Source organism: Roseobacter weihaiensis (assembly GCF_020622345.1).
GTDB lineage: Bacteria > Pseudomonadota > Alphaproteobacteria > Rhodobacterales > Rhodobacteraceae > Roseobacter > Roseobacter weihaiensis.
Map to the genome: position 1 here is coordinate 1 of NZ_JACNMO010000015.1, position 56,824 is coordinate 56,824.

55 protein-coding genes (1 of these 55 cut by a window edge) are annotated in these 56,824 nt (G+C 61.9%); 18 read left to right on the forward strand and 37 right to left on the reverse strand.

Annotated features, from left to right (window positions below; all coding sequences use genetic code 11):
* Window positions 1-296: 296 nt before the first annotated feature.
* The 3 genes from H7847_RS15985 to H7847_RS15995 are packed head-to-tail and all read left to right on the forward strand — an operon-like array spanning window position 297 to window position 3,881.
* Window positions 297-2,750, forward strand: a complete 2,454-nt coding sequence (locus H7847_RS15985) for a ligase-associated DNA damage response DEXH box helicase (RefSeq protein ID WP_227270485.1) — start codon at window positions 297-299, stop codon at window positions 2,748-2,750.
* A 39-nt stretch (window positions 2,751-2,789) separates the two neighbouring features.
* Window positions 2,790-3,452, forward strand: a complete 663-nt coding sequence (gene pdeM, locus H7847_RS15990) for a ligase-associated DNA damage response endonuclease PdeM (RefSeq protein WP_227270486.1) — start codon at window positions 2,790-2,792, stop codon at window positions 3,450-3,452.
* Window positions 3,453-3,461: 9 nt separating this feature from the next.
* Window positions 3,462-3,881, forward strand: coding sequence for a PaaI family thioesterase (locus tag H7847_RS15995; protein ID WP_227270487.1), 420 nt, complete (start codon window positions 3,462-3,464; stop codon window positions 3,879-3,881).
* 2 nt (window positions 3,882-3,883) lie between these two features.
* Here H7847_RS15995 and folD read toward each other — a convergent pair whose 3' ends face one another.
* From folD to ruvC, 17 genes are all read right to left on the reverse strand, one after another.
* Window positions 3,884-4,786 (reverse strand): bifunctional methylenetetrahydrofolate dehydrogenase/methenyltetrahydrofolate cyclohydrolase FolD, encoded by a 903-nt coding sequence (folD, locus tag H7847_RS16000; protein WP_227270488.1) that lies wholly within the window; start codon window positions 4,784-4,786, stop codon window positions 3,884-3,886.
* A gap of 13 nt (window positions 4,787-4,799) precedes the next feature.
* Window positions 4,800-5,273: a hypothetical protein gene (locus tag H7847_RS16005; RefSeq protein ID WP_227270489.1), complete on the reverse strand. Its 474-nt coding sequence runs from the start codon at window positions 5,271-5,273 to the stop codon at window positions 4,800-4,802.
* 95 nt (window positions 5,274-5,368) lie between these two features.
* Window positions 5,369-7,045 carry a formate--tetrahydrofolate ligase gene (locus tag H7847_RS16010; protein ID WP_227270490.1) on the reverse strand — a complete coding sequence of 559 codons (1,677 nt, stop codon included), beginning with the start codon at window positions 7,043-7,045 and terminating at the stop codon, window positions 5,369-5,371.
* 146 nt (window positions 7,046-7,191) lie between these two features.
* On the reverse strand, window positions 7,192-7,788 hold the full coding sequence (locus tag H7847_RS16015) for an MOSC domain-containing protein (RefSeq protein ID WP_227270491.1): 597 nt from the start codon (window positions 7,786-7,788) through the stop codon (window positions 7,192-7,194).
* A 118-nt stretch (window positions 7,789-7,906) separates the two neighbouring features.
* Window positions 7,907-9,832 carry an ATP-dependent zinc metalloprotease FtsH gene (ftsH, locus tag H7847_RS16020; protein WP_319799777.1) on the reverse strand — a complete coding sequence of 642 codons (1,926 nt, stop codon included), beginning with the start codon at window positions 9,830-9,832 and terminating at the stop codon, window positions 7,907-7,909.
* Window positions 9,833-9,912: 80 nt separating this feature from the next.
* Window positions 9,913-11,160, reverse strand: coding sequence for a tRNA lysidine(34) synthetase TilS (gene tilS, locus H7847_RS16025; RefSeq protein WP_227270492.1), 1,248 nt, complete (start codon window positions 11,158-11,160; stop codon window positions 9,913-9,915).
* 5 nt (window positions 11,161-11,165) lie between these two features.
* Complete coding sequence (gene ybgF, locus H7847_RS16030; protein ID WP_227270493.1) at window positions 11,166-12,026, reverse strand: tol-pal system protein YbgF; 861 nt, start codon at window positions 12,024-12,026, stop codon at window positions 11,166-11,168.
* Window positions 12,027-12,030: 4 nt separating this feature from the next.
* Complete coding sequence (pal, locus tag H7847_RS16035) at window positions 12,031-12,546, reverse strand: peptidoglycan-associated lipoprotein Pal (RefSeq protein WP_227270494.1); 516 nt, start codon at window positions 12,544-12,546, stop codon at window positions 12,031-12,033.
* Window positions 12,547-12,640: 94 nt separating this feature from the next.
* Window positions 12,641-13,951, reverse strand: a complete 1,311-nt coding sequence (tolB, locus tag H7847_RS16040; protein WP_227270618.1) for a Tol-Pal system beta propeller repeat protein TolB — start codon at window positions 13,949-13,951, stop codon at window positions 12,641-12,643.
* A gap of 17 nt (window positions 13,952-13,968) precedes the next feature.
* Complete coding sequence (locus tag H7847_RS16045) at window positions 13,969-15,117, reverse strand: energy transducer TonB (protein WP_227270495.1); 1,149 nt, start codon at window positions 15,115-15,117, stop codon at window positions 13,969-13,971.
* On the reverse strand, window positions 15,080-15,583 hold the full coding sequence (tolR, locus tag H7847_RS16050; RefSeq protein WP_227270496.1) for a protein TolR: 504 nt from the start codon (window positions 15,581-15,583) through the stop codon (window positions 15,080-15,082). The genes H7847_RS16045 and tolR overlap by 38 nt, the downstream gene beginning before the upstream one ends.
* A 3-nt stretch (window positions 15,584-15,586) precedes the next feature.
* On the reverse strand, window positions 15,587-16,282 hold the full coding sequence (tolQ, locus tag H7847_RS16055; RefSeq protein WP_227270497.1) for a protein TolQ: 696 nt from the start codon (window positions 16,280-16,282) through the stop codon (window positions 15,587-15,589).
* Between the two features lie 98 nt (window positions 16,283-16,380).
* Window positions 16,381-16,779: a tol-pal system-associated acyl-CoA thioesterase gene (gene ybgC, locus H7847_RS16060; RefSeq protein WP_227270498.1), complete on the reverse strand. Its 399-nt coding sequence runs from the start codon at window positions 16,777-16,779 to the stop codon at window positions 16,381-16,383.
* Complete coding sequence (locus H7847_RS16065; protein ID WP_406676015.1) at window positions 16,776-17,402, reverse strand: hypothetical protein; 627 nt, start codon at window positions 17,400-17,402, stop codon at window positions 16,776-16,778. The genes ybgC and H7847_RS16065 overlap by 4 nt, the downstream gene beginning before the upstream one ends.
* Before the next feature lie 23 nt (window positions 17,403-17,425).
* The gene (gene ruvB / locus H7847_RS16070) at window positions 17,426-18,448 is read right to left on the reverse strand and encodes a Holliday junction branch migration DNA helicase RuvB (RefSeq protein ID WP_227270499.1); all 1,023 of its coding nucleotides are present in this window, start codon (window positions 18,446-18,448) and stop codon (window positions 17,426-17,428) included.
* 26 nt (window positions 18,449-18,474) lie between these two features.
* The gene (gene ruvA, locus H7847_RS16075; protein ID WP_227270500.1) at window positions 18,475-19,134 is read right to left on the reverse strand and encodes a Holliday junction branch migration protein RuvA; all 660 of its coding nucleotides are present in this window, start codon (window positions 19,132-19,134) and stop codon (window positions 18,475-18,477) included.
* On the reverse strand, window positions 19,131-19,637 hold the full coding sequence (gene ruvC / locus H7847_RS16080) for a crossover junction endodeoxyribonuclease RuvC (RefSeq protein WP_227270501.1): 507 nt from the start codon (window positions 19,635-19,637) through the stop codon (window positions 19,131-19,133). The genes ruvA and ruvC overlap by 4 nt, the downstream gene beginning before the upstream one ends.
* 331 nt (window positions 19,638-19,968) lie before the next feature.
* On the opposite strand from ruvC, the gene H7847_RS16085 reads away from it, so the two are divergent.
* The gene (locus tag H7847_RS16085; RefSeq protein ID WP_227270502.1) at window positions 19,969-20,187 is read left to right on the forward strand and encodes a DUF1127 domain-containing protein; all 219 of its coding nucleotides are present in this window, start codon (window positions 19,969-19,971) and stop codon (window positions 20,185-20,187) included.
* Window positions 20,184-20,333: a hypothetical protein gene (locus H7847_RS16090; RefSeq protein WP_227270503.1), complete on the forward strand. Its 150-nt coding sequence runs from the start codon at window positions 20,184-20,186 to the stop codon at window positions 20,331-20,333. Before H7847_RS16085 ends, H7847_RS16090 begins: the two co-directional genes overlap by 4 nt.
* On the opposite strand, the gene H7847_RS16095 is transcribed toward H7847_RS16090, so the two are convergent.
* The 6 genes from H7847_RS16095 to H7847_RS16120 form a co-directional block, all read right to left on the reverse strand.
* Window positions 20,330-20,674: a hypothetical protein gene (locus H7847_RS16095; RefSeq protein WP_227270504.1), complete on the reverse strand. Its 345-nt coding sequence runs from the start codon at window positions 20,672-20,674 to the stop codon at window positions 20,330-20,332. The genes H7847_RS16090 and H7847_RS16095 overlap by 4 nt on opposite strands.
* Window positions 20,675-20,781: 107 nt before the next feature.
* A complete protein-coding gene (locus tag H7847_RS16100; RefSeq protein ID WP_227270505.1) occupies window positions 20,782-21,654 on the reverse strand; it encodes a 50S ribosomal protein L11 methyltransferase in 873 nt (290 codons plus the stop codon).
* Entirely contained in the window at window positions 21,654-23,045 is a 1,392-nt protein-coding gene (locus H7847_RS16105) for an MATE family efflux transporter (RefSeq protein ID WP_227270506.1), read from the reverse strand. Before H7847_RS16105 ends, H7847_RS16100 begins: the two co-directional genes overlap by 1 nt.
* Window positions 23,042-24,274, reverse strand: a complete 1,233-nt coding sequence (locus H7847_RS16110) for an MFS transporter (RefSeq protein ID WP_227270507.1) — start codon at window positions 24,272-24,274, stop codon at window positions 23,042-23,044. Before H7847_RS16110 ends, H7847_RS16105 begins: the two co-directional genes overlap by 4 nt.
* An 82-nt stretch (window positions 24,275-24,356) precedes the next feature.
* Window positions 24,357-24,575, reverse strand: coding sequence for a hypothetical protein (locus H7847_RS16115; protein WP_227270508.1), 219 nt, complete (start codon window positions 24,573-24,575; stop codon window positions 24,357-24,359).
* A gap of 125 nt (window positions 24,576-24,700) precedes the next feature.
* Window positions 24,701-26,896 (reverse strand): primosomal protein N', encoded by a 2,196-nt coding sequence (locus H7847_RS16120; protein WP_406676013.1) that lies wholly within the window; start codon window positions 26,894-26,896, stop codon window positions 24,701-24,703.
* A gap of 119 nt (window positions 26,897-27,015) precedes the next feature.
* On the opposite strand from H7847_RS16120, the gene fsa reads away from it, so the two are divergent.
* The 4 genes from fsa (at window position 27,016) to H7847_RS16140 (ending at window position 30,195) form a co-directional block, all read left to right on the forward strand.
* A complete protein-coding gene (gene fsa, locus H7847_RS16125) occupies window positions 27,016-27,669 on the forward strand; it encodes a fructose-6-phosphate aldolase (RefSeq protein WP_227270510.1) in 654 nt (217 codons plus the stop codon).
* A 144-nt stretch (window positions 27,670-27,813) separates the two neighbouring features.
* Window positions 27,814-28,506 (forward strand): DUF484 family protein, encoded by a 693-nt coding sequence (locus H7847_RS16130; protein ID WP_227270511.1) that lies wholly within the window; start codon window positions 27,814-27,816, stop codon window positions 28,504-28,506.
* Window positions 28,503-29,423: a tyrosine recombinase XerC gene (locus H7847_RS16135; protein WP_227270512.1), complete on the forward strand. Its 921-nt coding sequence runs from the start codon at window positions 28,503-28,505 to the stop codon at window positions 29,421-29,423. The genes H7847_RS16130 and H7847_RS16135 overlap by 4 nt, the downstream gene beginning before the upstream one ends.
* Before the next feature lie 73 nt (window positions 29,424-29,496).
* Window positions 29,497-30,195 (forward strand): CDP-alcohol phosphatidyltransferase family protein, encoded by a 699-nt coding sequence (locus H7847_RS16140; RefSeq protein WP_227270513.1) that lies wholly within the window; start codon window positions 29,497-29,499, stop codon window positions 30,193-30,195.
* Between the two features lie 5 nt (window positions 30,196-30,200).
* Here the strand turns inward: H7847_RS16140 and H7847_RS16145 are convergent, their stop codons facing one another.
* The 6 genes from H7847_RS16145 to H7847_RS16170 all read right to left on the reverse strand — a co-directional run bounded on the left by H7847_RS16145 (window position 30,201) and on the right by H7847_RS16170 (window position 38,507).
* Window positions 30,201-30,656 (reverse strand): methylated-DNA--[protein]-cysteine S-methyltransferase, encoded by a 456-nt coding sequence (locus H7847_RS16145; protein ID WP_227270514.1) that lies wholly within the window; start codon window positions 30,654-30,656, stop codon window positions 30,201-30,203.
* 76 nt (window positions 30,657-30,732) lie between these two features.
* The gene (ileS, locus tag H7847_RS16150) at window positions 30,733-33,762 is read right to left on the reverse strand and encodes an isoleucine--tRNA ligase (protein WP_227270515.1); all 3,030 of its coding nucleotides are present in this window, start codon (window positions 33,760-33,762) and stop codon (window positions 30,733-30,735) included.
* Between the two features lie 220 nt (window positions 33,763-33,982).
* A complete protein-coding gene (locus H7847_RS16155; RefSeq protein WP_227270516.1) occupies window positions 33,983-35,599 on the reverse strand; it encodes an FAD-dependent oxidoreductase in 1,617 nt (538 codons plus the stop codon).
* Between the two features lie 33 nt (window positions 35,600-35,632).
* Entirely contained in the window at window positions 35,633-36,634 is a 1,002-nt protein-coding gene (locus H7847_RS16160) for a YcjF family protein (RefSeq protein WP_227270517.1), read from the reverse strand.
* Entirely contained in the window at window positions 36,634-37,095 is a 462-nt protein-coding gene (locus H7847_RS16165; RefSeq protein WP_227270518.1) for a GNAT family N-acetyltransferase, read from the reverse strand. Before H7847_RS16165 ends, H7847_RS16160 begins: the two co-directional genes overlap by 1 nt.
* Window positions 37,092-38,507 carry a YcjX family GTP-binding protein gene (locus H7847_RS16170; protein WP_227270519.1) on the reverse strand — a complete coding sequence of 472 codons (1,416 nt, stop codon included), beginning with the start codon at window positions 38,505-38,507 and terminating at the stop codon, window positions 37,092-37,094. The genes H7847_RS16165 and H7847_RS16170 overlap by 4 nt, the downstream gene beginning before the upstream one ends.
* Before the next feature lie 112 nt (window positions 38,508-38,619).
* Between H7847_RS16170 and truA the strand changes: the two genes are divergently transcribed.
* Window positions 38,620-39,390 carry a tRNA pseudouridine(38-40) synthase TruA gene (gene truA, locus H7847_RS16175; protein WP_227270520.1) on the forward strand — a complete coding sequence of 257 codons (771 nt, stop codon included), beginning with the start codon at window positions 38,620-38,622 and terminating at the stop codon, window positions 39,388-39,390.
* Here truA and H7847_RS16180 read toward each other — a convergent pair.
* The 4 genes from H7847_RS16180 to H7847_RS16195 all read right to left on the reverse strand — a co-directional run bounded on the left by H7847_RS16180 (window position 39,387) and on the right by H7847_RS16195 (window position 43,983).
* Entirely contained in the window at window positions 39,387-39,887 is a 501-nt protein-coding gene (locus H7847_RS16180; RefSeq protein WP_227270521.1) for a hypothetical protein, read from the reverse strand. The genes truA and H7847_RS16180 overlap by 4 nt on opposite strands.
* Window positions 39,884-41,536, reverse strand: a complete 1,653-nt coding sequence (locus tag H7847_RS16185) for a hypothetical protein (protein ID WP_227270522.1) — start codon at window positions 41,534-41,536, stop codon at window positions 39,884-39,886. The genes H7847_RS16180 and H7847_RS16185 overlap by 4 nt, the downstream gene beginning before the upstream one ends.
* Window positions 41,533-42,513: a membrane dipeptidase gene (locus H7847_RS16190; RefSeq protein ID WP_227270523.1), complete on the reverse strand. Its 981-nt coding sequence runs from the start codon at window positions 42,511-42,513 to the stop codon at window positions 41,533-41,535. Before H7847_RS16190 ends, H7847_RS16185 begins: the two co-directional genes overlap by 4 nt.
* A 234-nt stretch (window positions 42,514-42,747) precedes the next feature.
* Window positions 42,748-43,983 (reverse strand): acyl-CoA dehydrogenase family protein, encoded by a 1,236-nt coding sequence (locus H7847_RS16195; RefSeq protein ID WP_227270524.1) that lies wholly within the window; start codon window positions 43,981-43,983, stop codon window positions 42,748-42,750.
* A gap of 100 nt (window positions 43,984-44,083) precedes the next feature.
* On the opposite strand from H7847_RS16195, the gene H7847_RS16200 reads away from it, so the two are divergent.
* The 4 genes from H7847_RS16200 to H7847_RS16215 all read left to right on the forward strand — a co-directional run bounded on the left by H7847_RS16200 (window position 44,084) and on the right by H7847_RS16215 (window position 48,145).
* Complete coding sequence (locus H7847_RS16200; protein WP_227270525.1) at window positions 44,084-45,103, forward strand: phosphotransferase family protein; 1,020 nt, start codon at window positions 44,084-44,086, stop codon at window positions 45,101-45,103.
* A gap of 85 nt (window positions 45,104-45,188) precedes the next feature.
* A complete protein-coding gene (locus H7847_RS16205; protein WP_227270526.1) occupies window positions 45,189-46,382 on the forward strand; it encodes an NAD(P)/FAD-dependent oxidoreductase in 1,194 nt (397 codons plus the stop codon).
* 14 nt (window positions 46,383-46,396) lie between these two features.
* Window positions 46,397-47,233, forward strand: coding sequence for an NAD-dependent epimerase/dehydratase family protein (locus H7847_RS16210; protein WP_227270527.1), 837 nt, complete (start codon window positions 46,397-46,399; stop codon window positions 47,231-47,233).
* Window positions 47,234-47,341: 108 nt separating this feature from the next.
* Window positions 47,342-48,145 (forward strand): N-formylglutamate amidohydrolase, encoded by an 804-nt coding sequence (locus H7847_RS16215; RefSeq protein WP_227270528.1) that lies wholly within the window; start codon window positions 47,342-47,344, stop codon window positions 48,143-48,145.
* 63 nt (window positions 48,146-48,208) lie between these two features.
* Here the strand turns inward: H7847_RS16215 and H7847_RS16220 are convergent, their stop codons facing one another.
* On the reverse strand, window positions 48,209-49,573 hold the full coding sequence (locus H7847_RS16220) for an MATE family efflux transporter (RefSeq protein WP_406676014.1): 1,365 nt from the start codon (window positions 49,571-49,573) through the stop codon (window positions 48,209-48,211).
* A 234-nt stretch (window positions 49,574-49,807) separates the two neighbouring features.
* On the opposite strand from H7847_RS16220, the gene H7847_RS16225 reads away from it, so the two are divergent.
* From H7847_RS16225 to H7847_RS16235, 3 genes are all read left to right on the forward strand, one after another.
* Window positions 49,808-51,091: an alpha/beta hydrolase family protein gene (locus H7847_RS16225; RefSeq protein ID WP_227270530.1), complete on the forward strand. Its 1,284-nt coding sequence runs from the start codon at window positions 49,808-49,810 to the stop codon at window positions 51,089-51,091.
* A 533-nt stretch (window positions 51,092-51,624) separates the two neighbouring features.
* The gene (gene parE / locus H7847_RS16230; protein ID WP_227270531.1) at window positions 51,625-53,583 is read left to right on the forward strand and encodes a DNA topoisomerase IV subunit B; all 1,959 of its coding nucleotides are present in this window, start codon (window positions 51,625-51,627) and stop codon (window positions 53,581-53,583) included.
* Window positions 53,580-54,389, forward strand: a complete 810-nt coding sequence (locus H7847_RS16235; RefSeq protein ID WP_227270532.1) for a hypothetical protein — start codon at window positions 53,580-53,582, stop codon at window positions 54,387-54,389. Before parE ends, H7847_RS16235 begins: the two co-directional genes overlap by 4 nt.
* A 258-nt stretch (window positions 54,390-54,647) precedes the next feature.
* Here H7847_RS16235 and H7847_RS16240 read toward each other — a convergent pair whose 3' ends face one another.
* A complete protein-coding gene (locus H7847_RS16240; protein WP_227270533.1) occupies window positions 54,648-55,493 on the reverse strand; it encodes a glycosyltransferase family 2 protein in 846 nt (281 codons plus the stop codon).
* 72 nt (window positions 55,494-55,565) lie between these two features.
* A complete protein-coding gene (locus H7847_RS16245) occupies window positions 55,566-55,967 on the reverse strand; it encodes a c-type cytochrome (protein WP_227270534.1) in 402 nt (133 codons plus the stop codon).
* 162 nt (window positions 55,968-56,129) lie between these two features.
* Here H7847_RS16245 and H7847_RS16250 point away from each other — a divergent pair, with 162 nt between their 5' ends.
* Window positions 56,130-56,810 carry a hypothetical protein gene (locus H7847_RS16250; protein ID WP_227270535.1) on the forward strand — a complete coding sequence of 227 codons (681 nt, stop codon included), beginning with the start codon at window positions 56,130-56,132 and terminating at the stop codon, window positions 56,808-56,810.
* Here H7847_RS16250 and H7847_RS16255 read toward each other — a convergent pair whose 3' ends face one another.
* On the reverse strand, window positions 56,811-56,824 hold the end of the coding sequence (locus tag H7847_RS16255) for a c-type cytochrome (protein WP_227270536.1). Its footprint extends 502 nt past the window's final position; only the last 14 of its 516 coding nucleotides appear in the window; its start codon lies off the right edge, out of view; it ends in the stop codon at window positions 56,811-56,813.

Here is a 56,824-nt window from a genome sequence, read left to right on the forward strand (position 1 = left end):
AAGACGTGCTTGCCATCGGCATCAATCACGCAAACGGCCACAGATCGTAGCGACACGTCCAAACCCACATAGTAATCCATCTCGTTCTCCTCAGGTTGCAGTAATCACCGCAACTCTATCGAGAACCCAACCCAGCCATCAGGCCAGCCCGATTACTCATGCTATGTCCCGCCAAGCAATCAAATGCGGACATCCTAACAAAGAAGCAAAAAAGGTGCGAGGAGGCATCGGTCTCCTACCGCACGTGCATCGGTTTCGAGGCTGGCTTACCGCATCCGCCGCGCTAAACTTCGTGTATGCGCGCACTTCCTATCTCATTCCACGACTGGTTCGCCTCAAAGGGATGGTCGATCCACCCCCATCAGCAACAGATGCTGGACCGGGCCGATGCGGCGGCCTTGCTGCTGATCGCCCCCACCGGGGGCGGCAAGACACTGGCGGGCTTCCTGCCCACGCTCGTGGATCTGGCGGAGGCCCCGCGCGACGGGTTGCACACGCTTTATATCTCGCCGCTCAAGGCCCTGGCGGCGGATATCAGGCGCAACCTGACCACGCCGGTGACCGAAATCGGCCTGCCGATCCGCATCGAGGACCGCACCGGCGACACGCCCGCCAGCCGCAAGAAGCGGCAACGCGCCGACCCGCCGCATATCATGCTGACCACGCCCGAAAGCCTCGCCCTGCTGACGAGCTACGAGGATGCACCGCGTATCTTCCAAGGGCTCAAGCGGGTTGTGGTCGATGAAATCCATGCCTTGGCCGACTCCAAACGCGGGGACCAGCTGATGCTGGCCCTGGGTCGGTTGCAGCGGCTCTGCCCCGACCTGCGACGGGTGGGCCTGTCGGCCACGGTCGAGGACCCTGCCGCCATCGCACGCCAGCTTGCCCGCCACCCTGATCCTTGCGATATCCTGATGGCGGACCCCGGTCCTGCGCCCGATATCGCCATGCTCACCACCGCCGAGCCGCCACCCTGGTCGGGTGGCAACGCTGCCTATGCGATCCCGGCGGTGCTGACGGCTGTCAAGGCCCACAAGACCACGCTGATCTTTCACAACACCCGCGCGCAGGCCGAGATTTTCTTTCACAATCTGTGGCTTGCAAACGATGAAGGGTTGCCGATCGGAATCCACCACGGCTCCCTCGACCGGGTGCAGCGGGAGCGGGTTGAGGCGGCGATGGTGCGCGGTGACCTGCGGGCCATTGTCTGCACCGGCAGCCTTGATCTGGGGATCGACTGGGGGGACGTGGACCTTGTGATCCAGATCGGGGCCCCCAAAAACGTCAAGCGGCTCGTGCAACGGATCGGGCGGGCCAACCACCGCTACAACGCACCGTCCAAGGCGCTGCTTGTCCCGGCCAACCGGTTCGAGGTGGTTGAATGCCACGCCGCCCTCGATGCGGTGCGGGCGGGCACCCTGGATGGCGATCCGCGGGGGGCGGGCCCACGGGATGTGCTCTGCCAGCATATCCTGATCACCGCCTGCGCAGGCCCGTTCGACGCCAATGCGCTTTATGACGAAGTGCGCACCGTTGGGGCCTATGCGGGTCTGAGCCGGGCGGCTTTTGACGCCTGTCTCGATTTTTGTGCAACCGGCGGCTATGCCTTGCGCGCCTACGACCAATGGCAGCGGCTTGTGCAACGCCCCGAGGACACCTGGCAGTTGCGCGACCCCAGGGCCACCCGTCAGATCCGCATGAACATCGGCACCATCCAGGATACGGATACGCTGAAAGTGCGGTTGCGGCGCAGCCGGGGGGGCAAGCCGCTGGGCGAGATCGAAGAGGGTTTCGCCGCCACATTGACCCCCGGCGATACCTTTCTGATCGGCGGGCAGATCGTGCGCTACGAGGGGCTGCGCGACATGACGGTGGAGGTCAGTCGCAACGCGGCCAAAAAACCCAAGGTGGCCACCTTTCTGGGGACAAAATTCGCCACCTCCACACAGTTGAGTGCGCGCGTTATCGAAATCTTTCAACAAGACGACTGGTCCGATCTGCCGGGTCACACCGCAGAATGGCTCGGCCTGCAACGCAGCCGCAGCCAATTGCCAAAACCCGGACGGCTGCTGATTGAGAGCTTTCCACATGATGGCCGCGAACAGACGGTGTTTTACGGTTTTGCCGGGCGCAATGGGCATCAAACCCTTGGCCTGCTGCTGACCAAACGGATGGAGGAGATGGGGCTCGACCCGCTGGGGTTTGTGGCAACCGACTACGCCACCTTGATCTGGGGGTTGAAACGGCTGCAGGATCCGGCGCCGCTGTTTGATCTTGCGGCGCTGGAAGACGGGATGGACACCTGGCTGGCCGGGAACGCTGTGATGAAGCGGACCTTTCGCGCCAGCGCCACCATCGCAGGCCTCATTCAGCGCAACACACCCTCGGCGCGCAAGACCGGGCGACAGGCCACCTTCAGCTCGGATATTCTCTACGACACCTTGCAGAAATACGACCCCAACCACCTGCTGTTGCAGATCACCCGCGAAGAAGCGCTGCGCGGGCTCGTGGATTTTGGCCGCATCCGGGAAATGGCCGAACGGGTGGCCGGGCGGATCGACCATCTGACCCTGCCGCGGGTGAGCCCGCTTGCAGCCCCCATGCTGCTGGAAATGGGGCGCGTGCCCGTCAAAGGGGCCGCCGAGGAAAAGCTGTTGGCGGAAGAAGCCGCGCGCCTGATGGAGACAGCCGGTCTTGCCCAGATCACGCCGCCGCCCAGCGACAAACCGAAGTGGCGGGTGGGGTGGTGACCCCTTGCCAACCCGGAGGGAATGCGTAATGAACAAATCATGAACTGCCATAATTTTTCATTCTGCGACGCGGCCCTCAAGGCGATGCCATCCGGTGCGCTCTGGTGGCCAGCGGAGGAATTGCTCTGTGTCTCGGACCTGCATCTGGGCAAATCGGAACGGGTCGCCCGGCGGTCCGGCCAATCGCTGCCGCCCTACGAGACGCGCGATACGCTGACGCGGCTTGGCAGCGACCTTGACGCCACCAACGCGCGCAAGGTGATCTGCCTCGGGGACAGTTTCGACGATCTGACGGCTGCCCAAAGCCTGTCCGAGGACGAACGGCTCTGGATCGCCAGATTGCAGGCGGGCCGGCACTGGATCTGGATCGAAGGCAACCACGATCCGGGACCGGTCGAATTTGCCGGCGAGCACCTGCAACAGCTAACGCTGCAGTCCCTGACGTTCCGCCATATCGCGGAGACCTGCGGGCAGGGCGAGGTATCCGGCCATTATCACCCCAAGGTGCGCGTCGCGACCCGTGGGCGCCTGATTTCCCGCCCTGCGTTTCTGGTCGACGCCGCCCGGCTCATTCTGCCCGCCTACGGCACCTATACCGGCGGGCTGACCAGCGACGCCGCGCGCCTCAGCCAGATCATGCAGCCAAAAGCGCTTGCCATTCTGACCGGTCCGAGGCCCACTTGCGTGCCAATGCCACGTTAGGACACGCCGATGGACGCCGCCGTAAAAGACCGTATTCACCAGAGTTTCAACGCGCAGAGCATGATGCAGACGCTCGGCGCGGAGCTTGCCGGGATTGCTGAAGGTCAGGTCACGATCAAAGCGCCCATTCTGCCGGGCAGCCTGCAACAACAGGGGTTTGGGCACGCCGGGCTGACCTTTGCCATCGGCGACAGCGCGGCGGGCTACGCAGCACTCACGGGTATACCGCTCGAGATGGAAGTCGTAACCGCCGAGATCAAGATCAACCTGCTGGCCCCGGCAAGGGGCGACTACCTGCTGGCCAAGGGCCGGGTTCTCAAATCAGGCCGCCGGTTGGTGGTCGTGGCAGCGGATGTCTATGCCGTAACAAACGATCGGGACGTTCCGATCGCGGTGCTGCAGGGCACGATGATGCCTGTGGCCCGCTAGGGTCAGGCGGTCAGCCCTTCGGGCTCCTCCAGCCTGTTGGCGCGACAGCAGGCAGTCACGGTATTGGCCAAGAGGCAGGCGATGGTCATGGGCCCGACACCGCCCGGCACCGGTGTGATCGCGCCCGCGACGGCCGCACAGCTTTCAAAATCCGCGTCCCCGACAAGCCGTGTCTTGCCCTCGCCTTTCTCCGGCGCGTCGAGACGGTTGATGCCCACATCGATGACCGTGGCCCCCGGTTTGATCCAGTCCCCCGGCACCATCTCGGGGCGACCAACAGCCGCCACGACGATATCGGCGCGGCGCACCACATCGGCCAGATCCTTGGTGCGGCTATGCGCAATGGTCACCGTGCAGCTATCGCCCAGCAGCAACTGCGCCATGGGCTTACCCACGATGTTCGACCGGCCAATCACCACCGCGTCCATCCCCGACAGCGACCCGTGATGGTCCCGCAGCATCATCAGACAGCCCAGCGGTGTGCAGGGCACCATGCTCTTCTGCCCCGTCCCCAACAGGCCCACATTCGAGATGTGAAACCCATCCACGTCCTTTTCCGGCGCAATAGCGTTGATCACCATGTCTTCATCCAGATGGTCAGGAAGAGGTAATTGCACAAGGATTCCGTGGATTTCAGGATCATTGTTCAGCTGGTTGATGACCGCCAGAAGGTCCTCTTGCGCGGTGGAGACATCCAGCTTGTGCTCGACCGATTTCATCCCGACCTCGACCGTCTGCTTGCCTTTGGAGCGCACATAGACCTGACTTGCGGGGTCTTCTCCCACCAGGACGACCGCCAGGCCAGGGGTGATCCCATGATCCGCTTTCAGACGCGCAACATGCTCTGCGACCTGGGTCCGCACGCGCCCGGCAAAGGCTTTTCCATCGATGAGGGTAGCTGACATTTAGTGTTTCCTGTTATCTTACAAAATTAACCCGGTGGGCCCAGTTCTGTCCGTCGCTGATGATGAGCTCATCAAAGGCCATCAGTTGCAGCAGATCGTAGAAAGTGGCGACGTATTGCAGGTCCTCCTGCCGGAAATAGCCACCCCGGCGCACGCTGACGGTCAGTTGGGCCAGAATGGCGCGTGCGCGGTAAATCGTTGAAAAAACCTCGTCATCAAGGGCAACCAGGATCAGCGTCTTTGCCCCCTCGCCCTTGGTGAAAAACACAAATCGCGGGCTTTCAGGCGCTTCGAGCTGGGCGGTGGTCAGAACGTTCACAAAATCGATCCGGACAGTCTTGTCGGCCCCTTCCGAGCTGCGCACCATGCGATCAAACGTCTCGTCGGTGGTCACCTCGGGGTAGTAATACCCGACGTAGCGGTCTTGCGCGGCAACAGGTGAAGCGAGAACAAGGCTTAGTAAAACTGCAAAGACTCTGGTCATCATGTTTTCCTCTTCTGGATCATGCGCACAGCTTGCGAGCAGTTTAGGCAGAGGGCAAGCGATTTGCCCTCTGCATCCCGGCAATCAGACCGGCAGCCTCAGAACAGACCTTCCACATCGCCGTCGGCATTCAGTTTGATCGCTTCGGCGGAAGGAACGCGCGGCAGACCTGGCATGGTCATGATCTCGCCGCAGATGGCAACCACGAAACCCGCTCCGGCGCTCAGACGCACTTCGCGCACAGGAATGTCAAAGCCGGTTGGCGCGCCACGCTCATTGGGGTCGGTGGTAAAGCTGTATTGCGTCTTGGCCATACAGACCGGCAGGCTTCCATAGCCCTGATCTTCCCAATCCTTCAACTGAGTGAGGATCTTCTGATCCATCACCGCGGCATCGGCGCGGTAGATCTTGGTCGCAATCGTGTTGATCTTGTCGGCCAGGCTCATCTCGTCAGGGTAGATCGGCGCAAAATCGGCCTCACCCTTCTCGATGGTGTCGACCACCTTGGTCGCCAGATCGGCGGACCCTTCGGAACCCAGTTCCCAGTGGCGCGACAGCACCGCTTCCGATCCTTGCCCGGCCACGTAGTCCTTGACCGCCTGCACCTCGGCATCGGTATCGGTGACGAAATGGTTGATCGCCACAACCACCGGCACGCCAAAGCTCTTCACGTTCTCGATGTGACGGCCCAGGTTCGCACAGCCGTTCTGCACCGCCTCCACGTTTTCCGCGCCGAGGTCCGCCTTGGCCACGCCGCCGTTCATCTTCATCGCACGCACGGTGGCCACGACCACCACGCAGGAGGGCGCGAGGCCTGCCTTGCGGCACTTGATGTTGAGGAACTTCTCGGCTCCGAGGTCCGCGCCAAAGCCCGCTTCGGTCACAACGTAATCGGCCAGTTTCAGTGCCGTGGTGGTGGCGATCACCGAATTACATCCATGCGCGATATTGGCAAATGGACCGCCGTGCACGAAGGCGGGGTTGTTTTCGAGTGTCTGTACGAGGTTGGGCTGCATCGCATCCTTGAGCAGCACGGTCATCGCACCATCCGCCTTGATGTCACGGGCATAGACAGGGCTACGGTCACGGCGGTAGGCCACGATCATGTCGCCCAGACGTTTTTGCAGATCATCGAGGTCTTTGGACAGACAGAGGATCGCCATCACCTCGGAAGCCACGGTGATGTCAAAACCCGTTTCACGCGGGAAGCCATTGGCCACGCCCCCAAGAGAGGTGGTGATCTGACGCAATGCGCGGTCGTTCATGTCTACCACGCGACGCCAGACAACGCGCCGGGTGTCGATTTCAAGGCTGTTGCCCCAGTAGATGTGGTTGTCGATCATCGCGCTCAGCAACGAGTGCGCAGAGGTAATCGCGTGGAAGTCGCCGGTGAAATGCAGGTTCATCTCTTCCATCGGCACGACCTGAGCGTGCCCGCCACCCGCCGCGCCGCCCTTCATGCCAAAGTTCGGGCCAAGAGAGGCTTCGCGGATGCAGACCGCCGCCTTTTTACCGATGCGGTTGAGGCCATCGCCCAGCCCCACGGTGGTTGTGGTCTTACCCTCGCCCGCCGGCGTCGGGTTGATCGCGGTCACAAGAATCAGCTTGCCGTTTTCATTGCCCTGCACGGAGTTGATGAAGCTCTGCGACACCTTGGCCTTGTCGTGGCCGTAGGGCAGCAGATCATCGCTGGAAATGCCCAGTTTGGTGCCGATCTCCTGGATCGGCAGCTTGTTTGCTGCGCGCGCAATTTCGATATCGGTTTTGTAAGCCATGAAAGAATCCCCTGAACATGCCGCATGGGCTTTGGTGCCACCGTCTGCATACAGGGGTGCCCTACCGCCCAAGAAGGGCATTTCCGACATTTTCAAAGCATGTTGCGGCGACAAACGGCTCTGGCGTTTCGTTTCGGAAACGAATGCTACCCGCGCGCCGCCTCCAGGTGCGCCCAGACCGGTTGGTCGGGGACATGAAGGGTGATGCTGTCCCCAAGCGCCACCGGCCCTTCCCGCTCCACCCAGGCGGTGACGCCGCGACGATTTTCAGCGGCGGGTTTAAAGCGCGGCCCAAAGCCTTTGCGGTCCTTCTCGATCTCGCGACCGGGGTAGATGCAGGGGCGGTTTTCCATGTCAACCGTCAGGCTGGCACCGCTCGCGGCCTGCAAGCGGGAGGACGGCGGCACGTGAGAGAAATCCGGGATGCCCTTCACCACCATGGAGGCGCCCAACCAGGCCGGATCAAGGCTGTCGAGCCCCATGTCGGCGGCGATCCCGTCAAGCTCCTCCTGCGACAGGATCGTCAGTTGCCGCACGTTGCGGATTTCAGTGCCCTTTGGGTATTGCGCCTTGGTCCGCACACAGGCGGGTCGGGTCAGGCCGCCGTGGCACTCCCCTTCGATCCCGGCAAACCCCAGATAGACGTCGTTCAACCTCTCTGAGCGCAACGTGGTCTCGATGTCGGTGACACGGCCCAGCCAGACCACTTGGCCAGCGAAAGATGTCGGTTTCAAAGCAGGCATCGCGGGACACTCCTGTTGGTGATCTGGACGCAAGGATGCAAAAGGGATGCCCAAAAGAAAAGGCCCCGCTGCCGCGGAGCCTCATGATTTTTTGTGACGCAGCCATCGCCATGCCTGATCAGGTTGACGGCTCCGGCTCCAGCCCGCCGTCGGAAGGGGGCCTTTTCTTGGCTTTCGCCTTGGCCTTCGGAATGCCCGTCAGGCTTGGGGCAGAGCCACTGTCGGGCTTGTCTTCTTCATCAGAGGGCGGCACCGGCGGCTCTCCGTTCATCACGCGTTTGATCTCCTCGCCGGTCAGGGTTTCATATTCCAAGAGGCCCTGGGCCAGGCGTTCGAACTCCGTCTCGTTCTCCTGGATGATTTTCAGCGCCCAGTCATAGCCGTCCTGGATAAAGCGCTGCACCTCTTCCTCGATCAGCTCCTTGGTGTTGGCCGAGACGGAAAAGCCCGCCGTGTTGCCTTGGTAGCCCTCGGCGGCCTCTGAGTAGTCGATGTTGCCGACCTTGTCCGACATGCCCCAGCGCAGCACCATCGCGCGCGCCAGACCGGAGGCCTGCATGATGTCGCCCGCAGGCCCGTTCGAGACAGCATCGGGACCATATTTGTGGATCTCCGCCGCCTTGCCCGCCATGGTCATGGCCAGACGCTGGTGGCATTCATCCTTGAACATATTCAAACGGTCCATCTCGGGCAGGCTCATCACCATGCCAAGGGCGCCGCCGCGCGGGATGATCGTTGCCTTGTAGACCGGGTCGCATTTCGGCAGCTTGATCCCGACGAGCGCATGGCCCGCCTCGTGGTAGGCGGTCATCTCTTTCTGCGCATCGGTCATCACCATGGAGCGACGCTCCGCGCCCATCATGATCTTGTCCTTGGCCTGTTCAAAATCCAGCATCGCCACGAAACGCCGTCCGACACGGGCGGCACCCAAAGCTGCTTCATTCACCAGGTTGGCCAGATCCGCCCCGGAAAAGCCCGGTGTCCCGCGCGCGATGATGCGCAAATCCACATCAGGCCCCAGGGGCGTTTTACGGGCATGCACGCCGAGAATCTTCTCGCGGCCTTTAATGTCCGGATTGCCCACGGTCACCTGACGGTCAAACCGGCCCGGACGCAACAAGGCCGGGTCCAACACATCCTTGCGGTTGGTGGCCGCGATGATGATAACACCCTCGTTGGCCTCGAACCCGTCCATCTCGACCAGCAGTTGGTTGAGCGTTTGTTCGCGCTCGTCATTCCCGCCACCGTAGCCAGCACCCCGGTGCCGCCCGACCGCGTCAATCTCGTCGATGAAAACGATGCAGGGTGCGTTTTTCTTGGCCTGCTCGAACATGTCGCGCACGCGGCTCGCGCCGACGCCGACGAACATTTCAACGAAATCGGACCCCGAGATGGTAAAGAACGGCACGCCCGCTTCACCCGCAATTGCCCGCGCTAGAAGGGTTTTACCTGTTCCGGGAGGGCCTTCAAGCAATGCCCCTTTGGGAATTTTACCGCCCAGGCGGCTGAACTTCTGCGGGTTGCGCAGAAACTCGACGATCTCTTCAAGCTCTTCCTTGGCCTCGTCGATGCCCGCGACATCGTCAAAGGTCACGCGGCCATGCTTTTCGGTCAGCATCTTGGCCTTGGATTTGCCAAACCCCATCGCGCCACCTTTGCCGCCGCCCTGCATCCGGTTCATGAAGTAGATCCAGACGCCGATCAGCAGCAGGAACGGCAACAGCGACATCAGGAAGGTCTGAAAGCCCGACTGTTGCTGCTGTTCTGCCCGCATGGCTACGTCATTCGCGATCAGCAGCTGCGTGATCTCTGCATCCGACGGTTTGATCGTCACGTAGTCCGTGCCGTCAGACTGGCGGAAGCGTACCTGCTCTCCGTCCAGGGTCACATTGCTGACTTCGCCGGCTTCGACCGCCTCAACAAATTCCGAATAGCTGATTTCACGGCTTTGCATCGTGCTGCCCGGACCACTGAACAGATTGAACAGTGCGAGTATCAGCAGGAATAATACGACCCAAAAGGCGATGTTGCGTGCGTTCCCCAAGGAAAATCTCCTAAATCTGCGGGTGGTGTGCATCGGCATGATAGCACCACATACCTAAGATAGACACTTCGCGCGCAGGTTCAATGCGAGAAAACTGCGGCAAAAAAGGACCTCTCCCCGTCTTTGAGCCGCGCGTGCCACCCGGATGCGGGGTCGGCCAGCGGTGCCGCGACCAACTCCCCGCCCCGCCAGACGGCCGGGGTTGCCAGCAAAAGAGCCCGCGGCAGGCCCCTGTCGCGCCAGTCGGGGCAGGCCGCGAGGCCCTGTTCCCCCAGAGCGGCAACCCGCAGATCCGCGCCCTCCTCAGGGCCTGTGACGACCCAGCGCCCATCCCAAAGCGCCCCCAGCGGAACGGATGCAGCCTCGACCGCCTTCAATTCCCGGAAAATCCAGAGCGTGTTGTTGATGACCTTCAGGTGACACTCTTCCAGTGTCGCGCTGCCAGCCGCGCGCAACGCCGCCATCACCGCCGCGATGCTGCGTTGGCGCGGCGCATAGACAGCACCGCTGATCCATTGGAGCGCCTGCACGATCAGCCGTCGGCTGATCTCTTTGGGCAGGTGCTGGACGGCGGGCCAATCCAGGCTCAGCGCCCCGCCTTTCACGTCGGCGATGTCGCGGGCCGCCGCCGCTGTCTGTTGTGACAGGGCCGTCCGGGCCTCTGCCATATTCCCGGCCACCTGCGCCAATGTCTCACGGGTCAGTCCAAAAGGCGCCAAATGATCCAGCGCTTGTCGGGCCTTGATCCGGTCATAGCGGGTGTCGTCGTTGGTCGGGTCCTCGATCCACGACTGATCCCGCGCCGTCAGATAGGCCCGCAAGGCCGCCCGCGAGACATGGAGCAACGGGCGCAGCCATGTTACCCCCCAGCGGTCGCTTTTCGGGGACATTGCGCTCAGCCCGTCCACACCGGCCCCGCGCGCCAGCCGCATTAACACGGTTTCAGCCTGATCGTCCTGCGTATGGCCGAGAGCAATGGTGGAGACACCGCACCGCCGCGCCCAATCTGACATGAGAGTATAGCGCGCAACGCGGGCGGCATTTTGCGTGTTGCCACTGCCGTCCCAGTCTTTCCAGATCAGGGTCTCATGGCGCACACCAAGCTGTTGACAGACCTCCGCCACCCTGCGCGCTTCATCCGCCGCCTCTTTGCGCAATCCGTGATCAACCGTCACGCAGAAAAGCGCGATGGGATGGTCTTGTGCAAAATCATGCAGCAGCCGCAAGAGCGCCATGGAATCGCTCCCCCCGGACACCGCAACACCAAGAGACGCCGGCGGATCCGGCAGCAGATGCTCTTCGATCTGCTGAGCGAGGCTTCGGGTCATGGCCCCTAGGAGCAGGCCAGCGCGCGTCGGGTTTCCGCCGCCTGCGCCACGGCCGCATCACCGGGAAAGCGGATACCAACCTCGGCCAGCGTCACACAGGCCTCCTGGGTCTGACCAAGCGCGCCCAGTGATCGCCCAAGCCGAAACAGCGCCTGTGGTGCCATGGGTCCTTCGGGATCCGCGCTGAAGCTGGAAAGGTAGGCGCGTGCGGCCTCCCGCGTGTTGCCCAGCCCTTCGAGAGCCTCCCCCCGGCCCAGATCCGCGCCCGCTGCCAGCGGGCCGCCCGGATAGGTGACCGAAAACGCGGCAAACTGATCTGCGGCCTGCTGATACTCACCATCGGCCAGAGCCGCCTGCGCCCGTTTGAAGTCATCCTCTTCGCCAACTGCCAACTGCGTGCCGGTGGCCGCCCCGAGGGGCGCCTGGCCGCTGCTTGCCGTGCCGGTGGCAGGCGCAATGGTGTCGCCGGTTGTCACAGGCGCCTCGCCGGTGTCTCCGCCCAGCGTCGTGGTCTCCCCCAGGGCCGCGATATCGCCGCCTTCCAGCTCAACCAGCCGAAACTCAAGATCCCCGATCCGGTTGGTGCCATCCTCTACAATGCGGCTCACGCGGAACTCCAACTGCTCGGTCTTGGAGGTCAGGCGCTGGAGCTCCGCCTCCATGGCCGACATCCGCTCCAGCACCGTTTCGCCACCGGTGGCCACCGAAGGGCCTCCGGTGGTCGAGAGTTCGCGTTTGAGCCGCTGGACCTCGACATAAAGCACCGTCAGCTCCTGCCGGATATCGGCAAGGGTCTGGTCATCCTGAGCGGCCGCCGCCAGCGGCCACAGCGTCAAAGAGAGCAAAGAGGCAAGGATAAACCGCATCAGATCACCCGGTCAGACCACCCGCCAGCACGGTGACCGCACGACGGTTTTTCTGGTAGCAGGCCTCGCTGCTGCAAATCTCGATGGGGCGTTCCTTGCCATAGCTGACTGTGCGCAGACGGTTGCCCGCAACCCCGCGCGAGATCAGATATTCGCGCACCGCATTGGCCCGGCGGGCACCAAGGGCGACGTTATATTCGCGGGTGCCCTGCTCATCGGCGTGGCCTTCGATCACGGCGGTGAAGTCGGTGTTGGCCAGCAACCATTGCGCCTGCCCTTCCAGCGTGGTGCGCCCTGCGTCATTGATGTCGGACTGATCCACGGCAAAAAGCACGCGATCTCCGACCGTCTGGTTGAAGAACGCGGTCGATGTCGGATCGTTCGCGCTGCCCGGCACAATCGGGCCACCGGCCCCTGCGCCGCCTGCTCCCGTGCCGTCCGCGCCAAATCTCGTGGCATCCGTACAGGCCGCCAGGGCCAACCCGGCCACGAGGAGGAGGATATTTCTTGTCAGTTTCATGCTCTTTGCCTCTTTCGGTCAAAAGGGTTCTTTTTATTACAGGTGTTTTACCACAGTGCGTGGCGCATTGAAACGGTCTGTCTTGCCTGCGCGCTCATTGCAACAAAGGTGACCATGAGGGATCGGACCCGCCCTCCGGCGTGCGGACAGGCCGAAGGTTGCGGCCCGTGATATCCACGGAATAGAGCGTCGAGCGCCCCTGTTCGCCTTGGGTTTCGCGGGTAAACATGATAACCCGACCGTTCGGTGCCCAGGTTGGCCCCTCATCAAGGAAGGAGGCGGTCAGCAACCGCTCTTCCGACCCATCGACGCGCATCACACCAATGTGAAAGCGGCCACTGTTCTGCTTGGTGAATGAGATCAGATCCCCGCGCGGCGACCACACCGGCGTGCCGTAGCGTCCCGGCCCGAACGAGATGCGCCGGGCCTCACCGCCCCGCGCAGGCATGATGTAGAGCTGCTGCGAGCCCGACCGGTCGCTTTCAAAGACGATCTGGCTGCCATCGGGCGAAAAGCTCGGCGCGGTTTCGATCGAGGGGGCCGACGTCAGCCGGGTGACGTTTCCGCCGTTGATGTTCATCGCATAGATGTCCGTATTGCCGCCCTGGCTGAGCGAGTAGACGATGGTCTGACCATCCGGGGCAAAGCGCGGGGCAAAGCTCATGGTGCCCTCCTGGCTTTCGAGCACGCGGCGCTGGACCGATCCCACATCGAGCACGTAAATGCGCGGGAAGCCGGTCTCGTAACTGGTATAGAGCACGCGGCGACCATCGGGCGAAAACCGAGGGGCCAGGACAATGGCACTGCTGTCGGTCAGGAACTGCACGTTGGCCCCGTCGTAATCCATAATGGCCAGACGCTTTTGTCGGGCATCCTTGGTGCCGGTCTCGGACACGTAAACCACGCGGCTGTCAAAGTATCCGCCCTCACCCGTGATCCGGCTGTAGACCGCATCCGCGACCTTATGGGCCATGCGACGCCACCCCTCGACGGTGCCGGTAAACTGCAGGCCGTCGCCCATCTCTGCGCCCGAAAAGACGTCATAGAGGCGGAATTTCACGTTCACTTGCGTGCCCTGCACCGCGACAGCACCGGTAATCAGGGCCTGCGCGTTGATGGCCTTCCAGTCCGCATATTGGATCGGGGCGGCAAAGCTCGTGACATTGCTGATAAAGGCCGACGGCGCGATTTCGCGAAAAAGGCCGGTGCCGGTCAGATCAGCGGCGACCACCTGGCTGATCTGGGTTGCCAGAGCGCCCGCATCCCCGGTTTCCGCCTCAAAGACGGGCAAGGCAAAGGGCAAGGGTTCTATCACCCCTTCGGTAATCTCGATCCGCAGAGGGCCGTCCTGCGCCGCGGCGAAGGTCCCGCCCCAACTCGCTGCCACCACCAGTGCCACCATCATAAGTGCTGCCTGAAATCTCATTTGACCCGCATCCTTTCGGGATTGAATGTCATCTCAATCTCTTGCCATTGACTATATTTCTCAACCGGTAATTCAAAGCCGCGCGCACCACAGCGGATGATCGCACGCCGCGCGGCCTCGAAGGCCTGCCTCGCCGCAACCTCTGATCCCCCCGAACTCGACGCCATGCGGATCGATCCGGTGATGGGTCGGCCATCCTGCGACATGGAGACCTCGACCACAACGGTGGTGCCCAAAGCATCCGTTGACAGGGACCCGACGTTCCAGCAGCTCGACACCGCCACCCGCAGCGATTCCTTTTCGCCCGCAGAGAGCGGCGGGCCCTGGGGGGCTGCGGGCGCGTCGCTGTCGGCTGTAAGTGCTTCTTGCAGGGCGGCAGTGACCGCATCCTCGTTGGAGGGCGTCTCCGCCGGGGCCGGCGGCGTGGCGGCTGTTTGCACCGGAGCCTCGGGCCGGCGCGCGGGCGGACGTCGGGATTGCTCCGGCGCGCGGGCGGGCTCCTCGGCTTCGGTCACGATCTCGGTCGCGGCGGCCTCGGGGGCGGTCGCCTCGGAGGGGTCCTGCTCAACTTCGCCCGCCGCGTCAGGGGTGACCGCCTCTTGCTCGACCGGATCGGGAATTGCTTCGGGCTCGGGCGGCGCGACAGCCTCGGGGGCCACGCGGTCTGCGGCCTGGGGCACAGGTTGATCGCTCACTTCGGGGACCAGAACCGCGATGTCGGCCGAAGGCTGATCGAGAACAGGGGCCTGATCGGAGATATCCGCTGGCGGCGGCAAGGGGTCGATTTCTGAGACATCGGGCGGTGTTTCCACATCCGGTGTCTGCGTCGGCGCAGGCGTGACAAGCTCCGTCTGCTCCTCTGGCGGTGTCGGCAGGTCGGGGGTTTCCGGAACGATCTCGGGATCAGCGGGTTGCGCCACCTCCGTGGCCTGCTCCGGCGGTTGGCCGGCGGCCACGAGAGCTTCATACTCCGCACTTGAAATCACCGAGACATCGGTGGCTTCAAAGGGCAATGGCTCGGAGGCGAAGACATCACCAAAGACCATGAACCCGAGCAGAAACAGATGCCCCGCGCCTGAGATATAATGTCCGGTGTGCACCGCGCGCCTACCGATCCGCCCCGTCAGAAGCGCCGTCAGACGCATCCGTCCCATCCAGCGTCGGACCGCCGATATCCGTCACCAGCCCGATGTTGGAAAAGCCCCCGGCGTTGAGCGCGCCCATCACTTCCATCACCCGGGCATATGGCACGCCGCCATCGGCCCGCAGAAACACCCGGTCTGAGGTCCGCTCTGCAGCGATGGCCCGCAGCTTTGGGATCAGCTCGTTTCCGGCTGTCTCTGTCGTCTGGATCTGAATGCCCCCGTCTGCCGTGATAGTTACGGTCAGGGGCTCTTCCTGATCTGTGGGCAAGGCGCCGGCGGCGGTTCTGGGCAGCTCCACCGGGACGCCGACCGTCAGCAGGGGGGCGGCCACCATAAAAATGATGAGCAGCACCAGCATCACGTCGACAAAGGGCGTCACATTGATCTCTGACATGGGCTGCGACCGCGACGTGCGCCGCCGCCGCTTGGTGCTGCCGCCCGCCTTCTGGATAACCCCGGCTCCCATACCCTAACCGTCCAGCTGGCGGCTGAGGATGGTGGCAAATTCATCCGCGAAGGATTCATAACCGGTCAGGATGCGGTCCGCATCCGCGCTCAGCTTGTTGTAATAGATCACCGCCGGGATCGCCGCAAAGAGCCCCAGTCCCGTGGCCAGGAGCGCCTCCGCAATGCCCGGTGCCACCACGGCAAGGTTGGTGTTTTGCTGCTCAGCAATCTCGATAAAGGCATTCATGATCCCGATCACCGTGCCAAAAAGACCGATGAACGGCGTCGAAGAGCCAATCGTCGCCAGCACCGTCAACCCGTCGCGCAGATGCTCGGATTCCTTGTTGATCGCCACATCCATCGACCTGTCGATCCGCTGTGTGGCCCCCGCAATCAGCCCGCCGTCATCGTGGTGAGAGCGTTGCCACTCGGTCATCCCGGCAGCAAATATCTTTTCACTGCCGCCCGAGGGCGCCGGTCCGACCTGCTGAAAAAGACCGTCCAGCGGCTCCCCCGACCAGAACGACCGGTCAAAGGCCGCTGCCTCGGTGCGGGCCTTGCGATAGAGGATCAGCTTGATGATGATCACCGACCAGGCCCAGAACGAAGCCACGATCAGCATGATCATCACGATTTTTACGATTAAAGTGGCGCGCGCGAATAACCCGAAGAACGAGAAATCGATCTCGTGCGCCATTGCCAGCGTTTCTGCTTCCATATGCCTGCTCTTTGCCCAATACACCCAGGGTCGATTGTTTCGACCTCCATTACGCCTGATTCTAGCCCAGCAACATCCAGAAAGCTATCACTATGGTGTTATTCAGCAGGGGTGATGGGAAGTAAGCGAAGATTTGCTGGCAATTTGACGGGTTTTCCCCCCGCGCCGATGCAGACAATCGTGACATCTGCCGCAAAGATCAGCTTGTCATCGCGGTAGAGGTTCTGCCTCATGACCATCCGCACGGCGCTCCGCCGGGTCAGCGTTGTGCGCACCTCCAGCCTGTCGTCGAACCGGGCCGGAGCGATGTAGTCGGCCGCGATCCGGCGCACCACAAAGACGATGCCGTCCGCTTTCATCGCAAGCTGGTCGATGCCGATCTCGCGCACCCAGTCGCTGCGGGCCCGTTCAATATACCGCAGGTAATTGGCGTGATAGACGATGCCCGCCATATCGGTGTCTTCATAATAGACCCGGATCGGAAAAACATGGCTCATTGCGCCAACCCGACGCGCGCCATCAGCCGCAGGGCATGGCTGACGTCAGTGGACTGCGCGGGCAACACCGGATCATAGGCCGCGCGGATGAGCCCCGCAATCTCGGGGCGCAGGATGGTTCTTTCGCCCACAACAGCCAGGGGTGAGCGGTCTTTGAACGCGGTGTCGGACCACAGCAGCACAGATTGCACGATCTGGCTCAGCGCCAGTGTTTCGGCGGGTACGGCGCTGAGGTTTTCATCCATGCGCAGAAACACAAAGCAGGCCTTGATCGCCCCGTCAGGTTCAAAATGGAAAATCCGGTACTGGTTGGCGTCCACCGCTTTCAGACGGTCCAGGAGCGGGCCCAGATCAAGGATCAGCCGGTCCAGCCCCGGCACCTCTGGCAGCTCGTCCCAGTCGCGAAAGAAAAACAGCATCATGTTGCTGCCCAGTTCCGGGTCGGTCTCTGCCATCTTGTGACCCGAGAGCGCCATGACCGCTTCCAGCGCGCCCTTAACCACTGCCAGCGTCTCGTCCTTGACGCCAAAGACCACCGGTGCGATGGGCCGCCCCCAGCGGGCAAAGGCGAACTGCCCGTCACCGCGGGTAAAGAGCGCTTCGACCTCTGCCGCCGCCATCATCGGTGTTGCGGGTTCCGCCATCTCTACCCCCCGAACAGATCGGTCTGGGCCTTGGGCGCGTCAAGGCCCAGATGCGCCCAGCCCTTGTGCGCCAGCATCCGGCCACGGGGGGTGCGCTGGATCAGGCCCTGTTGCAACAGGAACGGCTCGATGACTTCCTCCAGCGCGTCACGGCTTTCGCTCAGGGCCGCACTGAGCGTCTCGATCCCCACCGGCCCGCCGCTGTAGTTCTCCGCGATCAGCGTGAGGTACCGCCGATCCGCGCCGTCCAGCCCCAGGTGATCGACGCCCAGACGGGTCAGCGCCATATCCGCCAGGTCACGGGTCACCTTACCGTCCCCTTCGACCACGGCAAAATCCACGACGCGGCGCAAAAGCCGCCCCGCAATCCGTGGCGTACCGCGCGCGCGCCGGGCAATCTCGCGCGCACCACCTTCGTCAGCGGGGGCACCGAGCTTGCGGGCATTGCGGTCGACAATCACGAAAAGCTCGTCGTTGGTGTAGAACTGCAGCCGGGTGGGGATGCCAAAACGGTCGCGCAAGGGGGTGGTCAAGAGGCCCATCCGCGTGGTGGCACCGACCAGCGTGAAGGGCTGCAATTCGATGCGCACGGTGCGCGCGGCGGGGCCTGCCCCGATCACCAGATCGAGCTCGAAATCCTCCAGCGCGGGGTAGAGCACTTCTTCGACCGCCGGGTTCAGGCGGTGAATTTCGTCAATAAAGAGAACATCGCGCGCCTCAAGGTTGGTCAGGATCGCCGCCAGATCGCCCGCCTTGGCCAGCACCGGACCGCTGGTCATGCGAAAACTCACGCCCAATTCGCGCGCCATGATCTGCGCCAGCGTGGTTTTCCCCAAGCCGGGCGGGCCATGAAACAACGTGTGGTCCATCGCTTCGCCCCGGTGGCGCGCGGAGGCGATAAAGACGGCAAGATTGGCGCGCGCTTCAGCCTGACCCACGAACTCGTCCAGCATCTGCGGGCGCAGCGCGCGGTCACGGTCCTCTGGCAGCGGGTCGGGCCGGACGGTGGGGTCAATATCGCTCATGAGGTATCCTGCCTAGCTGACGCACCCTAGCCCTTTGGCGCGAGGAGTTTCAACGCAGCGCGAATGAGCGCGGTGGTATCCGCATCAGGGTCATCGCCAGCGGCCTGCGCGATGGCACTGGCCGCATCGGAGGGGCTGTAGCCCAGATTGCCGAGAGCCGACAGCGCGTCTGCCTGGGCCGAAGGGTTTTGCGGCGCGGGTGCGGGGGCCGCTGCTACATCCTGCAACACCGCTGCCGCTGCCTCGCCGCTCGCCTGCGCGACCGTACCGCCCATCGCCATGACACCGGGCGCTTTATCCTTGAGGTCGAGGACCACACGCTGTGCAATCTTCGGCCCGACCCCTTTGGCCGCCTTGACCGCGCTCCAGTCGCCCAGTGCAATGGCGCGGCCCACCCCATCTGCCCCCAGCGTGCCGAGGATCGCCAGCGACGCCTTGGCCCCAACGCCCTGCACGGAGGTCAGCAGCCGGTGCCATTCTTTCTCTGCCAGCGTGGTGAAACCATAAAGCTGCATCAGGTCTTCGCGCACCACCAGATCGGTAAAAAGGGCGACAACCTCGCCATTGCCCGGCAGCGCGGCCAGCGTCCGCTCGGAACAATAGACCAGATACCCCACGCCCTGAACATCCACGAGCACGTGATCTGCAGCACGGTGCTCCAGCCGCCCGGTAATCTTGCCGATCATGCGCGGGCCCTCGCCAGCGCTGCACTCAGCCCGCCGGCCCCGCTGTGGTGCGCATGGCAAATGGCAATCGCAAGCGCATCTGCAGCATCCGCCCCCTCGATCACGGCGCCCGGCAGTTGAAGCCGGACCATATGCAATACCTGCGCCTTGTCGGCATGGCCAACCCCGACCACGGTTTTTTTGATTTTATTGGGCGCATATTCTCCCACGGGCAGCCCCGCCTGCGCTGGAACCAGCATCGCGATGCCGCGCGCCTGCCCAAGCTTGAGCGTGCCTGCTCCGTCCTTGTTGACAAAGGTCTGTTCTACCGCGGCGACCTGCGGCAGGTAGCGCGCCACCACGGAGGTAAGCTGTTGGTGCAAGGACAGCAAACGATCGGCCAGCGCCTCACCCTGCGACCGACAAACACCGTTCGCCACATGCGTCAGCTTGCTGCCGGCTACGTCGATGATGCCCCACCCGAGATTGCGCAACCCCGGATCAATGCCAATTACACGTGTCATGCCGCCTGCCCTGCCAATTTATCTCTTTTTTGATGCACTAGCACGAAAGGCGAACATCCGCCAAGCAGTTCCTTTTTTGGCAGAATATTCGCGCCGTTTGTTCAAAACACCCGGACCAAGGCGCAAAAGCGTCGGTAATTGACCTGTCTACGACAATTCAAAAGCATTATTTTCTTTTTATTTACGGCAATTTAACCATGCACAATACCTATGCAAGAATTGCATATCGACCTTGCGTTTTCTCATCTTGCTTAAAATTCAGGCACACCCTATCTGCCCCTCACAACGCACCGGCATGACCGGTTCACTCTCAGATAAAAGGACGGCTATCATGGCTATTTTCGATACCACACGCACTACTTACGGTTCCGCCACAGCAGCGAGCCGTCTCTTTGGCAAGCTCAACACGGTCTTCGCCGCCGCTGTTGCCTGGAATGACGCACGCGTCACCCGCAACGCACTGAGCGCCCTGACAGATCGCGAACTGGCAGATATCGGTCTGACCCGGAGCGACATCGACGCTGTTGCAGAGAACAAGATCACACGATGACGCAGTCGGTCTATCCGGTTGATGGAAAAGAAAAAGCCGCGCCTTCCAACAGAGAAGGGCGCGGCTTTTTAACAGTCGAAATCCTTGGAGGGACTTTCGATACTCATCACAAAAACGGCACTTTGACCGTTCTTACCAAACGCTAACCAAATACACTCAACAACAGACCCGCCAACTGGGACGTGACCGGGTCGACCTGCATGATCCAGGCGCAGGCCTGCTCGAACGAGGTGCCCAAGCTCAATGCCTCAATGCGTCCCGCGTAGGTCGCAGGACCAACGGCAGCCAGTGTCACCGCCTTGAAGAACGCAAATCCAATAATGGCGGCAGCAAGGATGCGCAGGCGCAGCCCCGTGCGCCCCTTTTTCGGCTCAACCGTAATCAGCCCATCGGGATTGATCTTTGCCACATACCCCTTCGCAAGCTCCTTGTGCTTGCGCTCAAGGCTATCGAGGCGTTTCTCAAATTGAGCGAATGCGTCAGACATCCAACTCTCCCACTAATCAGGCCCCCACCGGATCGGAAAACAAGATGCTCTGTAATTGACTAAAATTCAAGGAATACTGGCTGAATATGACGAAAATGGGGCCGATTTCAAGGGTTTCTACTTAGGGTAAGCGTGGTCCAGTCAACAATCTCTGCGCGGTGAATAAGATTGAAGCCGGAGCGTGTATAAACCTTGATCACATCCTCTGCCTGTTCGTTCAGAATTCCGGACAGAATCGCATATCCACCGGGCTGAACATGGGTTGTCATATCCGGCGCAAGCGCGACAAGCGGTCCCTTGAGGATGTTGGCAAAGACCAGATCAAAGGGCGCGGCCCCGGTCAGCTTCGGATGCGCGAAACCGGCAGCCTCGACGCAGGCCACCCGGCCCTCCAGACCATTGGCCCGCACATTGCTGCGCGCAACCTCGACGGCGACGGCGTCTATATCGCTGGCGAGGACCGGCTCTTCCCAGATCCGTGCGGCGGCCATGGCGAGCACAGCCGTCCCACAGCCGATGTCCGCGACGTTGCGCCCTTCAACCCCCCCTTCAATCAAGCGATCAAGCGCCTGCAGGCAGCCCAGGGTTGTGCCATGGTGCCCGGTGCCAAAGGCCATCGCCGCCTCGATCAGCAGCGGCTCTGCACCAGCAGGCACCTTGTCGGCGTCATGGCTGCCATAGACAAAGAACCGCCCGGCTTCCACCGGGGCCAGTTCCCGGCGGACATGCGCCACCCAGTCGGTTTCCGGCAGTTCCGACACCACAAAAGGGTTGGCCTGCATCGCGGCGGCCAGCAACATCAAGGCGGTTTCGTCAGGCTTTTCGGTGAAGTACCCGCCGACCTCCCAAAGCCCCGAGCCGTCTTCGACCTCAAAAACGCCGACACCTGTGGGTTCAGGCAGGAGGTTTTCCATAGCCGCGCCCAGCTTTTCCGCAGCGGGTTTGCCGCGCAGGGTGGTCAGAGCAGTAAAGGTCGGCATCATCTTCTCCGGTATCGGTCGGGGTTCGGGTAGGGCCGCGGCGGTCCCGCGTCAAGTACAGCATCAGACACAGTGTCGAGCCTGCACACAAAACGCCAGGCCCAGAGACAGCCGGCAGCGCCCACAAGCGCGCTAGCCGTGGCCTGCCCATAGATCACACCGGGCGCACCGTAAAGCGTGGCAAGGGTCGCGGCGGCAGGCCAGCCCAGCAGGGCTTCCTTGCTCCAGTTGAGAAAGGTCGACCTTCCGGGTCGCCCCAGATTGTTGAAGGCGGCATTTGCAACAAAAAGCGTTCCGACAAAGACAAAACCCCCAACGCCAACGGTCGTAAACGCCCAAAGCACCTCCGCCCCCTGACCTGACAAGCCAAAAAGCGCGATGACCTGCGGTGTTGCAAAGATCAGCGCGCCCCACATGACAAGCGTGTAGCCCAGGCAAAAGATCAAAGCGTCACGGTAGGCTGAGCGTACACGGTCCAAATGCCCCGCACCGAAGTTCTGGCCAAAGATGCCACCGATCGCGCCTGAAAGCGCAAAGACCCCGCCAAAGGCCACCACGGTCAGACGCCCAACCACGGCCCAGGCCGCAACCGCGTCGTCGCCGAAGGCGGCGATGACCATGGTCAGCAGGTAATTGCCCACCGGCGTTGCCAATTGGGTCGCAATGGCAGGCATGGCAATCAGCATGTAGGGTCGGGTGAGGCTCAGAAACTCCCCTCGGGACGGCTTCGCAATCAGGCTGTGCTGCACAATGGCAAAGTAGAGCCCAAGCGCCATCAGGGCGATGCGGAACGCAAAAAGCCCGATTGCCGCACCATCCAGCCCCCAGCCCAGCCACAGGATCAGGATGGGATCAACCATCATCAGCAGGCCGCCGGACAGCAAGGTGACATACATCGCCTTGGCCCCCAGACCTTCGGCACGCAGCACACCGGAGGCAATCATACCGACGGCCATCAGCGGCAGCGACGGCATGGTTATCAGCAGATAGCGCGCCGCCAGCGCCGCCGTCTCACCGGTGGCCCCTGCAAGGTGGACAAGCTCGTACCGGAACAGCACAACAAGGGTTGCCACGCAGGTCTGAAACCCTGCCGCGGTTATCATTGCCGCCCCCGCTTGCCGACGCGCCAGCGGTCGGTCGCGGGTGCCAATGCTGCGCGACACCATCGCGGTCGAGGCGATCATCAGCCCCACGCCGGAAGAGACCGAAAAGAACTGGATCGCGAAGGCAAAGCCAATGGCCGCGACCAGCCTCGGGTCGCCAAGCTTGGAAATCCACACCAGGTTTACGGCATCGACCAGAAACACGAAGGTGATGCCAAAGGCTCCGGTCGCCGTCATCCGGATCACATGGCCCATAGTGGATCCGGTCAGGAAGCGGCCTTCGCTCATTCCGCCGGGGCGGCGATCGGGCGGGCAAAGATCGTCTCGTTTCCCTTTTCGGGATGGCGCGGGATCAGCATCGCCAGCATGAAAGAGATCGCCGCCATGCCTGCGGCCAGAAAGAATACCGCTGCCGGAGACCAGAGCCACAACAGCCCCAGAGAGACCGGCAGAAACACCGCCGCGATGTGGTTGATGGTAAAGGCCACAGCGGCCGTGGGGGCGATATCACCGGGGTCCGCGATCTTTTGAAAGTAGGTCTTGAGCGCCAGCGCCAGCCCGAAAAAGATATGGTCCAGCACATAGAGTGTGGCCGCGACCGCCACCCCCCAGCCCAGATAATAAACCCCGCCGTAGCACAAAAACACCGTGACAAGGCCGATGTATTCGACGCCAAGTGTGTTGCGTTCGCCAAAATGGCCGACGGCCCGCCCCAGCAAAGGCGCCACCAGCATGTTGATGACAAGGTTTATCAGATAGAGCAGCGTGATCTCATGCACGTCATAGCCGAATTTCTCGACCATCATGAAACCCGCAAAGACCACGAAAATCTGCCGCCGCGCGCCCGACATGAACTGCAACGCGTAGTAGAGCCAGTATCGCTTGCGCAGCACCATCTTCTTGGTCTGGGGGTTGGGGGCCTCGAACTGCGGATAGGCGATCATGGCAAAGAGAGCGATGGCCACCGTCATGCCACCGCCCACCATATAGACGGTGTTGTAGGACAGCGACAGGGTCTCCCAGAGCGCCATGATCGTCAGATAGGCCACCAAGGTGGCCGCTGAGCCTGCGGCGAGAAGCCAGCCGAGCATTTGCGGCGCTTCTTCCTTTTTGAGCCACTGCAGTTGCAGCGATTGATTGACCGTCTCGTAATAGTGAAACCCGATGGAGCTGAGCATGGTGATTGCCAGAATACCGCCCATCGAGGGGAACCACGCGGTCACCGCCGTGGCCGCCCCCAGCAGGATCAGAGATACAAGGCCCAGCACCTGCTCGCGCACAAAGATGATGATGGCGATCACCCCCACCGCCAGAAAGCCGGGGATTTCGCGCACGGTGTGCAACAGGCCAATGTCAGAGCCGTCGAAACTGGCCGCGTCGATCACGAAGTTATTGAGCAGGGCAGACCATGTATTAAAGGCAATCGGCATCGCCAGCGCCATCAGAAACAACAGCGCGATGGGCCGTCGCCAAAACGGCAGATGTCGTGCATCGGCGAGGGGAACCAAACGGGCCATAAAATGTGCATATGCCCTTTATGCCGATTTGACGAGGTACAATTTTTGCCTTGAAGCGCTAACGAAAGCTGTCCCGTGGCCCCTATCTGGCCGTCTTATCAGCGACACCTGATGAGGCTGCGACATTCCCGTGCCAGTCCTCAACTGAGGTCTGAGGGGCGGTGCCCAGCGACATCACCACCAGCAGCGTCCCAAACAAAAAGCCAATGACCAAAGCCCAACCGGCGGGCAGTGGCGTCACCGCCGGTTCCAGCGCCCAAAGCTGTGCAGAGGAAGTGCGATCTGTCTCTTGGAATGACATTTGATTTCTCCTTTGACCGTCCTCGACCCCGTGGTGCGAGCGACATCATCAGAGATAGCCCCTGCAGAAACATAACTAAAACGAATATTTATTATAGCCGACATCATAATTCGTGATGCTTGGGATTAATAGAAGCTTTGCGGATCAATATCGACGGCCACGCGCAGATCGCCCTTGATCCGCAAGTGCCCTACCCATCGCGCCAGCGCATCCTGCAAGGGCGCGCTCTTTTCCGCCTTGACCAGCAACCGGACACGATGCCGCCCGCGGACCCGTGCAATAGGGGCAGGCGCGGGCCCGAACACCTGCGCCCCGATCTTGCGGAGGGGAGCGTCCTGCCGGGCCAGCAGATTGCCCGCGTCAAAAACCTGCGCCACATCTGTTCCGCTCAGAATGATGCCCGCCATCCGACCATAAGGTGGCACGCCCGCCGCTTCCCGTTCGCGCGCCTCTGCCGCCCAGAATTCCTCCTCGTCTCCGGCGAGAATGGCGCGGATCACCGGATGCTCGGGCTGATAGGTCTGCAACAGCGCCGTGCCGGGTTTCTCCGCCCGCCCCGCGCGCCCGGCCACCTGACGCATCAGTTGAAAGGTACGCTCCGCCGCGCGCAGGTCTGACCCCTGCAAGCCGAGGTCTGCATCGATGACCCCCACCAGGGTGAGCTTTGGAAAGTTGTGGCCCTTGGCCACCAGCTGCGTGCCGATGATGATGTCTGCGGCCCCCTCGGCAATCGATTCGATCTCGGCCTTGAGCGCGCGGGCGGAGCCATACATGTCCGAGCTTAGCGTCGCGATCTTTGCGTCGGGGAAAAGCAATGCGGCTTCCTCACCCAGTCGCTCGACGCCGGGCCCCACCGGGGCCAGACGGTCCTCCGCAGCACAGGCGGGGCAGACCGTCGGCATCGGTTTGCTTTCACCGCATTGATGACAGACCAGACGCTTGAGAAACCGGTGCTCGACCATCCGGGCATCACAATCGTCACAGCCAATCTGATGCCCGCAAGCGCGGCAGAGTGTGATCGGCGCGTATCCCCGCCGATTGATAAACAGCATGGATTGTTCATCACGCGCCAGACGTGCCTCGACCGCGCGCTGCAGATCCCCCGAGACCCAGCGGTTCGCAGGCAGGCTTTCGCCGCGCATGTCGATCGCGCGCATCTCGGGCAGCACCGCCGGCCCGAACCGCGACGTCAGCTCAAGGCGCGCGTATTTGCCTGCCTGCGCGTTGGCCCAGCTTTCCAAAGACGGTGTGGCGGAGGCAAGCACCACCTGGCAGCCCGCGATCGACGCGCGCAGCACCGCCATATCGCGGGCGTTATAGAGCACACCCTCTTCCTGTTTGTAGGAGGTATCGTGCTCTTCATCCACGACGATCAACCCGAGGTTCTGAAACGGCAGAAACAGCGCCGATCGCGCGCCGATCACCAGTTGTGCGCCCCCCTGCCCGACCATCCGCCAGATGCGCCGCCGCTCGGTCATGGTGGCGCCGGAATGCCACTCCGCAGGGCGCGCGCCGAACCGTGCCTCGACCCGCGTGAGAAACGCCGCCGTCAGCGCGATCTCAGGCAGGAGCACCAAGGCCTGACGCCCCGCTGACAAGGCTGCGGCCACCGCTTCGAGGTAAACTTCGGTTTTGCCGGATCCGGTCACCCCGCGCAGCAGGGTGGTGCCATAGCGCTCCGACCGGACAGCCTCGGCCAGCCTTGTGGCACCGGTCGCCTGATCGGGTGTCAGCGCGTTGCCCGGCAGGTTCGGGTCCAGCCGCGCAAAGGGCAGATCGCGCGGGCTGTCTTCTTCCCGCACCACGCCTTGTGCCACGAGACCCTTGATAACCGATGGGCCAACTCCCGCCATCTCGGCCAGTTCCTTGAGGGTGAACGACAGATCCCCGTAGTGTGCCAAGGCCTCCAGCACTTTGGTCCGGGCGGCGGTCTTCTTGTCGGGCAGTCCGCTCCCCCGGCGGTAGATCTTGCGCATCGACGGCGGATCGCCCAGACCCGGCGCGCGCGTCGCCAGCCGCAGCATCGCCGGCAGCGGCGTCAGCGTATAAGCTGCGGCCCGCTGCAGAAAATCACGCATCTCCTCGCGCATCGGGGCCGCATCCAGAACCCGGTAGGCCGCCCGGATCTTTGACAGGTCATAGTCGCCCTTGCCCGGCCCCCAGACCACTCCCAGCACCTTGCGCGGCCCCAGCGGCACCTCTACAAAGGCCCCCAGAGGACACCCGCCTTCGGGGGCGCGATAATCCAGCGCGCGTCCCAAAGGCTGGGTTGTCAGCACGGCAATCAGGCAGCCCTGGTCATAAAATTGCGGCAGGCTCAACAGGCTGTCTTTCGAAATAGGGCGTTTGAGGGTTTCAGCATCGCAGATCATGCGGTAAAGCCAAGCGCAAGAAAGTAATATGTTAGCGTTCACATTCACTTTTCGAAAGGACCCGACCCATGAAATTCTTTGTCGACACAGCGGACACGCAGGCGATCTCTGAACTGAACGACCTTGGCATGGTGGACGGGGTCACCACGAACCCTTCACTGATCCTGAAGTCCGGTCGCGACATCCTCGAAGTGACCAAGGAGATCTGCGACATCGTTTCCGGCCCGGTCAGCGCCGAAGTGGTGGCGCTGGAGGCAGACGCGATGATCGCCGAGGGCCGTAAACTGGCCAAGATAGCCGAGAACATCACCGTTAAACTGCCCCTGACCTGGGACGGGCTGAAAGCCTGCAAGGTGCTGTCGGATGAAGGCAAAATGGTCAATGTCACCTTGTGTTTCTCCGCCAATCAGGCGCTTTTGGCGGCCAAGGCGGGCGCATCCTTCATCAGCCCTTTCATTGGACGGCTGGATGACATGAGCCTTGATGGTGTCGAGCTGATCGAAGACATCCGCACGATCTATGACAACTACGGGTTTGCGACCGAAATCCTCGCAGCCTCCATCCGCTCGGTCAACCACGTCCAGCAGGTCGCGCTTGTCGGGGCGGATGTCATGACCGCCCCCCCGGAGGTCATCAAAAAGCTCGCCAGCCACCCGCTGACGGACAAGGGGCTGGAGCAATTCATGGCCGATTGGGCAAAAACCGGGCAGAAAATCCTCTGATCTGCGGGCAGAATTGCATCTGCGCGCCCTTCGATGGCGCGCAGGCAACACATACGCGCGGGAAACCTCTGATCGGCACGTAAAGGCAGATTTCATCCAGGACGCGTGCTAGGCTGGCCAAAACAAACAAAAAATGAGCAGCACATGACAACAAAGCCCAAGATCAAAGACGACCTGCGCGATGCGATCCTGTCGCACCCCGATGCGATCCTCGACGACAAAGACGTGATGCACGCCCTGATTGCCGCCAATGAAAAAGCGATGGGGCACAACATCATCGACCTGCGCGGCATCGCCATGGACCGGTTGGAAACGCGCCTTGACCGGCTGGAAGATACCCACCGGTCGGTGATTGCCGCGGCCTATGAGAATGTCGCGGGCACGCAGCAAATCCATCGCGCCATTCTGCGCCTGCTGGAAGCTGCAGATTTTGACGCGCTCTTGCGCGACCTCAGCGGAGATGTGGCCGAGATCTTGCGCATCGATGCGGTGCGACTTGTCCTCGAGACGGAGGGGAAGGCGCGCGTCGGGGCGGATGTTCTGTCCGAGCGCCCGATGGGTTACATCGACCGCTACCTCACGCAGGACCGGGGCGGGGAGGCCCGGCATATCACCTTGCGTCCCGTGCAACCCTGCGCGGACAGCCCCTATGGTCGTCCGCCGCGTCGCATCGCCTCGGAGGCGTGCCTGAAACTTGATCTGGGCCCGGCGCGACGCCCCGGCCTGCTGGTGCTGGGGTCGGAAGATGCCCAAATGTTCGCCGCACAGCAAGGCACCGATCTGCTGGTCTTTTTCGGGGGCGTTGTCGAACGGCTTCTGCGGCGCTTTCTGACATGAGCCTCGTCAGCCCAGCGGCAGCGGATGCGCTGCAGGCCTGGCTGGCACACCAACGCGCGATCAAAGGCGCGGCGGAGAACACGCGGATCGCCTATCAGGGCGATGTCATCGACTTTCTGTCCTTTATCACCGCGCACAAGGCCGAACCTCAGGGCCTGCGGGCGCTGGCGCGCATCACGGTGACAGACATGCGCGCCTGGATGGCGCAGACACGCGGCACCGGCGTTTCCGCAAGGTCGCTGGCGCGCAAGCTCTCCGCGGTCAAGGCCTTCTACAAATGGCTGGCGGCGCGCGAAGGGTTTGAACCAACCGCCGTTCTATCCACCCGCGCGCCCAAATTTCAAAAGAAACTCCCGCGTCCGCTGGCCGAAGACGCCGCACGCAATCTCATTGACGCCATCGAAATCCAGTCCGAAAAGCCCTGGGTGGCCGCGCGGGATGTCGCGGTGGTCACCCTTCTCTGGGGCTGCGGGCTGCGGATCTCCGAGGCGCTGTCGCTGACCGGCGCAGATGCGCCTCTGCCGGCCACCCTTCGGATCACCGGCAAGGGCGGCAAGGAACGTGTCGTGCCGGTTCTGCCCGCCACACAACAGGCTGTGGCAGCATACCTGCGGCTCTGCCCCTACCCCACCGCTGCGGGTGAGCCGCTGTTTCGGGCGGTGCGGGGCGGCGCGCTGCGGCCGGGGGCGATCCAGAAGGTAATGGCGCGCGCGCGCATGCAGCTTGGCCTGCCCGCAAGTGCAACACCGCACGCCATGCGCCATAGCTTTGCAACCCACCTGCTGAACGCGGGTGGAGATTTGCGGGCGATCCAGGAACTGCTGGGGCATGCGTCGCTCTCCACCACGCAGGCCTACACCGGCGTGGACACCGCCAGGCTGATGGAAGTCTATGATCGCGCGCACCCAAAGGCATGACGCTTCCCTTGATTAATCCAAAAGCCCATTATTTCCTTTTGCATACCTCGACGCCATAGGCCAAAAAGCACGTATGAACACTCGACTAGCCGCCCTTGGCGTACATCTTTTGACCGCCACGGGTGCTGTTTTCGCGATGCTGGCCATGCTGGCAGCGGTCGATGAAAAATGGGACCTGATGTTCCTGTGGCTCGTGGTGGCCTTTTTCGTCGATGGGATCGACGGGCCTCTGGCGCGCAAATACCACGTCAAGGTCAACGCGCCGGAGTTTGATGGCGTTCTGCTGGACCTCATCATCGACTACCTGACCTATGTGTTCATCCCCGCCTTCGCCCTTTTCAAGTCCGGGCTGATGGACGGCTGGACCGGCTGGTTTGCGATCATCATCATCACCTTTACCTCCGCCATGTATTTCGCCGATACGCGCATGAAAACAAAGGATAACTCCTTTTCGGGATTCCCCGGGTGCTGGAATATGCTGGTGCTGGTCATCTTTGCGCTGGAGCCGAACTTCTGGGTCAGTCTGGCGCTCGTCTCGGCCCTCGCCGTCGCCATGTTTGTGCCGTTGAAATTCGTCCATCCGGTGCGGACAAAGCGCTGGCGCACGGTCACCCTGCCGATGGCCCTGGCCTGGACCTTCTTTGCAGGCTGGGCCGCCTGGGTCGATTTTCACCCGGAAAGCTGGGCGCACTGGGGTCTTGTCGTGTCGAGCGTCTATCTGACCTTTGCCGGGATCGCGCAGCAGATCATCCCCGCCAAGGGCGAGGCCTGACGGGGTCAGATCAGAAAACCGCCCGCCTTTTCATGCTTGAGAAGCGCCACTTTTGTCTCGACCCCGCCCGCTCCCGAAAACCCGGTGAGCCCCTTGGCCCCCATCACCCTGTGGCACGGGATGATGATCGGGATCGGGTTTGCGCCACAGGCCTGGCCCACCGCCTGCGCCGGTGCGCCCAGGGATCTGGCGATGTCGCCATAGGTACAGGTCTCGCCAAACGGGATCGCATAGATCGCGTCGCAGACCGCCCGCTGAAACGCGCTCCCCTCGATCTTGAGAGGCAGGTCAAACGCCTCAAGGGTGCCTTGGTCGTACGCCGTCAACTGCCGTGCCGCCTCTTCGAGAAGCGCGGATGTCGCCTCCTGCCGGGCCCGCCCCCAATGCACGGCCGCAAGCGCGCCCGCCTCCTCCACAAGCACAAGATCACCAAACTGGGTTGTTACGGTTCTTTCCAACATGACCCCATGCTGCCGCCGTGTCGCGCGCACGGCAACCCGTTTCCTGCGGGAAGGTCTGATCCGCCCCGCGACGTCCTTAGCCTACTGCGGCATCGCACCGCCCGCAGACACCCGCGTGGCCATGCTGACCCACATCCGGCAGCACTTTCCAGCAGCGCGCGCATTTCTCACCTTCGGCTTTTGCAAACTGCACCGCAATGCCGTCGATCTCGGGCATCTTGAAGGCCTGCGCCGGGGCGGGAGCGTCGCTGACGGTGATCTGCGAGGTGATGCAGATATCCTCAAAGGGCACAGCCGCCAGCGCCGACCGGACAGCATCGTCGGCGACATAGACCACCGGGGCCGCCTCAAGCGACGCGCCGATCACCTTGTTGGTGCGTTCGATCTCCAGGGCCGCCGTCACGACCCGGCGGGCCGCCCGGATGCCCGACCACTTGGCCGCCAGTTCCGGGTTCGACCAGGCCTTGGGCGTCTCGGGAAAGTCCTGTAAATGCACGGAGCTGCCTTCTTCCCCGAACCGCTCCAGCCAGACCTCTTCCATGGTAAAGACCAGCACCGGGGCGAGCCAGGTGGTCAGCCGGTGAAAGAGGATATCGAGTACGCTGCGGGCGGACCGCCTTTGCAGCGTATCCCCGTCACAATAAAGCGCATCCTTGCGGATATCGAAGTAGAAGGCCGAGAGATCCACCGTCGCAAAAGTAAAGACCGCCTGAAACACGCCCTGAAAGTCGTATTTCGCGTAGCCATTACGCACGGTCTGGTCCAGTTCGGTCAGGCGGTGCAGCACCCAGCGTTCCAGCTCGGGCATGTCCTCGGGTGCGGTCCGGTCTGCGTCGCTGAAGTCTGACAGGGAGCCCAGCATATAGCGCATGGTGTTGCGCAACCGGCGGTAACTATCGGCCACCCCCTTGAGGATTTCCGGCCCGATACGCTGATCCAGCGTATAATCCGTCTGCGCCACCCAGAGGCGCAGGATATCCGCGCCATACTGCTGCACGACCTTTTCCGGCACGATGGTGTTGCCGAGACTTTTGGACATCTTCATGCCCTTCTCATCCAGCGTGAACCCATGGGTCAGCACCCCGCGATAGGGTGCGCGGCCCTGAGTGCCGCAGGATTGCAACAGCGAAGAGTGAAACCAGCCACGGTGCTGGTCGGTGCCTTCCAGATAGAGATCGGCAATCCCGTCTTCGGACCCGTCCGCGCGGTCGCGCAGGGTAAAGGCGTGGGTCGACCCGCTATCGAACCACACATCGAGAATATCGGTGACCTGCTCATAGTCATCGGGGTTCACCAGATTGCCCAAAAACCGCTCTTTCGCCCCGTACTTGTACCAGGCATCAGCGCCTTCAGCTTCAAAGGCTTCGACGATCCGCGCGTTCACTTCCGGGTTGCGCAGCAGGAAATCCGCATCCGTGGGCAGCGCGCCCTTCTTGACAAAGCAGGTCAGTGGCACGCCCCAGGCCCGTTGCCGCGACAGCACCCAGTCGGGCCGCGTCTCCATCATCGAATAGAGCCGGTTGCGGCCCGATTTCGGGGTCCATTGCACATTGTCGATCTCGGTCAGCGCCCGCTCGCGGATCGTGGTCCCATGCTGGTCCTGCCCGTCCCCCACGGGTTTGTCGATGGCGGCAAACCACTGCGGCGTATTGCGATAGATCACCGGCGCCTTGGAGCGCCATGAATGCGGATAGCTGTGCTTGATCTTACCGCGCGCGAGCAGCCCGCCAACCTCGGCCAGCTTGCTGATCACGGCGCTGTTGGCGTCGCCTTCCTTGCCCTTGCGGTTCAGGATGTATTTGCCGCCAAAAAACGGCAAATCGGCGCGGAACATGCCTTCATCGGTGACATTATAGGTGATCACCTGCTCCAGCATGCCCAGATCACGATAGAGCTCGTATTCCTCTATGCCGTGAGACGGCGCGCAGTGGACAAAGCCGGTGCCTTCGGTGTCGGTCACAAAATCCGCCGCGCGGAAATCACGCACGTCATCCCATTCACCCTGGCTACCCTCCGCGCCCTTCAGCGGATGGGTCAACTTGAGCGTTTCAAGCTCATCGTTCGTGATGTTCGAAACTCGATGGTACATGCTTTTATCTAAGCGCGCACGCGCGAACACATCGTCTGCCATTTTGTCGGCAAGGATGAAGCGATCACCGGCTTCTACCCAGCATTCCTCCGGGCAATCCGTGACTTTGTACAGACCATATTCTACGTCTTTGCCATAGACGACAGCTTTGTTTGAAGGAATTGTCCAAGGCGTAGTCGTCCAGATCACGACATTTGCGCCGATCAAGTGCTTGTTTCTGTTTCGAGAGTAATTTTCTTGGGATGATCTCAGATCTGCCTTCTCTTCTGCAGTAGCTTCTGGATTACCAGCCGCGAACTTTCCTGTGAATTCTACTTCGCTTTCGTCTTCGAGCGTATCAACAACTTGAAACTTGACCCAGATCGTGAAGCTTTCCTTGTCGTGGTACTCGACCTCTGCCTCAGCCAGCGCGGTCTGTTCGATGGGCGACCACATCACCGGCTTGGAGCCCTGATAGAGCGTGCCGTTCATCAGGAATTTCATGAATTCCTCGGCGATCACCCGTTCGGCGTGGAAATTCATCGTCAGGTAGGGATCGGCCCAGTTGCCGGTGATCCCCAGCCGCTTGAACTCCTCGCGCTGGATATCGACCCAACCCTCGGCAAACTTGCGGCACTCCTGCCGGAAATCGACGACATCCACGTCGTCCTTGTCTTTCCCCTTGGCGCGATACTGCTCTTCGATCTTCCATTCGATGGGCAGACCGTGACAATCCCAGCCGGGGATATAGCGCGCGTCACGCCCCATCATCTGCTGGCTGCGCACCACCATATCCTTGAGCGTCTTGTTCAGCGCGTGCCCGATGTGCAGATGGCCGTTGGCGTAAGGAGGCCCGTCATGCAGCGTGAAAGGCGTGCGGCCGGTTTTCTCGCGCAGCCGGTCGTAGATGCCGATCCTTTCCCAGCGCGCCAGCCAGTCCGGTTCGCGCTTGGGCAAGCCTGCGCGCATCGGAAAGTCGGTCCTAGGCAGATTCAAAGTCGATTTATAGTCAGGGGTCTCTGTCGTTTCGGCGCACATTGCGGGCGTCCTTTTAAAGTCTCGTCACATCGGGAAAAGCGGTCGGTGCGAATGGCTCAAACACCTTGGCCCGGCGTCTCATCAGGTCAGAGCGCCGGGGATATAATTCGAATAATGATCGCGGTAAAACCCGTCATGGCTGCCTTATAGGCACCTGACTGGCGCGCCACAAGTCCTCTGTCAAATCGCCTCGCCGCGACAGACCTGGGCCCTGCCATTGCTACGCGTTGACATGCGACCAGACTGCCGACATCACAACGGACCCCTCACCGACAGCCGAGGCCACCCGTTTCACGGACCCCGCACGGACGTCTCCGACAGCGAAAATACCCGGACAGGAGGTTTCATACTGGCTGCGGCCGCCCGCCTCCGCGCCGGTGAGAACAAATCCCTTGTCATCCAGCGTGATCATGCCGCTCAGCCAATCGGTATTCGGGGCGGCCCCGACCATCACAAAGACGGCCTGTGTCGACAGCCGCCAGTCCTGCCCGGAGGCTTTGTCGGAAATCGTGATCCCCTCCAACCGCTCCTCGCCGTGTAGGGCGGTCACCTCGGTACGCGTATGGATCGTAATGAGCGGATGCGTTTCAAGCCGTTGCAGGAGGTAATCCGACATCGTCTCTGTCAGGCTGTCGCGCCGCACCAGAACGTGGACGTGGCGACAGGTCCGCGCAAGGAACATGGCTGCCTGCCCCGCAGAGTTCCCGCCGCCCACCACCGCAACCTCGCTGTCCTTGCACCACCGTGCCTCCACTTCGGTTGCGGCATAGTAGACACCGTTGCCTTCCAGATGTTCCAAGCCTTCAAGCGGGAGTTTGCGATACTGAACCCCCGTGGCCACGATCAGCGATTTGGCGGTCACCTCGCGCCCGTCTTCGAGGGTGGCATGAAAATAGCGGTCTTGGCACTGGCGCAGCGCGGAGACACGGCGCGGGACCGAAAAGCGTGTGCCAAACTTCATCGCCTGCACCTCGCCGCGCCCCACAAGATCGCCCCCGGAGATGCCAGTGGGAAAACCCATGTAATTCTCGATCCGGCTTGAGGTGCCCGCCTGCCCGCCAATGGCCAGATCCTCAAGCACAAGCGCATTGAGGCCTTCGGCCCCGGCATAGACCGCCGCCGCCACGCCCGCAGGCCCGCCGCCGACGATCAAGACGTCAAAGGTTTCCTCTGCGCCCACGGCCAGATCAAGCCCGATCGTCTCTGCCAGCCCCTGAGGCGTCGGAGGCTCGATCTTCTGCGTCCTGTTAAAGACCACACCGGGCTGCAAATGCGCCATCCCGCACTCCGACGCAATCTGGTGCGCTTCTTTAGAGGACACTTCAATCTCGCGGTAGGGGATGCGATTGCGTGCCGCAAAGCTGGCCACCTGGCGAATGTCGCGGCTCACTTCGGCCCCCACGAGCGTCAGACCACCGTCGGACTGTTCCATGGCACGCCGCCGGCGCGCGGCAAGCACCGTCACGATGATATCGCTCATCTCGGGGATGTCAGACATCAGCTGCAGCATTTTTATCCGCGGAACGCAAAGCAGCTCACTTGGTTGAACGGCCCGCGACCCGGCCAGAGAGACCCCGCCGGACAAAAACTGCAGATCGCCGAAAAACTGGCCCGGCCCAAGTGTGGCGGCACCCAGACGCGCATTCGTCACCGGGTCGACCGCCTCAAGCTCGCCCGACACGACATAGTGAAAGAGATCCATGACGGCCCCCGGCTCCTGCACCATGTCACCCACATCGACATGAACAATCGTGCCCAGTTTGCGCATGGCTGCGACGTGCTCGGGCTCCAGCGGTCGGCGCACCATGGTGGCAAGATCAGCAGCAAAACTCTCCATCCGAGATCCTTTCAAGGGTCTGTGGCGTCTGCGTTAAGATTTAGGTGTCGTAAACATTCCGCCAAGGCTGCGTTTGATAATATCGCGCACCTTTGGGCGCTTCTCCGCGCCAAAGGGCATCGGGCGGCACACCTCCATGGCCGCGACCCCCACCCGCGCGGTCAAAGCCCCGTTCACCAGCCCTTCGCCAAAGCGCCGCGACACCTTGCCGAGGATAGACCCGCCCAGGATGGGCTCCAGCAGGTCGTCGCCGACGGCGACCGCCCCTGTCGCCACCATATGACTGAAGACCGCGCGCGTCAGCCGCCAGCTGCCCAGGGTGCCGGAGCGGCCACCGTAAACTTCGGCGATCCGGCGGATCATGCGGATGTTGGCGGTCAGGGCGGCGGCCACATCGGCCAGGGCCAACGGCACGAGGGCTGTCACCGCGGCCACCTGCCGGGCAGCGGCCTCGACCTCGCGCGCGGCGAGTTGATCCAACGGGGCCATGAGTTCGGCTTCGGTCAGCGCCAGCAATCCTGCGGCGTCAAGTTGATCCTTGCCGAGCTCGGCCAACCGCTCGCGGCTCCAGCGGGTCTCTTCCCGGCTGCGGTAGAGGCTCTCCAGGCGGGCCATCAGCGCGCGTGCCGCGGTCAGGTCATTCTCGGCCAGAGCCACATCTGCAGCCCGCCGCAGCCCGTCAATCCGCGACAAGCGGCCCAGGGCGGCCACTTCGCGCAGGCAGATGATGGCAAGCACGGTCATGAAGGCCGCAAAGAGCCCCGCAATCCCCCAGCCCAAGAGCGGCATCCGCGCAACGAGACCGGTGACAAAATCCCAGGCCGCCACCGCGACAACCGCGCCCAGCAACCCCGCTCCCAGGCCCAAAAGCCAGCGCCCCAGTCTGGAGGGTCTGCGCGCCGCGAGCTGTGCTGCGCTCTGCATCGCCTGCCCCTCCGGCATCAGCGGGGCGGTCTCGGGGACCGGCGGGGCCTCTGCCACCGAAGCGGCAGGCCGGTCTGCGTCAATCTCGATCAGGACCGGACCTTTGGCCATCAGCCCTTGCCCTTGCGTTTGCCCTTTGTCCACTCAAACCGGATGTCGGGCAATCCGGCGTCGTTCCCGCTGCCATCGGTGCGCTGTGTCTCGAGAAACCCGCGCTGCTGGTAGAAATGCGCCGCAACCCCGTTTGCCTCATAGCTCCACAGCATCAGCTTATCGCACACCGCCTTGGCGTCCTCCAAAAGGGCCGTGCCCACCCCTTTGTCCTGTGCTTCGGGCAGCACGTAGAGGGCGTGTATCTCTGTTTCATGCCGGGCCAGAAAGCCCACGACCTTGCCATCGACCTTGGCCACCCGCACCCAGCCTGCATCGATCATATCGCCCGCATACATGATCTCTTCAGCGGCGGAGTGGACGCGGGGCAACCAGGGCATCGCATCATTTGAGACAGACAGGATATGGCCTATTGCCCCCGCATCAAGGGCGCGCGCGGATGAAATCGTGACGTCAATCATAGCCTATCCCCTAAAAGGAATTGGGCCGCCTTATCAAGCCGGATATGGGGTGGGCCGTCTCCGGGGCGCAAACTGAGCACGGATGGTGCGAAATTCATCACACGGTAGTCGTCGTCCAGCCATTTCTCGGCACCGTCCCTGGCCGGGGTCAGCAGGCGCGCGGGATCCTGCGGCAGCTCTCCGGGGAAGAACGCCACCTGTTTGCCGGTCTCCAGCAGATGGCCGCGCACCACGTCGAGCGTTTGCCCCTTGTGGGTCACGGTGTCTTCGGTCGTGGCGCGCAGGGCGGCCAGCGACAGCGCCAGCGTTTGCGCCCCGGCAAACCGCGCCCGGTCGCGCGCCGCGCGCAGCAGCGCCTCCATGATCGCGGTAAGCTTGTCGTGTTGCTTGTGATGCAAATGGTCCGCCTTGGTGGCCGCAAAGAGGATTTTTTCCACCCGCTTGCCGGCAAAGAGCTGCGTCAGAAAGGCGTTTTGACCCGGACGAAAGGCCCCCAGGATATCCGCCATCGCGCCGCGCATGTCTTCGACCGCCTGCGGTCCCTTGTGGATCGCCCCCAAGGCATCCACCAGCACGACCTGACGGTCGATCCGCGCAAAGTGGTCGCGAAAGAAGGGACGGACCACGGCGCGTTTATAAGCCTCGTACCGCCGTTCCATCTCACGACGCAGCGACCCCCGCGCACCGCGGCCATCGCCGGGCAGGGGCGCGAAAGTCAGCGCCGGAGAGCCTTCCAGGTCACCGGGCAACAGGAAACGCCCCGGTGTACAGTCGTAATAGCCCGCGGCCCTTGCTGCGTTCAGATAGCCGGTGAAGCCCGCCGCAAGCGCCTTGGCCTGAGGCTCGTCAAGCTTGGCGGTTCCATCCACCTGCCCGACCTGTGCCAGATACGCGGCAGCTTCCTGACGTGCCTGCGCGCGCGCCAGCGTCTCAGCCACCCATTGCTCGTAGGGTTTGTCCAGCAGGGCAAGATCCAGCAGCCACTCTCCGGGATAATCGATGATATCCACATGGATCGTGCGCGGCCCTTGCAGGCCCGCCAGCAGCCCCGCCCGCCGCACGCGGAGAGACAAACGCAACTCTGAGACCGCGCGCGTACTGTCCGGCCAGCGCGGCGTTGCGGAGGTCAGATCGCCCAGATGCGCCTCGTAATCGAACCGCGGCACGGTGTCGTCGGGCTGAGGTTGCAAAAATGCTGCCTCGATCCGGCCCTCGGCCACCGCCACCAGATGCGGCATGCGGCCCCGGTCCAGCAGGTTGGCCACCAGCGACGTGATGAAAACCGTCTTGCCGGAGCGCGCAAGCCCGGTGACGCCGATGCGGATGACCGGCTCGAACAACGTCTCGTTGACGGTGTCTTGTATGGATTCGATCTGGCGCAGCACCGTATCGGCTAGTGTGGAAATGACCAAAGCGTGTCTGTCCCTGAACGTCGCGTTGCCTCTACATAAACCCGCCCGGCCCTGCACGCCAGTGGCAGAAAGCCATTTGACGCCATCCCGCCAGTTGGCTAGGCCCGGCACCATGCCCAGATACGCCCTCAAAGTGGAATACCACGGCGCGCCCTTTGCCGGGTGGCAGCGTCAGAAAGATCAGCCGACCGTTCAGGGTGCGATTGAAACGGCCCTGGGCCGGATCACACCGGGGCCGCATACGATTGCAGCCGCCGGGCGCACCGATGCGGGTGTGCATGCCACCGGTCAGGTCGCCCATTGTGACCTGCCTGACCCCTGGGATCCTTTCCGGCTGTCGGAGGCGCTGAATCATCATCTCAAACCGGCCCCGGTGGCCATTACCGCCTGCGCGGAAGTGGCCGAGGACTGGCACGCCCGTTTTTCGGCGCGCGAGCGGCAGTATCTCTTTCGCATTCTCTGCCGCCGGGCACCGGCAACGCATCAGAGCGGGCTGGTCTGGCAGGTCAAGACCCTGCTCGACGTGCCCACGATGCAGGAGGCGGCAAACCATCTGGTGGGGCAGCACGATTTCACCACCTTCCGCTCAACGATCTGTCAGGCGGAAAGCCCGGTGAAAACCCTCAACCGGCTGGCGGTGCGGGCCGTTGAGACGCCGCACGGCCCTGAGGTGCATTTCGATGTGCGCGCGCGATCCTTTCTGCACAATCAGGTCCGCAGTTTTGTCGGCACGCTGGAACGGGTGGGCGCGGGATCCTGGACCCCCGCCGATGTGGCGCAGGCCCTGGCGGCCAGGGACCGTGCGGCCTGCGGGCCGGTCTGCCCGCCACAAGGGCTCTACCTTGCACATGTTACCTATGAGGGACCTCCCTTTGGTACCTAGTCGTTGTCGGTCAGCCTCGCACCGGCCCCCACCCGCCGCGAGCTGTCACTGTCCGGCACATAGGTGCGGTCGGCCAGCTCTGTCATCTGCGCGATCAACCCATCGCAGCCCGTGATCCGGCGCGGCACGCCATGGGGGCGGGGCGTTGCCAGATCGACGCGCAATCGCAAGCCGTCCGTCCCCGTCGCCTGCAAGCTGGCCTGAAACGGCAGGGCTTCCACGAAACTGACAAGCAGCGCGTCCTGCTCCAGGCCTGGCAAGGCTGCGGGCAAGCCCTGCCCTGCGTCGCTCAGCGCCTGGTCCAGCACGAGGGGGTAAGCCAGAATGGGCCCCTCCGGCAATGCCTCCAGCGCCGCCGACAGCACTGCGACATCCCGCGCCGCTGTCAGATGCACGACGACAACCTGACCAAACCGCGCCGCTTGCGCAGGCGGCGCGCCCGCCCCGCGCGCCGCTTTACCGGCAAGTGTCATGATTTCAGTGGCAGACCAGCTCATTGCCCGAAAACAGGCAACCACCAGTCATCCGCGCGATTGCCGAGTTCATCGTCCAGTGGCGCGCCCTGACACAGGGTGATGCGTGTCCAGCGATCTGACTTGGGATCGAACTTGCTGGCCCCGAAAAACGACAGCTTGCAGCGCAGCATATCGATGGGCAGGCAGGTTTCGGCAATCAGGTTGTCGCGGATTTCGCCGTAAGGATAGCGCGAGAGGCCCGCGACCCGCGTGGCGGCCATCATATGGTCAGGATGGCGGGCCAGAAACGCTGTGAGGGGCTCGGGGGCGTCCGGCAGATCGGCGTAAAGCGCCTTGATCCGGCGCCCGATATCCAGAGGGCTTTCCAGATCGGCCCCGGCCTCGTCAAAGCGGTTGCCAAGGCGCGGCTCCTGCTTGGCGGCACTCACGTACCAGAATTGGCGAGATGCCGCCCTGCTCTCATAGGCAGGGGAGAGCGCCCAAAGCGCGTGATGTTCTATCTCTTGTTTGAGGGTCTGCGTGTCCGGAAACGGCACAACCTGCGGCCCAAACGGATCGGACATGGTGTCTGCAAGATCGTCCACAAGATCCCCAAAGGGCTCCAGAACCAGCGCACAGAGCAGCTCTTGCAGATCGACGCTCTGGCGGGCGGACCCGTCAAAGAGCGCCGCGATGGCCCCGCCTTTTGCAAAAGCCTCGGCGCGAAAGAGGGGCGCGGCCGCCCGCCACGCCGCGCGCAGCCGGTCGATCCGTTTTTGATGGTCCGGGTCAGGCACCTGCCATTCTTCCAGATGCTGCGCCGCACGCGCCGCCAGCGCCGCGAGCCGCTCGGCCTGGGCCCTGTTGATTTGTCGTTGTCCGCGCACGCGGGCCAGTGCCGTTTCGCGCGCCATCATCCAGTTGTTCAGCAAAACCGGGTGGTTGACCAGAAAGGGCGCCATCCCCAGCCCGGTCGAGTTGCCAATGCCCAGATGCCGTTTGAGCGCGCGCGTCAGCGGCCTGCCCCCGACATGTTCCACCAGATCATGGGTAAAGTGACGGATCAGCCAGACCGTCAGCATCTCAGCCATGAAAGGCCCGCCAAGGCCGGGTCGATCCTTGAAAACAGCGCGATCCGCGATACCGAACTTGCCATTGCCATAGACGGCTGTGGTACGCATCAGATACCCGGTCTGGCGCACGAGGTTCTCATCGGGCTGGTGACCTGCGCGCAGCCGTTCCACCACATGCGCGAAGAGCCGAACCGATTTGTTGGCCCGGCTGAGCACGAGGTCTTGCTCGGTAAACCGGGCGGCTTCCTGTTTGGGGGCGGTGGCACAAATCCGGGCCAGCGCCGCCGCATCGGGCACCCCGTCGTAAAGCACATAGGCGGTGTCCCAGGCAGTTGCGATGACGCGGTCGGTGCGCTGATCTGCGGGCAAATCCGTGGATACCGCGACCAACGCATAGTCATAGCCGCCAAAACGCAGCTGATAGACCGCGTGGCCAAACCCCGCTGCGTCGATCTGCCAGACCGTGCATTTGACCTCAACCTTGTCAGCCGCCAAGGCGCGCATCAGCGTGCGCAGAAACGACAGGCGCGTGGGAAACATCGCCCCCATCCGCGCCAACCGCATCACCGTGTCGGGCGTGCGCAGGGGCACCAAGGGGATATCCACACCGTCTTTCATAGAGGCTCAAAGCCTTCCTCGAAGAACCGCAGCCAGTTGCCGCCCATGATCCCCTCCACCTCCGCCTGGGTCAATGATGTTTGCAAGAGGCCGTTCCGGATTCGCCCAAAATCGCGGTTGTCCTTGAACCAGTCGGGCATAGGCGGGAAGCCTGCGTTGCTGGCGGACCCCTCGCCGTAATCGATAACTTTGGACCAGCGCCCGACCCGCATCCATTCTACCACGCTGTCGGGCTGGTCCTGACAAAGATCGGTGCCGATACCCAGATGCGCGGCACCATACCGGCCCGCGGCCTCTTCGATCATGCTGCAAAAGCTCTCCAACGTGCAGGCGGAGCCATCTTGCAGGTGGTGCGGATAGACCGAAAAACCGAGCATGCCGCCCGACCCGGTCAACGCGCGGAAGACGGTGTCTGATTTGTTGCGCAGGGCCGCATGCCACCAATGCGGATTGGCATGGGTGATTGCGATGGGTCGCGATGACTGGTCAATCGCCTCCAGGGTGGACCGCTCACCGGAATGGGACATGTCGACCACCAGGCCGACGCGGTTCATTTCCCGCACAACCTGCCGCCCCATGCGGGTGAGGCCGGTGTCCTCCGCCTCATAACAGCCGGTCGCCAGAAGAGACTGGTTGTTGTAGGTCAACTGCATGAAGCGGATGCCAAGCTGGTGACAGATTTCCACCAACCCGATGTCATCCTCGATGGGGCTGGGGTTCTGAAAACCGAAAAAAATGGCGGTGCGGTTGGTGTCCTGCGCGCGGCGCACGTCCGCTGCCGAGGTTCCTTTGAAAATCAGATCCGGATGCGCCTCGAACCATCTGTTCCACTGTTCGAGATTGAGTACCATTTCGCGAAAGTTCTCGTGGTAGGCGATGGTCACATGTACCGCATCCACGCCCCCTGCCCGCATCTGCCTGAAAATCTCCTCGGAGAAATTCGCATATTGCAGGCTATCAATCCGGGGGGCTTTCATCTCTGCATCCTGAAAGATTATCCCCGATGCCTCAATTGCAAAAGCGACAGAGCGCCTGTGAATTCGGAAAAGCTCAGGGCGTTTTGGCCCCGCTGACGGGTCAATTCATTCTTTTCTCCTACTTCAAGATATCACAAAACCGATATATTTGGAGAAAATATAGTGCTGAAAGAGACAAAAATATCAATTAAGACACCTAACTTCGAAAACCAACCGATCCTTGCCCCTTCGGTACTAGACTTTCTGCTGCGTGTGCTTGCGCAGCTCTGCGCGCGCCACCTGTCGGCGATGAACCGCGTCAGGCCCATCCGCCAGCCGGAGGGTCCGGACATGGGTCCAGGCCTGCGCCAGCGGAGTGTCCTGACTGATGCCCTGGGCACCATGCATCTGCACCGCTTCGTCAATGACCTTGAGCGCCATCAGCGGTGCGACCACCTTGATCTTGGAAATCCAGGGGGCGGCAGCACGCGCGTCGCCCTGATCCATCATCCAGGCCGCCTTGAGGCACAAGAGCCGCGCCTGCTCGATCTCCATCCGCGCCTCGGCGATAATATCGAAATTGGCCCCGAGCTGCGCCAGCGGCTTGCCAAAGGCCTCGCGGGCGAGCGCCCGCTTGCACATCAACGCCAACGCGGCCTCCGCCTGACCGATGGCGCGCATGCAATGGTGGATACGCCCCGGCCCCAGCCGCCCTTGGGCGATCTCAAAACCGCGCCCTTCCCCGAGCAGCAGGTTCTCTGCCGGCACGCGCACATCCGTAAAGCGGATATGCATGTGCCCGTGCGGCGCATCATCGCGGCCATAGACCTCCATCGGGCGCAACACCTCAATCCCCGGCGTCGCGGCATCCACGACAATCATCGACTGCCGGTTGTGTTTGGGCAGTCCCTCACCGCCGGTCTTCACCATCACGATATAGACCTTGCAGCGCGGATCACCTGCCCCGCTGGCCCACCATTTCTCACCGTTGAGCACATAGGCGTCGCCGTCGCGCAGGCAGGAAAGCCGCACATTGGTCGCATCGGAGGAAGCCACATCCGGCTCCGTCATCAGATAGGCCGAGCGGATCTCGCCCTCCAGAAGACGTGACAGCCATTTGGTTTTCATCTCGGGGGTGCCGTAGCGTTCGAACACTTCCATGTTGCCGGTGTCGGGGGCCGAGCAGTTGAACACTTCCGCGCCCAGGGGCGTCTTGCCCATCTCCTCTGCAAAATAGGCGTATTCGACCGTGCTGAGCCCAAAGCCCTTGTCGCTGTCTGTCAGCCAGAAGTTCCACAGGCCCGCAGCTTTTGCCCGGGCCTTTAACCCTTCGAGAATTTCCGCCTGCCGCGCGGTGTACTGCCAGCGATCCTCCTTGCCGATCTCGGCATGATAGGCGGCCTCCATCGGCACCACCTCGTCGCGGATCATCGCGACCACCTGGTCGAGCAGGGCGCGGTTTTCGGGGCGCATGCCCAAATTCATCTCCAAGGTCTGATCCTCCGCTGGTGTCAACTTGTGCTTTTCCCCGCCCCCCAGACTTGCTTAGATCCCCTGTGGATGTCCATAAGCCAATTGAGGAGGAAGCCGCATGCACCGCTATGACCACGCCACGCTCGAGGCATACCTCGCCCGGCATGTTCCCGGTTTCGGGACCCTGGACGCCATTGAAAAATTCTCGGACGGGCAATCGAACCCGACCTATAAACTGCGCAGCGGACCCCGCACCTTTGTGCTGCGCGCCAAGCCCCCCGGTGCGCTGCTCAAATCCGCCCATGCGGTCGATCGGGAGTTTCGGGTGATGCAGGCACTGGCCCGCACCGATGTGCCGGTGCCGCAGGTGTACCATCTGAGCGCAGAGCAGAGCCCCATGGGCCCGCAGTTCATGGTGATGGAGATGGTCGCGGGCCGCATTTTCTGGGACCCCGCATTGCCGGAGCTGGGCAAAGAGGATCGCACTGCCGTCTATGACGCGATGAACGCAACCCTTGCCGCCCTGCATGACGTGGACCCGGCCCGCGTGGGGCTGGCCGACTTCGGCAGGCCGGGCAATTACTTTGAGCGGCAGGTCACGCGCTGGTCGGGACAATACCGTCAGGCCACCCGCGATCCCTTGCCGGACGCAGAGTGGGTCATGGCCTGGCTGGCCGACAACATGGTTGCCGACGATCACGCGAGCAGCATCGTGCATGGCGATTACCGCATCGACAACATGATCTTTGCCCCGGACGCGCCGGTGGTGCGCGCATTGCTGGATTGGGAGCTGTCGACCTTGGGCCACCCGCTGGCCGATCTGGCCTATCAGTGCATGCACTGGCGATTACCCCACGCCGGGCACTTTCGGGGCCTGGGCGGGTTGGATCGGGGTGCATTGGGCCTGCCATCCGAAGAGACCTATGTGGCACAATACTGCGACCGGCGGGGCCTGAAGCCCCCTGACAACTGGGCGTTCTACGTGGTCTTTTCCTATTTCCGCCTGCTGGCCATTCTGCAAGGGGTCCGCCGCCGCGGGTTGGACGGCAATGCCTCGAACCCAAAGGACACGGACCGGCTGCGCGACGTCATCGCCCTGCTGGCGCGCGATGCCCGTTTATTGGCCCGGAACGCCTGATACACCGTCGCCCTGGCGCGACAATGCTTGACGCCGCCGCATGTCATGTGTTCCTGAAATGACAGGACAAAGACGGGGGACACTGATGGCACCAGTACACGACAGCTATGACGTTGTGATCGTTGGCGGTGCGATCTACGGCTCCAGCGTGGCATGGTGGCTGACGCAGATGGCCGGGTTCACTGGCCGCATTCTGGTGGTCGAACGGGACCCGAGCTATGAAAGGGCGGGCACCAGCCTGACAAACAGTTGCATCCGGCAGCAATTCTCCAACAAGGCGAACATCAGCGTGTCCCAATTCGGGGCGGAGTTCATCCGGAACTTCCGCGACTTCATGGGCGGCGACCCGGAGGTCCCTGCGTTGACGCTGCAAAGCTACGGCTACCTCTATCTCGCGGATACACCTGAATTTGCCCAGGACCTCAAGGACAGTCAGAAAGTGCAGGCAAGCCTCGGGGCTGGCACCAGATACATGACCGCGGCGGAGATTGCCGCCGACTACCCGTTCTACCAGCTCGACGACATTCTGGGGGCCAACCACAATCTGGTGAACGAGGGCTATTTTGACGGGGGCACGATGTTTGACTGGTTCAAACGCATGGCCCGCAAAAACGGGGTGGAGTACCTGACAGATGAGGTGGTGGCCATGACCTGCACCCGCACCCGCGTCGAGCGCGTGATGCTGAAATCCGGCGCGGAGGTCGCCTGCGATGTGGTGGTGAATGCCTCGGGAACACGCGGTGCCTTAACGGCTCGGATGGCAAACCTTGATATCCCCATAGAACCGCGCCGCAGGTACACCTACATCTTTGACGCCGCACACCCGCTTGACCGCGACCTGCCCCTGACCATCGACCCGTCCGGCGTTCATATGCGCACCGATGGGCGCTACTATCTGGCAGGTGGTCCCCCCGATGAGGATCCGGCGGTTGATTTTGACGACTTTGATGCGGATCACAGCCTTTGGGAGGCGAAATTCTGGCCCATCATTGCAAACCGCATTCCGCAGTTTGAAGAAATCAAGCTTATCAACATGTGGGTGGGCCACTACGACTATAACACGCTGGATCAGAATGCCATTGTCGGACCGCACCCGGAGATGTCGAACTTCATGTTCGTCAACGGCTTTTCGGGACACGGGTTACAACAATCGCCAGCCTTGGGACGCGGGCTGGCCGAACGGATCGCCTACGGGGAATATCGCAGCCTCGATCTGACGCCCTTTGCCGTTGACCGCGTGCTGAGCGGTGAGAAATTCTTGGAGAAAGCCGTCATCTGACGAGGGAGTACGACATGACGAAGATTGTTCTGACCGGGGCCGCCGGGCGCTTGGGGTCATACCTGCGCGAACCTCTGCTGGCCCTCTGTGACGAGCTGGTCAGCACCGATATCGTGGAGGACATCGGCAAGCTTTATCCAAGGGAGACCTATGTAAAAGCCGATCTTGCCCGGATGGACCAGATCGCGCCGCTGATGGAGGGCGCCGACATGGTGGTGCATTTCGGGGCCATCGTTGACGAAAAACCCTTCGAAGAGCTTCTAGGGCCGAACTTCATCGGCTCCTACAATGTCTGGGAGGCCGGCTATAAGGCAGGCGTGCGGCGCATCGTCTATGCCTCTTCCATCCATGCGGTGGGCATGCATCTGAAGTCGGAGTTTATCGGGACGGATGCGGAACACCGACCCGACACATTTTACGGCCTCGCCAAATGCTTTACCGAAGATCTGGGCCGGATGTACTGGGACAAGCGCGGCATGGAATCGGTGCACCTGCGCATTCTGTCCTGTGCCCAGGTCAACAACACCCGCGCGCTGGGATCCTGGCTCAGCTACACGGACCTTATCCAACTGGTCACCCGCGCCATCGACACACCATCGGTCGGATTCGCGATCATCTACGGCGTCTCGAACAACGACCGTGCCCCGGTGGACAACAGCAAGGCCTCCTTTCTGGGATACCGCCCGGTTGACAACGCCGAAATTTTCGCAGCCCAGCTGCTGGCCGAGGAAACCACAGTGGACACCTCGGATCCCGGCCAGATGTGCCAAGGCGGCCCCTTCGCCAAAGTCGATCTGGGGCAAAGCGGCCTGGCACAAATGAATGTCGTCAACGACAAGAAAGAAATCTGAACCACCTGACTCGAAAGACAGCCAGACGCGAGCCTCAATGAAGGATGATTGGTGCAGGTCAGCGACCCTGACCACGGCCTGCCCCCTTAAAAGAGAGATAAAAAAAACATGCCGGTCGATGTCATTCTGGGAGACAGCCCTCTTGTCCTCTCCCTGCCCTACAAGGGCACCAATATGCAGAACGTACTGGTTCAGCGACTGATCGACAGACATCACTTCATCAACGTTCCGGACCGCTACCTTGACCGGTTGCTGGAAGGCCTGACCGATGAGGCAACTGTCGTGCAGGCCAACTTCCATCGCTATGTTTCAGATGTTGAGCATCCCTCGCAAGGACCGGCTGAGAAGGCGGAAAATGGGATGATCGGCGTCGTGCCGCTATTGGACCTCGAAGGGGCAGCCATCTGGGACAGACCTCCGACAAGAGCCGAGGCGGCACGCTGGCGGTCGATTTACTATGCGCCCTATCACGCGGCTCTTGCCACCCAGATCGCGCGGGCGCGGGCGCTCTATGGCCATGCGGTACTGGTCACCTGCCATGCCCTGCCCTCGGACATGGTGCGCCGCAATACCGCCGGTCTGCAGGACATCAATCTGGCAACCTTCCTGGGCGCCTCCTGCTCATTGGATCTCTCCACCAAGCTGGTCGCGCTGTGTCAGACACATCAGGCATTTGGCACCAAAGTAGATAGCGGTATCAAGACCGGGTGGGCCACCCGCCGCTATGGTCGCCCCCGTGCAAAGGTACACGCGCTTGATTTGAGGCTGAACGAGGCCTGCTACCTCTCGGCCGACGGCGAAGCGGACCACTATGACGAGACCCAGGCAGAGCCGTTTCGCGAAATGTTGCGCGACGTGATGGGCTTACTGGCGTCCTGGCGACCCCTGCGATCATCGGGGCGGTCACCATAGCTGCTTGGCGAGACCCCTGCGCAGCACAGATCTGGAAATTGCTGATGATCGGCAATGTCTTTTCTAAGGGTGCGCGGCTTTCAGATCCCGCAATGTGACCACCCAAAACCGCACAGAGAGCAGCACCGCCGCCAATGCCAGACCGACCACGAGACCCAACCAGACACCAATGCCGTCGAATCCAAGAACAAAGCCAAAGAAATAGGAGCAGGGAATCCCCACGCCCCAATAGCTCACCGCGGCAAAGATCATCGGCATGCGCGTGTCCTGAACGCCGCGCAACAGACCCAAGGCGATGACCTGCGCACCATCCACCAGCTGGAACAGCGCCGCCATCGCCAAAAGGCCCACGCCGATCGCGAGTATCTCAAGCCGCTGCGGGTCATCCTCCTGCATGAAGAGGGACAAAAGCATTTCGGGAAGGGCCAGATAGAGGACAATCGTGGCCACCGCAAAACCAAGCGACAGGGCTGTCACCATCTTGCCGCCCCGCTCCATCTGCAAGGGATCATGACGCCCGAACGCATTGCCCGCACGGATGGTGGCGACATTGGCAAGACCCAGATGGACCATGAAAGTGATCGCGGCCAGTTGCACCGCGATGCCATGCGCTGCGAGCGGCACAGTGCCGAGCCATCCCATCATCATCGCCGAGGCCGCAAAGAGCCCGACTTCGGACAGGGACGTCAACCCAATCGGCCAGCCCAGCATGAAAACCCGCACAATCATCTGTGGATCTGCACGCCACAGGCGCTGAAAAATCGCATGCTCCGGCAGGCTGAGCCGGGCATAGATCACCACCCCGATGAGCGACACCGTCTGGGTCACGATGGAGGCCATCGCCGCCCCCCTGATCCCCAGTTCAGGTGCCCCCCAATTGCCGAAAATCAGTGCATAGTTCGCCGCCGCATTCACAACCGCCGCAAGCACCGTGATCCACAAAACCACCTGCGTCCGCTCCAACGCAGCCAGATAGGATTTGAGAACCATGACCAGAAGGGCGGGGACAATCCCGAAACCCGCAATCTCAAGATAAGCGCTAGCGCCCCGCACGACGACGTCGCCCTGTCCGATCAACCGCAAGATCGGTTCGGACCATATCATCAGAGGCAGCGCCACCAAGGCAAAGCCAAGGCTGAGCCACAGCCCCATCCGCGTGGCGCGGCGCAGGCCCGTTTCATCCCCTTCGGCAGCGTATGATGCGACCATCGGCATAACCGCCCAGGCAAAGCCAGAGCCAAAAATGAAAAGCACAAAGAAATAGGTCGACCCCAGCGTCACGGCCGCCAGTGCCTCAACACTGTACCATCCCAGCATCACCGTATCAGTCACGCCGATTGCCATCTGCGCCAGATGACCCCCAACCAACGGCAGACCAAGGACCAGTATCGCACGGGCGTGCTGCGGATATGTCATCGCGTAATGCATCTCTCTGCCTTACGCCTGTCATTGTTCGAACGGAAGAGGGCCTCGGCAGGGCGCGCACTGATTTGCATGTTTTTTGTCTTGTCAGATCGCAGAAATACGACCATAGGTAGAACCCTGATATATATGGAAACTTGACCGTTTAGATCGGATACCGTCTTAAGCTCTTGATTTTCAGCGAAAACATGCCATGTTTGATGTGCAGGCGAAGATGTCTGCCTCCGACGGAGCACGACGATGAAGACTTCCGGCATAATAGCCATTGTGGCTGTCACCCTGGCCGCCGCCACCTACGCAAACCCCATTGACCGGATACGCCCCGATGCGCCGGAGCTGGCAGAATACGGCACCTTGCCGGTAGGCGTTCAGACATTGACCTTCATCCATCCCGACCAAATCGATGTTGTCGCGATCAACGGACAGGACGCGCCGCGCTATGACCGGCCCCTGGTGGTGGAGGTCTGGTACCCCGCCGCAGAACCTGCGCCTGCGCGTGGCACCTATACCGCCATGATGCGCGACGGTGTTACAGAAGTGAGCCTGACAGGTCGCGCGACCCGCGACGCGGCCCCGATAACCGGTGAACGGTTTCCGCTTGTGGTCATCAGCCATGGCTATCCAGGCAACCGTTACCTGATGTCGCATCTGGGCGAAAACCTCGCCTCCAAAGGGTACGTCACCGTATCGATTGACCATGCCGACAGCACCTATTCCGACCAAGAGACCTTTGGATCAACCTTGCTGAACCGTCCCATCGACAAGCGGTTTGTCATCGACCAGATGGCCAGTCTGGAGGGCCCGTTGGGGCAGATCATCGATGCCAACGCCACCGGCGTGATCGGGTATTCGATGGGGGGTTACGGGGCGCTGGTGTTTGGCGGCGCGGGCGTGACCCAGGCTGCTACGGAATATAGCTGGGGCACCCCCAACAGGCTTTTGGAGCGCCACCTCGCAGGCTCGGAAAGCCATGAGGCTCTGATTGATCCGCGTGTCCGCGCCATCGTTGCAATCGGTCCTTGGGGCCGCAACGCGGATCTTTGGGACGCCGGGGGCATGGCAGGGTTACGCAAGCCCACCCTTTTTATGGCAGGAGACTCTGATGACGTCTCGGTCTACGAAGCAATCCGGACCATTTTCAGGGAGGCCGTCGGCACCGACAGGCACTTGCTGACTTTTGAGAATGCAAACCACAACGCCGCGGCCACGATGCCCGCCCCCGCAGAAAGCTGGCAGCCGGTAGAAGAGCTGGATTTCGTGCCCTTCGAGCATTACGCCGATCCGGTCTGGGACACGGTGCGCATGAACAACATCGCCCAGCATTTCACCACCGCCTTTTTCGACATTCACCTGAAAGGGGACACGACGAAACGCCCCTTCCTTGATCTGATCCCCACCGCTGCCGACGGGGTCATTGCACTGGATGAGGACGCAAACCCGACCGAGGATCATACCTATTGGACGGGTTTCGGCCCCCGCACCGCCAAGGGTCTCAGATTTGAGACCCGGCTGAACGGCGAATAAGAAATTTCATACCAAGCCTCCCCGCACATTCCGCGCGAGGGGTGCCGCCCTCTTTCAAACATTTTGCGGACGCTGACGCCGTACTGCCGGCACACCAGGGCCAGGGACGTCCACCGCCGGCGCGGTCACCGTTGCAGACGACCCGAGAGTCGGGAGGACGGCGCTGATGTTAAGATGTTTGAGGCTCTGGTCGAGGCCAACGCTTTGCCCCATAGGCCCCAGCGTCGCGATGTTGAAAAGGCGGAAGGCGCCCAGACTGGTCCGGACGTCAACCGGCTGGGGATCGATATTAGCGTGCCCAGCACGGTAGCGGCCTGCGCCAAACCTGCCGTCAAGAATAGCACGGCGACAAGAGAATTGACTTGATCGACAGGGCTCACGTCCTTCTTTGCGTTTTTGACAGGCTCCGGATCGGCGGACCTGTGGCCGCCGTTCGACGCTGATGTAAAGGTGCGATGACAACGGGCTGCCTCTTTCCCCGCCCCGCCCACTCTGCCATAGTTGCAGCCAATCAATAATGAGGTTCGAGCCCCATGCCAAACGATCTGCTCAGCAATACCGATGCGCCTGACTACAATGCCTCCTCTATCGAGGTGCTGGAAGGGCTGGAGCCTGTGCGCAAGCGCCCCGGCATGTATATCGGCGGCACCGATGAGCGCGCGCTGCACCACCTGGTGGCCGAGGTGCTCGACAACTCCATGGACGAGGCCGTCGCCGGCCACGCCACCCGCATCGAGGTGGAGCTGCACGAAGACTATTCCGTCACCATCCGCGACAACGGGCGCGGCATCCCCATCGACCCACACCCCAAGTTTCCCGACAAATCCGCGCTCGAGGTCATCCTCTGCACCCTGCATGCGGGCGGCAAATTCTCCGGCAAGGCCTATGAGACCAGCGGCGGTCTGCACGGGGTGGGGGCCTCCGTGGTCAATGCGCTGTCGGATTCGATGGTCGTGCAGGTCGCGCGCAACAAGGAGCTTTACGAGCAGCGCTTCTCGCGTGGGCTGCCGCTCGGCCCGGTGGAGAAGGTTGGTGCAGCCCCAAACCGCCGTGGCACGACCGTGACCTTCCATGCAGATGCCGAGATCTTTGGCGTGCACAGGTTCAAGCCTGGGCGGCTCTTCAACTCGATCCGCTCCAAGGCCTATCTCTTTTCCGGCGTGGAAATCCGCTGGAAGTCCGCCATCAACGATGGCGAGACACCCACGGAGGCGACGTTCCATTTTCCCGGCGGCCTCTCTGATTACCTGCGCGAAACACTGGGGCCCGCCACCACCTATGCCGATCAGCCCTTTGCCGGAACCGTCGATTTCAAGGACAAGTTCGCGGAAGCAGGCAAGGTCGAATGGGCCATCAACTGGACCCCTTCGCGCGACGGCTTCATCCAGTCCTATTGCAACACTGTGCCCACGCCGGAGGGCGGCACCCATGTGGCGGGTTTCTGGTCTGCGATCCTCAAGGGCATCAAGGCATACGGTGAGCTGTCGAACAACCGCAAGGCCGCCCAGATCACGCGCGAAGACCTCATCTCGGGGGGCTGTGCGCTGGTCTCCTGTTTCATCGCCGACCCCGCGTTTGTCGGCCAGACCAAGGATCGGTTGTCGACCGAGGCCGCGGCGAAAATGACCGAAGGCGCCGTGCGCGACCATTTCGACAACTGGCTCGCCGCCGATACGAAATCCGCCGGCGCCATCCTCGATTTCCTCGTGTTGCGCGCCGAAGAACGCCTGCGCCGTCGGCAGGAAAAGGAAACCGCCCGAAAATCCGCCACCAAGAAACTGCGCCTGCCCGGCAAGCTGACCGACTGCACGTCCAAAGACCGCGCGGGCACCGAATTGTTTATCGTCGAGGGCGATTCTGCGGGTGGGTCCGGCAAGGGCGCGCGCAACCGCGAAACACAGGCGCTGCTGCCGCTCAAGGGCAAGATCCTGAACGTGCTGGGCGCGGCCTCCAGCAAGCTGGGGACCAACGCGGAAATCTCGGACCTCTGCGAAGCGCTTGGCTGCGGCATGGGCACCAAGTTCAACCTTGATGATCTGCGCTATGACAAGATCATCATCATGACCGACGCCGATGTGGACGGCGCCCATATCGCCGCCCTGCTGATGACGTTTTTTTTCACCCAGATGCGCCCGCTGATTGATGCAGGGCATTTGTACCTCGCCTGCCCGCCGCTCTTTCGCCTGACACAAGGGGCCAAGCGGGTCTACTGCCTCGACGAGGCGGAAAAGGACGCCTGGCTCGAAAAGGGCCTCGGCGGCAAAGGCAAGATCGACGTGAGCCGCTTCAAGGGCCTCGGCGAGATGGACGCCAAGGATTTGAAAGAGACCACCATGGACCCGAAAACCCGCAAGCTCATCCGCGTCAGCATCGACGAAGACATGCCGGGTGAGACCGGAGACCTCGTCGAGCGCCTCATGGGCAAAAAACCCGAACTGCGGTTCCAGTACATTCAGGAGAACGCGAAGTTCGTGGAGGAGTTGGATGTTTGAGTGATGCAGGCAATTACGGTTTTGAATGGTTTGAACTTATAACCAAGGCTCTTAACTCCAGTTTCGGAACAGCACTGGCGGGCGCGTTTTTTGGCGCTGTAGCGGCCAACTATTTTGCAATAAGAACCGAGAGTAGACAAGCACTTACCGAGCGCTTGTTAGCTGGCAACGCCGCTACTTCATTTTCAATCGCGATCTTTCAGCATGCCTTAGGTTTTAAAGATCAGATGTACGAAGTTCTGGTTGAAGACTACTTTCGTGATCGCGAGCGCTACATGAACTTCGTGGATGCTAAACTGCAAAGTCCGACAGAAGAAGTTAACTTCGTTGTTCAATACAATTTCGGTTCTGTCCCTGCTTTCAGAACTGACGCGGACAGAATTTCGGAACTAATTGCATTGAAAGCTGGCGCTGCTCAGAAAGTCCTTATGGCGGCTTCAACACTACAGCAAGTTGTTGACTCGCTAGCGAGGTGCATTTCGGCGCGAAACGAACAACTTGCCCTACTTTCTCAACAAAAAGACAGTATGAACGATGACGAATTTGCTAGAGCCTATTTTGGAGTAGAAGATAGTGAGGGAAACATTGATGTTCGGCTATTTGAAGCAGTGAAGGGTCTGCAGCACCAATTGGATGATACGATTTTCTTCAGCAAATACATTGCTCAGAATCTGGCGATCCAAAATGAAGCGCTGGCAATGAAGATTGGCAAATCATCACCGCCTCCGACAAAGCTCATATTTGACCAAGAGCGAGTAGCACAACTTTTGCCAGATGAAATGGAATACCCAGACTGGTTGGACTAGAGGTTGTCGAATGGCGTGGTGCTCGCCCGAGGCCCCGCCTCGGGCCGCGCCCGACCTCCCCCCGGGGAGGGCGCACTGCGTGCCCCCTGATACTTCCGCATCCCTCCGGGCTCAAACGCGCCACTGGCGCGTTTGCAAGACAACCTTCAGCCTGAGGTCGGGCGCGGCCGCTCTGCCGTTTCAAACAAACATATTCGCGCCTGTAGAGAGCTCCGCCCTGAATTGGGCGCGGCGCTGACGTTCTGTCAATCGCCCAGATCACCGCCGCATCGACCATGCGCCCTGCAGCCGACCCAGCGCGTAGTGGTGCTTGCGCGCGCCAAAAGGCATCCAGAGCCGAAGCGACAGACAGCGGCGCAGCGCGCTGGCAAGACCGGTCAGAAACGGCGCTCTGCGGCCGAGTTTGCGGAGCATGTAAATCTGCGAGCGCGCGTAGTGGTAGCCCTTGAACCGCGCCAGCTCCGGTGACGGCGGCGAGCTGCCATCCTGCGCGTGGGTCACCTTGGCCGCCGGGATGTAGTAGAGCGGGCCAACCTCCCGGGCGAGCCGTAGGGTCAGGTCATCATCCTCGAAATACATGAAAATCCCCGGATCAAATCCGCCCACCTGGCGGAAGGCCGCCGCCCGCACGAAAAGCGCCGCGCCGCTGAGCGACGGCACCTGCGTATCCCTGTCGGGAAAGCTCTTGCGGGGCTGCTGGGGCCCGCGCCGGATCAGCGTGCTGGGCCGCAGGCTGACCGGTTTACCGGAGGGTCTGCGGATCTCCGGCCCGAAGGCAGAGGCCGCCGGATAGCGCTCAGCTGCGGCCAGAAAAGCGGCCACGGTGTCGGGCATCAGCCGTGCATCGGGGTTGAGAAAGAAATAGAACGCCGCCTCCGGCACCGCCTCGGCCCCCAGATTGCAGCCGACGCCAAAGCCCACGTTCTGGGGCGGCACAATAAGCGGAACGCCTTGCGCCGCGGCCCAGGCGCGCAACCCGTCGTCGGGGCCGTTATCGACCACCTGCAGCGCCACACCCTCTGGCAGGGACGCGGCCATCGCCGGGATCTCATCAAAGCTGTTGTAGGCAACCGCGATCACGGCGACGCTTCTGCTGTTGTCCATACCGCACCTCTTGCACCTGGGGTCTGATACCTCCGAAGGTGCCGAAAAGACAATCGGAATGAGGTGCGCCTGCTATCCGTCCTGAAGCGACTGCAGATAAGTCACCAGATCAATAACCGCAGGCGAGGTCAGCACCGGCTGGCCGGTCTCGGATTTCAGCGCCAGGGCCTCCCCTTCGAAAAAGTTGCCGTAAACCGGCATCGGCGATCCGTGGCTGACCAGCGGATCGCGCCCGTCAATGCGCATGACCACCCGTGTGACCGGGAAAACACCTTCGTTCCGCGCGCTCAGGACCGTCAAATCCGGCGGCTGCAGCACAAGCACAGGGGCCATCGGTCCATTGCCTGTGGCCTCCGCACCGTGACAGGTCGCACAGTGACGCGCATAAAGCTCAGCACCCTCTGCAAGGTCCTGCGCCACAACGCCACCCGCGGCCAGTAACAGCGCGCCGGTCATAGATAGAAAACCCTTCATCATCAGCTCCTTACTCTGCCTTTGGAGATCATAGCACAGCCCTATGCGCGCGTCCTCTGATCTCGATCAATTCTTGGTCGAAAGCCCTCCGCACACCGCCTTTTATCCGGGGTCGTCCATGCGGGGCTTGATATGACTTCCAGCATTGGGCACTTATGGGGTATGCGATTTTTCCTGCTTGCCTGTCTTATGTGTCTGGCCGCCTGCGGTCGTCCCCTGACCGAGACGGAGACAGCCTTTGCCCACACCCTGCATGGCGATACGCTCGATACCTCGCGCGTCAGGATCGTCGACGGGGCACCGACCCGCGCCGTCACGTTCAGGCGCGCGCCCCGGCCCCGCACGACCTGCCGCGAGCGCATCCTGCCCCCGATCACGGACGAGATTGTGACATCCAAGCCCGCCGCTGTGGCGGTGTTCAACCATATCCTTTTCGACGAAGACTGGTATCTTGAGGACTACATGCCCGACTATCCCGACCAGATCGGGCTGATTGCGGCAATGCTCTTTGCCCATGAGCTGACCCACGCCTGGCAATGGCAGAACCGGCGCACAACCGGATACACGCCGTGGCGGGCCGCTTTTGAGCATGGCGGCGCGCAGGACCCTTATCTGTTTGACCTCGACCACGCCCCCGCCTTCGACGATTTCGGGTATGAGCAGCAAGGCGCCATCGTCGAGGAGTTCGTCTGCTGTCGCGCCCTTGATCCCACCGCCCCGCGCACTGCGCGGCTGCATGCGCTGATCTCTCAGGTCATGCCCGTTGCCCCCCTGCCCAAAGGCAGACCCTACGCGGTGGGCCTGCCATGGGAAGGCGTGGAGATCGACGGTATCTGCCGATGATCAGGGCTGTTGTA

Bases quoted from the DNA above. Each gene is read 5' to 3' on its own strand.
- H7847_RS16240 (WP_227270533.1), bottom strand. From the start codon at position 55,493: ATGGACAACAGCAGAAGCGTCGCCGTGATCGCGGTTGCCTACAACAGC.
- fsa (WP_227270510.1), top strand. From the start codon at position 27,016: ATGAAATTCTTTGTCGACACAGCGGACACGCAGGCGATCTCTGAACTG.
- pdeM (WP_227270486.1), top strand. From the start codon at position 2,790: ATGAACTGCCATAATTTTTCATTCTGCGACGCGGCCCTCAAGGCGATG.
- H7847_RS16045 (WP_227270495.1), bottom strand. From the start codon at position 15,117: ATGCGTCTGACGGCGCTTCTGACGGGGCGGATCGGTAGGCGCGCGGTG.
- H7847_RS16225 (WP_227270530.1), top strand. From the start codon at position 49,808: ATGAAGACTTCCGGCATAATAGCCATTGTGGCTGTCACCCTGGCCGCC.
- ruvB (WP_227270499.1), bottom strand. From the start codon at position 18,448: ATGAGCGATATTGACCCCACCGTCCGGCCCGACCCGCTGCCAGAGGAC.
- H7847_RS15985 (WP_227270485.1), top strand. From the start codon at position 297: ATGCGCGCACTTCCTATCTCATTCCACGACTGGTTCGCCTCAAAGGGA.
- H7847_RS16105 (WP_227270506.1), bottom strand. From the start codon at position 23,045: ATGAGCGAAGGCCGCTTCCTGACCGGATCCACTATGGGCCATGTGATC.
- H7847_RS16010 (WP_227270490.1), bottom strand. From the start codon at position 7,045: ATGGCTTACAAAACCGATATCGAAATTGCGCGCGCAGCAAACAAGCTG.
- H7847_RS16215 (WP_227270528.1), top strand. From the start codon at position 47,342: ATGCCGGTCGATGTCATTCTGGGAGACAGCCCTCTTGTCCTCTCCCTG.
- H7847_RS16190 (WP_227270523.1), bottom strand. From the start codon at position 42,513: ATGAAAGCCCCCCGGATTGATAGCCTGCAATATGCGAATTTCTCCGAG.
- H7847_RS16065 (WP_406676015.1), bottom strand. From the start codon at position 17,402: ATGATGGCGGCGGCAGAGGTCGAAGCGCTCTTTACCCGCGGTGACGGG.
- ileS (WP_227270515.1), bottom strand. From the start codon at position 33,762: ATGTGCGCCGAAACGACAGAGACCCCTGACTATAAATCGACTTTGAAT.
- H7847_RS16090 (WP_227270503.1), top strand. From the start codon at position 20,184: ATGACGCAGTCGGTCTATCCGGTTGATGGAAAAGAAAAAGCCGCGCCT.
- H7847_RS16005 (WP_227270489.1), bottom strand. From the start codon at position 5,273: ATGATGACCAGAGTCTTTGCAGTTTTACTAAGCCTTGTTCTCGCTTCA.
- H7847_RS16140 (WP_227270513.1), top strand. From the start codon at position 29,497: ATGAACACTCGACTAGCCGCCCTTGGCGTACATCTTTTGACCGCCACG.
- H7847_RS16245 (WP_227270534.1), bottom strand. From the start codon at position 55,967: ATGAAGGGTTTTCTATCTATGACCGGCGCGCTGTTACTGGCCGCGGGT.
- H7847_RS16200 (WP_227270525.1), top strand. From the start codon at position 44,084: ATGCACCGCTATGACCACGCCACGCTCGAGGCATACCTCGCCCGGCAT.
- H7847_RS16085 (WP_227270502.1), top strand. From the start codon at position 19,969: ATGGCTATTTTCGATACCACACGCACTACTTACGGTTCCGCCACAGCA.
- ybgF (WP_227270493.1), bottom strand. From the start codon at position 12,026: ATGCGGTTTATCCTTGCCTCTTTGCTCTCTTTGACGCTGTGGCCGCTG.
- H7847_RS16180 (WP_227270521.1), bottom strand. From the start codon at position 39,887: ATGAGCTGGTCTGCCACTGAAATCATGACACTTGCCGGTAAAGCGGCG.
- truA (WP_227270520.1), top strand. From the start codon at position 38,620: ATGCCCAGATACGCCCTCAAAGTGGAATACCACGGCGCGCCCTTTGCC.
- H7847_RS16130 (WP_227270511.1), top strand. From the start codon at position 27,814: ATGACAACAAAGCCCAAGATCAAAGACGACCTGCGCGATGCGATCCTG.
- ybgC (WP_227270498.1), bottom strand. From the start codon at position 16,779: ATGAGCCATGTTTTTCCGATCCGGGTCTATTATGAAGACACCGATATG.
- ruvC (WP_227270501.1), bottom strand. From the start codon at position 19,637: ATGACACGTGTAATTGGCATTGATCCGGGGTTGCGCAATCTCGGGTGG.
- tolQ (WP_227270497.1), bottom strand. From the start codon at position 16,282: ATGGAAGCAGAAACGCTGGCAATGGCGCACGAGATCGATTTCTCGTTC.
- folD (WP_227270488.1), bottom strand. From the start codon at position 4,786: ATGTCAGCTACCCTCATCGATGGAAAAGCCTTTGCCGGGCGCGTGCGG.
- ruvA (WP_227270500.1), bottom strand. From the start codon at position 19,134: ATGATCGGCAAGATTACCGGGCGGCTGGAGCACCGTGCTGCAGATCAC.
- H7847_RS16185 (WP_227270522.1), bottom strand. From the start codon at position 41,536: ATGAAAGACGGTGTGGATATCCCCTTGGTGCCCCTGCGCACGCCCGAC.
- tilS (WP_227270492.1), bottom strand. From the start codon at position 11,160: ATGACCCGAAGCCTCGCTCAGCAGATCGAAGAGCATCTGCTGCCGGAT.
- H7847_RS16160 (WP_227270517.1), bottom strand. From the start codon at position 36,634: ATGGCCAAAGGTCCGGTCCTGATCGAGATTGACGCAGACCGGCCTGCC.
- H7847_RS16100 (WP_227270505.1), bottom strand. From the start codon at position 21,654: ATGCCGACCTTTACTGCTCTGACCACCCTGCGCGGCAAACCCGCTGCG.
- H7847_RS16115 (WP_227270508.1), bottom strand. From the start codon at position 24,575: ATGTCATTCCAAGAGACAGATCGCACTTCCTCTGCACAGCTTTGGGCG.
- H7847_RS16095 (WP_227270504.1), bottom strand. From the start codon at position 20,674: ATGTCTGACGCATTCGCTCAATTTGAGAAACGCCTCGATAGCCTTGAG.
- pal (WP_227270494.1), bottom strand. From the start codon at position 12,546: ATGAAACTGACAAGAAATATCCTCCTCCTCGTGGCCGGGTTGGCCCTG.
- H7847_RS16205 (WP_227270526.1), top strand. From the start codon at position 45,189: ATGGCACCAGTACACGACAGCTATGACGTTGTGATCGTTGGCGGTGCG.
- H7847_RS16250 (WP_227270535.1), top strand. From the start codon at position 56,130: ATGCGATTTTTCCTGCTTGCCTGTCTTATGTGTCTGGCCGCCTGCGGT.
- H7847_RS16145 (WP_227270514.1), bottom strand. From the start codon at position 30,656: ATGTTGGAAAGAACCGTAACAACCCAGTTTGGTGATCTTGTGCTTGTG.
- tolB (WP_227270618.1), bottom strand. From the start codon at position 13,951: ATGATGGTGGCACTGGTGGTGGCAGCGAGTTGGGGCGGGACCTTCGCC.
- H7847_RS15995 (WP_227270487.1), top strand. From the start codon at position 3,462: ATGGACGCCGCCGTAAAAGACCGTATTCACCAGAGTTTCAACGCGCAG.
- tolR (WP_227270496.1), bottom strand. From the start codon at position 15,583: ATGGGAGCCGGGGTTATCCAGAAGGCGGGCGGCAGCACCAAGCGGCGG.
- H7847_RS16210 (WP_227270527.1), top strand. From the start codon at position 46,397: ATGACGAAGATTGTTCTGACCGGGGCCGCCGGGCGCTTGGGGTCATAC.
- parE (WP_227270531.1), top strand. From the start codon at position 51,625: ATGCCAAACGATCTGCTCAGCAATACCGATGCGCCTGACTACAATGCC.
- H7847_RS16155 (WP_227270516.1), bottom strand. From the start codon at position 35,599: ATGGAGAGTTTTGCTGCTGATCTTGCCACCATGGTGCGCCGACCGCTG.
- H7847_RS16135 (WP_227270512.1), top strand. From the start codon at position 28,503: ATGAGCCTCGTCAGCCCAGCGGCAGCGGATGCGCTGCAGGCCTGGCTG.
- H7847_RS16220 (WP_406676014.1), bottom strand. From the start codon at position 49,573: ATGCATTACGCGATGACATATCCGCAGCACGCCCGTGCGATACTGGTC.
- H7847_RS16110 (WP_227270507.1), bottom strand. From the start codon at position 24,274: ATGGCCCGTTTGGTTCCCCTCGCCGATGCACGACATCTGCCGTTTTGG.
- H7847_RS16015 (WP_227270491.1), bottom strand. From the start codon at position 7,788: ATGCCTGCTTTGAAACCGACATCTTTCGCTGGCCAAGTGGTCTGGCTG.
- H7847_RS16165 (WP_227270518.1), bottom strand. From the start codon at position 37,095: ATGATTGACGTCACGATTTCATCCGCGCGCGCCCTTGATGCGGGGGCA.